The 56940-nt window shown below is 70.5% G+C and carries 49 protein-coding genes, 5 pseudogenes and 1 riboswitch (2 of these 55 cut by a window edge); of the genes and pseudogenes, 35 read left to right on the top strand and 19 right to left on the bottom strand.

The genetic code is table 11. The features are described from left to right. Positions 1 to 583 carry the 3' portion of a DNRLRE domain-containing protein gene (locus ACIBK3_RS31255; RefSeq protein WP_399370778.1) on the top strand. It extends 8171 nt beyond the left edge of the window, so the window shows 583 of its 8754 coding nt (coding positions 8172-8754); its start codon lies beyond the left edge, outside the window; it ends in the stop codon at positions 581 to 583. 139 nt (positions 584 to 722) lie between these two features. Beyond that, a complete protein-coding gene (locus ACIBK3_RS31250; protein WP_399370760.1) occupies positions 723 to 1643 on the top strand; it encodes a hypothetical protein in 921 nt (306 codons plus the stop codon). A gap of 61 nt (positions 1644 to 1704) precedes the next feature. Here ACIBK3_RS31250 and ACIBK3_RS31245 read toward each other — a convergent pair whose 3' ends face one another. Genes ACIBK3_RS31245 through ACIBK3_RS31230 form a run of 4 tightly spaced genes read right to left on the bottom strand, consistent with a single transcriptional unit; the run spans position 1705 to position 8953 of the window. Next, a complete protein-coding gene (locus ACIBK3_RS31245; RefSeq protein WP_399370759.1) occupies positions 1705 to 3486 on the bottom strand; it encodes an ABC transporter ATP-binding protein in 1782 nt (593 codons plus the stop codon). 22 nt (positions 3487 to 3508) lie between these two features. Continuing rightward, positions 3509 to 5248: an ABC transporter transmembrane domain-containing protein gene (locus ACIBK3_RS31240; RefSeq protein WP_399370758.1), complete on the bottom strand. Its 1740-nt coding sequence runs from the start codon at positions 5246 to 5248 to the stop codon at positions 3509 to 3511. Between the two features lie 37 nt (positions 5249 to 5285). Next, positions 5286 to 7181, bottom strand: a complete 1896-nt coding sequence (locus ACIBK3_RS31235; protein WP_399370757.1) for an ABC transporter ATP-binding protein — start codon at positions 7179 to 7181, stop codon at positions 5286 to 5288. Beyond that, entirely contained in the window at positions 7178 to 8953 is a 1776-nt protein-coding gene (locus tag ACIBK3_RS31230) for an ABC transporter ATP-binding protein (RefSeq protein WP_399370755.1), read from the bottom strand. The genes ACIBK3_RS31235 and ACIBK3_RS31230 overlap by 4 nt, the downstream gene beginning before the upstream one ends. A gap of 292 nt (positions 8954 to 9245) precedes the next feature. Here ACIBK3_RS31230 and ACIBK3_RS31225 point away from each other — a divergent pair. The 3 pseudogenes from ACIBK3_RS31225 to ACIBK3_RS31215 all read left to right on the top strand — a co-directional run. Then, positions 9246 to 9794: pseudogene (locus ACIBK3_RS31225) on the top strand (ABC transporter ATP-binding protein); the annotation flags it as partial. A gap of 2 nt (positions 9795 to 9796) precedes the next feature. Continuing rightward, positions 9797 to 10087: pseudogene (locus tag ACIBK3_RS31220) on the top strand (ATP-binding protein); the annotation flags it as partial. Beyond that, positions 10080 to 10520 (top strand): annotated as a pseudogene (locus tag ACIBK3_RS31215) (response regulator transcription factor); the annotation flags it as partial. The pseudogenes ACIBK3_RS31220 and ACIBK3_RS31215, both read left to right, overlap by 8 nt. Positions 10521 to 10524: 4 nt before the next feature. On the opposite strand, the gene ACIBK3_RS31210 reads toward ACIBK3_RS31215, so the two are convergent. After that, positions 10525 to 12159, bottom strand: a complete 1635-nt coding sequence (locus ACIBK3_RS31210; protein WP_399370753.1) for an IS200/IS605 family accessory protein TnpB-related protein — start codon at positions 12157 to 12159, stop codon at positions 10525 to 10527. 236 nt (positions 12160 to 12395) lie between these two features. On the opposite strand from ACIBK3_RS31210, the pseudogene ACIBK3_RS31205 reads away from it, so the two are divergent. Next, positions 12396 to 12602 (top strand): annotated as a pseudogene (locus ACIBK3_RS31205) (response regulator transcription factor); the annotation flags it as partial. A gap of 113 nt (positions 12603 to 12715) precedes the next feature. Here ACIBK3_RS31205 and ACIBK3_RS31200 read toward each other — a convergent pair. The 3 genes and pseudogenes from ACIBK3_RS31200 to glgX form a co-directional block, all read right to left on the bottom strand. After that, complete coding sequence (locus tag ACIBK3_RS31200) at positions 12716 to 12931, bottom strand: DedA family protein (protein ID WP_399370752.1); 216 nt, start codon at positions 12929 to 12931, stop codon at positions 12716 to 12718. Positions 12932 to 13522: 591 nt separating this feature from the next. Then, positions 13523 to 13825: pseudogene (locus ACIBK3_RS31195) on the bottom strand (MMPL family transporter); the annotation flags it as partial. Between the two features lie 150 nt (positions 13826 to 13975). Further along, positions 13976 to 16231: a glycogen debranching protein GlgX gene (glgX, locus tag ACIBK3_RS31190; RefSeq protein WP_399370751.1), complete on the bottom strand. Its 2256-nt coding sequence runs from the start codon at positions 16229 to 16231 to the stop codon at positions 13976 to 13978. A gap of 152 nt (positions 16232 to 16383) precedes the next feature. Between glgX and ACIBK3_RS31185 the strand changes: the two genes are divergently transcribed. The 6 genes from ACIBK3_RS31185 to ACIBK3_RS31160 all read left to right on the top strand — a co-directional run bounded on the left by ACIBK3_RS31185 (position 16384) and on the right by ACIBK3_RS31160 (position 22859). Next, positions 16384 to 17628: an Ig-like domain-containing protein gene (locus tag ACIBK3_RS31185; RefSeq protein ID WP_399370750.1), complete on the top strand. Its 1245-nt coding sequence runs from the start codon at positions 16384 to 16386 to the stop codon at positions 17626 to 17628. 163 nt (positions 17629 to 17791) lie between these two features. Further along, positions 17792 to 19036 carry an Ig-like domain-containing protein gene (locus ACIBK3_RS31180; protein WP_399370749.1) on the top strand — a complete coding sequence of 415 codons (1245 nt, stop codon included), beginning with the start codon at positions 17792 to 17794 and terminating at the stop codon, positions 19034 to 19036. Between the two features lie 239 nt (positions 19037 to 19275). Beyond that, positions 19276 to 20043, top strand: a complete 768-nt coding sequence (locus ACIBK3_RS31175; RefSeq protein ID WP_399370748.1) for an enoyl-CoA hydratase/isomerase family protein — start codon at positions 19276 to 19278, stop codon at positions 20041 to 20043. Positions 20044 to 20304: 261 nt separating this feature from the next. Continuing rightward, the gene (locus ACIBK3_RS31170) at positions 20305 to 20808 is read left to right on the top strand and encodes an ATP-binding protein (RefSeq protein ID WP_399370747.1); all 504 of its coding nucleotides are present in this window, start codon (positions 20305 to 20307) and stop codon (positions 20806 to 20808) included. 81 nt (positions 20809 to 20889) lie between these two features. Then, positions 20890 to 21678 (top strand): polysaccharide deacetylase family protein, encoded by a 789-nt coding sequence (locus tag ACIBK3_RS31165; protein WP_399370746.1) that lies wholly within the window; start codon positions 20890 to 20892, stop codon positions 21676 to 21678. Then, entirely contained in the window at positions 21678 to 22859 is a 1182-nt protein-coding gene (locus ACIBK3_RS31160) for a YncE family protein (RefSeq protein ID WP_399370745.1), read from the top strand. Before ACIBK3_RS31165 ends, ACIBK3_RS31160 begins: the two co-directional genes overlap by 1 nt. Before the next feature lie 19 nt (positions 22860 to 22878). Here ACIBK3_RS31160 and ACIBK3_RS31155 read toward each other — a convergent pair whose 3' ends face one another. Continuing rightward, positions 22879 to 23514 carry a GNAT family N-acetyltransferase gene (locus tag ACIBK3_RS31155; RefSeq protein WP_399370744.1) on the bottom strand — a complete coding sequence of 212 codons (636 nt, stop codon included), beginning with the start codon at positions 23512 to 23514 and terminating at the stop codon, positions 22879 to 22881. 49 nt (positions 23515 to 23563) lie between these two features. Here ACIBK3_RS31155 and ACIBK3_RS31150 point away from each other — a divergent pair, with 49 nt between their 5' ends. From ACIBK3_RS31150 to ACIBK3_RS31140, 3 genes are all read left to right on the top strand, one after another. Then, on the top strand, positions 23564 to 24475 hold the full coding sequence (locus ACIBK3_RS31150) for a MerR family transcriptional regulator (protein ID WP_399370743.1): 912 nt from the start codon (positions 23564 to 23566) through the stop codon (positions 24473 to 24475). A gap of 58 nt (positions 24476 to 24533) precedes the next feature. Further along, positions 24534 to 24746, top strand: a complete 213-nt coding sequence (locus ACIBK3_RS31145) for an EF-hand domain-containing protein (protein WP_030667581.1) — start codon at positions 24534 to 24536, stop codon at positions 24744 to 24746. A gap of 176 nt (positions 24747 to 24922) precedes the next feature. Further along, positions 24923 to 25582 (top strand): NADPH-dependent F420 reductase, encoded by a 660-nt coding sequence (locus ACIBK3_RS31140; protein WP_399370742.1) that lies wholly within the window; start codon positions 24923 to 24925, stop codon positions 25580 to 25582. A 17-nt stretch (positions 25583 to 25599) separates the two neighbouring features. Here ACIBK3_RS31140 and ACIBK3_RS31135 read toward each other — a convergent pair whose 3' ends face one another. The 5 genes from ACIBK3_RS31135 to gcvT all read right to left on the bottom strand — a co-directional run bounded on the left by ACIBK3_RS31135 (position 25600) and on the right by gcvT (position 30657). Further along, complete coding sequence (locus ACIBK3_RS31135; RefSeq protein WP_399370741.1) at positions 25600 to 26157, bottom strand: glycoside hydrolase family 25 protein; 558 nt, start codon at positions 26155 to 26157, stop codon at positions 25600 to 25602. 117 nt (positions 26158 to 26274) lie between these two features. Further along, on the bottom strand, positions 26275 to 27642 hold the full coding sequence (locus ACIBK3_RS31130; RefSeq protein WP_399370740.1) for an L-serine ammonia-lyase: 1368 nt from the start codon (positions 27640 to 27642) through the stop codon (positions 26275 to 26277). Positions 27643 to 27698: 56 nt separating this feature from the next. Next, positions 27699 to 28964, bottom strand: a complete 1266-nt coding sequence (glyA, locus tag ACIBK3_RS31125) for a serine hydroxymethyltransferase (RefSeq protein ID WP_399370739.1) — start codon at positions 28962 to 28964, stop codon at positions 27699 to 27701. Between the two features lie 15 nt (positions 28965 to 28979). Then, positions 28980 to 29357 carry a glycine cleavage system protein GcvH gene (gene gcvH, locus ACIBK3_RS31120; RefSeq protein ID WP_030667566.1) on the bottom strand — a complete coding sequence of 126 codons (378 nt, stop codon included), beginning with the start codon at positions 29355 to 29357 and terminating at the stop codon, positions 28980 to 28982. A gap of 172 nt (positions 29358 to 29529) precedes the next feature. Beyond that, positions 29530 to 30657 (bottom strand): glycine cleavage system aminomethyltransferase GcvT, encoded by a 1128-nt coding sequence (gene gcvT / locus ACIBK3_RS31115; protein WP_399370738.1) that lies wholly within the window; start codon positions 30655 to 30657, stop codon positions 29530 to 29532. Between the two features lie 152 nt (positions 30658 to 30809). Continuing rightward, positions 30810 to 30920, bottom strand: a riboswitch (glycine riboswitch). 178 nt (positions 30921 to 31098) lie between these two features. Between gcvT and ACIBK3_RS31110 the strand changes: the two genes are divergently transcribed. From ACIBK3_RS31110 to ACIBK3_RS31065, 10 genes are all read left to right on the top strand, one after another. Next, positions 31099 to 31767: an AAA family ATPase gene (locus ACIBK3_RS31110; protein WP_399370737.1), complete on the top strand. Its 669-nt coding sequence runs from the start codon at positions 31099 to 31101 to the stop codon at positions 31765 to 31767. Positions 31768 to 32023: 256 nt separating this feature from the next. Next, entirely contained in the window at positions 32024 to 32824 is an 801-nt protein-coding gene (locus ACIBK3_RS31105; protein WP_399370776.1) for an enhanced serine sensitivity protein SseB, read from the top strand. 153 nt (positions 32825 to 32977) lie between these two features. After that, the gene (locus ACIBK3_RS31100) at positions 32978 to 33772 is read left to right on the top strand and encodes an enhanced serine sensitivity protein SseB C-terminal domain-containing protein (RefSeq protein ID WP_399370736.1); all 795 of its coding nucleotides are present in this window, start codon (positions 32978 to 32980) and stop codon (positions 33770 to 33772) included. 475 nt (positions 33773 to 34247) lie between these two features. Further along, the gene (locus tag ACIBK3_RS31095) at positions 34248 to 35249 is read left to right on the top strand and encodes an ABC transporter permease (protein ID WP_399370735.1); all 1002 of its coding nucleotides are present in this window, start codon (positions 34248 to 34250) and stop codon (positions 35247 to 35249) included. Between the two features lie 92 nt (positions 35250 to 35341). Continuing rightward, entirely contained in the window at positions 35342 to 37108 is a 1767-nt protein-coding gene (locus ACIBK3_RS31090) for an ABC transporter substrate-binding protein (protein WP_399370734.1), read from the top strand. 128 nt (positions 37109 to 37236) lie between these two features. Further along, a complete protein-coding gene (locus ACIBK3_RS31085; RefSeq protein WP_399370733.1) occupies positions 37237 to 38238 on the top strand; it encodes an ABC transporter permease in 1002 nt (333 codons plus the stop codon). Next, complete coding sequence (locus ACIBK3_RS31080; RefSeq protein ID WP_399370732.1) at positions 38235 to 39332, top strand: ABC transporter ATP-binding protein; 1098 nt, start codon at positions 38235 to 38237, stop codon at positions 39330 to 39332. Before ACIBK3_RS31085 ends, ACIBK3_RS31080 begins: the two co-directional genes overlap by 4 nt. Then, positions 39329 to 40681 carry an ABC transporter ATP-binding protein gene (locus tag ACIBK3_RS31075; protein WP_399370731.1) on the top strand — a complete coding sequence of 451 codons (1353 nt, stop codon included), beginning with the start codon at positions 39329 to 39331 and terminating at the stop codon, positions 40679 to 40681. The genes ACIBK3_RS31080 and ACIBK3_RS31075 overlap by 4 nt, the downstream gene beginning before the upstream one ends. Positions 40682 to 40777: 96 nt before the next feature. After that, the gene (locus tag ACIBK3_RS31070) at positions 40778 to 42181 is read left to right on the top strand and encodes a M1 family metallopeptidase (RefSeq protein WP_399370730.1); all 1404 of its coding nucleotides are present in this window, start codon (positions 40778 to 40780) and stop codon (positions 42179 to 42181) included. 44 nt (positions 42182 to 42225) lie between these two features. Next, positions 42226 to 42882: a trimeric intracellular cation channel family protein gene (locus ACIBK3_RS31065; protein WP_399370729.1), complete on the top strand. Its 657-nt coding sequence runs from the start codon at positions 42226 to 42228 to the stop codon at positions 42880 to 42882. On the opposite strand, the gene ACIBK3_RS31060 is transcribed toward ACIBK3_RS31065, so the two are convergent. Next, entirely contained in the window at positions 42791 to 44020 is a 1230-nt protein-coding gene (locus tag ACIBK3_RS31060; protein ID WP_399370728.1) for an alpha/beta hydrolase, read from the bottom strand. The genes ACIBK3_RS31065 and ACIBK3_RS31060 overlap by 92 nt on opposite strands. Positions 44021 to 44164: 144 nt before the next feature. Here ACIBK3_RS31060 and ACIBK3_RS31055 point away from each other — a divergent pair, with 144 nt between their 5' ends. Further along, positions 44165 to 45022, top strand: a complete 858-nt coding sequence (locus ACIBK3_RS31055) for a thioesterase family protein (protein ID WP_399370727.1) — start codon at positions 44165 to 44167, stop codon at positions 45020 to 45022. A 213-nt stretch (positions 45023 to 45235) separates the two neighbouring features. On the opposite strand, the gene ACIBK3_RS31050 is transcribed toward ACIBK3_RS31055, so the two are convergent. After that, a complete protein-coding gene (locus ACIBK3_RS31050) occupies positions 45236 to 45919 on the bottom strand; it encodes a TetR family transcriptional regulator (protein ID WP_399370726.1) in 684 nt (227 codons plus the stop codon). Positions 45920 to 46040: 121 nt separating this feature from the next. Between ACIBK3_RS31050 and ACIBK3_RS31045 the strand changes: the two genes are divergently transcribed. The 3 genes from ACIBK3_RS31045 to ACIBK3_RS31035 all read left to right on the top strand — a co-directional run bounded on the left by ACIBK3_RS31045 (position 46041) and on the right by ACIBK3_RS31035 (position 47817). Beyond that, positions 46041 to 46208 carry a hypothetical protein gene (locus tag ACIBK3_RS31045; protein WP_399370725.1) on the top strand — a complete coding sequence of 56 codons (168 nt, stop codon included), beginning with the start codon at positions 46041 to 46043 and terminating at the stop codon, positions 46206 to 46208. A 96-nt stretch (positions 46209 to 46304) separates the two neighbouring features. Beyond that, positions 46305 to 46583, top strand: a complete 279-nt coding sequence (locus tag ACIBK3_RS31040; protein WP_399370724.1) for a DUF4190 domain-containing protein — start codon at positions 46305 to 46307, stop codon at positions 46581 to 46583. A 64-nt stretch (positions 46584 to 46647) separates the two neighbouring features. Beyond that, a complete protein-coding gene (locus ACIBK3_RS31035; protein ID WP_399370723.1) occupies positions 46648 to 47817 on the top strand; it encodes a cysteine desulfurase family protein in 1170 nt (389 codons plus the stop codon). A gap of 35 nt (positions 47818 to 47852) precedes the next feature. Here the strand turns inward: ACIBK3_RS31035 and ACIBK3_RS31030 are convergent, their stop codons facing one another. After that, entirely contained in the window at positions 47853 to 48521 is a 669-nt protein-coding gene (locus ACIBK3_RS31030; protein ID WP_399370722.1) for an N-acetylmuramoyl-L-alanine amidase, read from the bottom strand. Positions 48522 to 48581: 60 nt separating this feature from the next. Between ACIBK3_RS31030 and mnmA the strand changes: the two genes are divergently transcribed. Continuing rightward, positions 48582 to 49712 carry a tRNA 2-thiouridine(34) synthase MnmA gene (gene mnmA / locus ACIBK3_RS31025; RefSeq protein ID WP_399370721.1) on the top strand — a complete coding sequence of 377 codons (1131 nt, stop codon included), beginning with the start codon at positions 48582 to 48584 and terminating at the stop codon, positions 49710 to 49712. A gap of 52 nt (positions 49713 to 49764) precedes the next feature. Here the strand turns inward: mnmA and ACIBK3_RS31020 are convergent, their stop codons facing one another. Together ACIBK3_RS31020 and ACIBK3_RS31015 are read right to left on the bottom strand one after the other, a co-directional pair. Then, positions 49765 to 50544 (bottom strand): alpha/beta fold hydrolase, encoded by a 780-nt coding sequence (locus tag ACIBK3_RS31020; protein ID WP_399370720.1) that lies wholly within the window; start codon positions 50542 to 50544, stop codon positions 49765 to 49767. A 55-nt stretch (positions 50545 to 50599) separates the two neighbouring features. Then, the gene (locus ACIBK3_RS31015; protein ID WP_399370719.1) at positions 50600 to 50923 is read right to left on the bottom strand and encodes a DUF427 domain-containing protein; all 324 of its coding nucleotides are present in this window, start codon (positions 50921 to 50923) and stop codon (positions 50600 to 50602) included. A gap of 50 nt (positions 50924 to 50973) precedes the next feature. Between ACIBK3_RS31015 and ACIBK3_RS31010 the strand changes: the two genes are divergently transcribed. The 5 genes from ACIBK3_RS31010 to ACIBK3_RS30990 form a co-directional block, all read left to right on the top strand. Further along, a complete protein-coding gene (locus tag ACIBK3_RS31010; protein ID WP_399370718.1) occupies positions 50974 to 51513 on the top strand; it encodes a TIGR00730 family Rossman fold protein in 540 nt (179 codons plus the stop codon). A gap of 55 nt (positions 51514 to 51568) precedes the next feature. Then, entirely contained in the window at positions 51569 to 52267 is a 699-nt protein-coding gene (locus tag ACIBK3_RS31005) for an SDR family oxidoreductase (RefSeq protein ID WP_399370717.1), read from the top strand. A 63-nt stretch (positions 52268 to 52330) separates the two neighbouring features. Beyond that, on the top strand, positions 52331 to 53332 hold the full coding sequence (locus ACIBK3_RS31000) for a methionine synthase (protein ID WP_399370716.1): 1002 nt from the start codon (positions 52331 to 52333) through the stop codon (positions 53330 to 53332). 15 nt (positions 53333 to 53347) lie between these two features. Beyond that, on the top strand, positions 53348 to 55540 hold the full coding sequence (gene ligA, locus ACIBK3_RS30995) for an NAD-dependent DNA ligase LigA (RefSeq protein WP_399370715.1): 2193 nt from the start codon (positions 53348 to 53350) through the stop codon (positions 55538 to 55540). 282 nt (positions 55541 to 55822) lie between these two features. Continuing rightward, positions 55823 to 56940: the 5' portion of a putative bifunctional diguanylate cyclase/phosphodiesterase gene (locus ACIBK3_RS30990; RefSeq protein ID WP_399370714.1), read on the top strand. It continues 1138 nt past the right edge of the window; only the first 1118 of its 2256 coding nucleotides appear in the window; it begins with the start codon at positions 55823 to 55825; the stop codon falls past the right edge of the window.

Raw genomic sequence — 56940 nt, 5'->3', positions numbered from 1 at the left:
GTACGGCTGGGCCGACATCGTCCGCTGGGGCAAAGACCGGGTCGAGGTCTGGGAAGTGAAGCAGGCCGGCGGCCCGGCTGAGGCAGCAGGTCCCGCTCAGTTGGCGAGGTACATCGAGCAGCTTCAGGAGATGCTGGCGGCTTCCGGGGACAACCGAATCGTTGTGGCGGGCGCTGACATCGTTCCCGAACTCGGTCCCACACCGAGCCTCAGTAATCCCAACAAGATGATCACAGCCAAATCCGCGACGGGAGGCATCATCACCTACACCGTGAGCGAGGACGACGATGATCCGGTACCCACGCCACGTGTGACCGCGACTCCCTCGCCGTCGGCCATGCCCTCGCCGGTCCCGATCAGCGGCAAACGTCCGGAGTGGGTCAAGACTCGTCCGCTGTACCAGCCGAAGCCGGACCTTGTTCCGGCAGCCACTGTGGCTGGCGGCGGATCGTCCCTGGGGTTGCTGAATTCCTTTGCCGATTGGTGGCACAGGAACGTCGAACTCCATGATTGGTCAAACAGTCCATTCACTCCGACCAGTCCCGTGGGCCCCGTCCCGATGCCGATTCCGATAGTGCCGTAGGTTATTCCTGGATTTGCCCCTTCGTTGTCAAGTTGTACCGACGGCGAGGGGGTAAATCTGTTGGATGATTTTATGCTCTGATACACTCTCGTCCGCTGACTCACAGGCTGAAAACTTGCAACCCATAGTGAGGTGTCGCGTGGCCGAGGGTGGATTCGTGGTACGAGGCGAGATCGATGTCGAGTTTCGTTCTGAGGCCGAGTACTCGGGCAGCATGAGGGAGTGGTTCGAGGGTGCGCTGCGTGACCTCTTCCCTGATGAGCTGGGGGCCATTCTCAGCGGGCCTCCGCTCGACCCGAAGGGGATGCGTGGAGGCCCGCTCGGCCCTCCGGATTCATGGTGGGGCTTCTGCGGGGTGACCGAGCGGGTCGGGCGCAATCTTCGCGATTCGGCCAGAGTTATTTCCGAGAAGAACCTCGACTGGTTCTACCGTAAGGTCTCCACTGGCCCCTTCTCCGCTGAAGTCGGTATCTCCAAGCTGGGGGCCGACTGCCAGCCTCGCCTCCGGCTGGCCCGACTCACGGTCGAGCGCCTGGAAAAGGCGGAATCGTGGGTGCGTCTCGGCTGTAACATTCCCGAGGATTCCCTGCGCGACCCCGGCTTCCAGAGAGCCTTTCTGCGCTTTATGAAGACCCAGGCGAACACGCTGGACCCGTCATTCGGTCACATCGCTCACCTTTACACTCTGGGAAAGACGCCACTGGAGACAGTGCTGGGTCCGCCCTGGCTTCTTCCGAAGCAGACGGTATCCGAGAGCCGACAGTACCTTCGCGGGTACAGTTGGGTAACGGTATGCCCGAAAGAGCTTTCCGCCGCTGTGGGCGGGAAACAAGCGTTGCTTGATTCCGGAGCTTTCCACGAAGTGGAAGAACTGGCCGGCGGAGCGATCTGGCTGCAGGCCGGCCCGGACTTCGCGGCATACGACGACGACCAGGCCCGAGCGGTCTGGGCGGCGGTATCGCCGGCGCTCCGCCCCGGCACGCCCCAGCGCTTCGAACCCCTCCCGACCGATCCACCCCTCCATGTGGTGTACGAAGACGCGCGCAACGCGAATTCATGACCAAATCGGTGGCAGTGAGTGTCTGATACATCGAGCCTTTTCCTCAGCTGAACGGTCGTGCTCAGTGCTGTGGCGCAGAGTCCCCGCCCGGCCCGGCATCCCCGTGCCACGACCCCCACAGCGCCGCGTACGCCCCGCCCGCCGCCACCAGTTCCTCGTGCGTGCCGAGTTCGGTCAGGCGGCCGTCCTCCATCACGGCCACCCGGTCGGCGTCGTGGGCCGTGTGCAGGCGGTGGGCGATCGCGATGACCGTACGGCCTTCCAGTACGGCGGCCAGGGCGCGCTCGGTGTGCCGGGCGGTCGTCGGATCCAGCAGGGCCGTGGCCTCGTCGAGGATCAGGGTGTGCGGGTCGGCCAGGACCACCCGGGCCAGGGCGAGTTGCTGCGCCTGGGAGCCGTCCGTACGGCAACCTCCCTCGCCCAGCTCGGTGTTGAGCCCATTGGGCAGCTCCCGCACCCAGGTGTCGGCGCCGACCGTCGTCAGGGCGGACCACAACTGCTCGTCCGTCGCGGCCGGTTCGGCGATCAGCAGGTTGTCGCGGACCGTGCCCAGGAACACGTGGTGCTCCTGCGTGACGAGGACGACCTGCCGGCGCAGCTGCTCCGGGCCGAGCCCGACGACGGGCACCCCGCCCACCGTCACCGCCCCCGTGCTCGGCGCGTCGACCCCGGCCAGCAGCCTGCTCAGTGTGGACTTCCCGGCACCGGAGGGACCGACGACCGCCAGCCGCTCCCCGGGACGCACGGTCAGGTCCACCCCGTGCAGTACCTGGCGGCCCCGGTCGTAGGCATAGCGCACGTCGGTCACGTCGATCCGGTCGTCCGCCGGGGCGGCGGGGGAGCCGTGGTCCTCGTCGGCCCGCGGGGCACCGGCGAGGCCCTCCACCCGGGCGAAGGAGGCGCCGCTGCTCTGCAGTTGTTCGATCCGGACCAGGATCTCGTCCAGCGGCCCCTCGAACTGCCGCAGATACAGCGCCGCCGCCACGACCGCCCCGAGACTCACCGTCCCGTGCGTGTGCAGCACTCCGCCGAGCAGCAGCACCCCCGCCACAGGGAGGAGGTACGAGACCTCCACCACCGGGAAGAACACCGAGCGCAGGTACAGCGTGTACAGGCGCCTGCGCCGGGACCGCTCCAGCGCCTGACGGTTCACCGCGACCCGGCGCTCCCGCAGCCGGAACGCCTCCACCGCGCGGGCCCCCGCCGCGGTCGCCGCGAGCGTCTCGGCGACCTCCGAGTTCGCCGCGCCCTCGGCGAGATAGGCGTCCCGGGCGCGGCGCAGATACCAGCGCAGGGCGAACCAGACCGGCATCAGGCCGAGCACGGCCAGGGCGCCGAGCAGCGGGTCGATCACGAAGACCGCGCCGAGCAGGAACAGTGCCTGCACGGTGTTGATGAGCAGTTGGGGTCCGGCGTCGCGCAGCGTGGTGCCGACGGTGGCCACGTCCGCGGTCCCGCGGGCCGTCAGGTCGCCGGTGCCGGCCCGCTCCACCACGGACGCGGGCAGCGCCAGGGCCCGGTCCACGAACTCCTCGCGCACCCGCGCCAGCGTCCGCTCGCCGAACCGGTGCCCCGCGTACCGGGCCCAGCGCGCCAGCAGCAGCTGGGCCGCCGCACAGACCAGGATCCCGAGCGCGGCCCGGTCCACCGCGTCGACACCGCCCCCGGCCCGTACCTCGTCGATGATCCGCCCCAGCAGCCACGGCCCTGCGAGCCCGACCCCGGCGGCCGCCGCGTTCAGCGCGAGCACTCCGGCGAAGGCCCGCCCGTCGGCGCGCACCAGCCGTACGGAGGCCCGCCGTACGGCGCCGGGGTCGGCGACGGGGAGCTGTCCCCGGGTCATCCGACGATCTCCTCGGTACTGGTCATCCGACGATCTCCTCGGTACCGGTGGCGATCTCCTCGCCGGAAGTGTGGGCGTCCCGCGTCACCAGCGCCCGGTACCCGGGTTCCTCCGCCAGCAGCCGCTGGTGGGTGCCGGTGGCCGCGACCTTGCCGTCGACCAGGTAGTGCACGGTGTCCACACGGGCGAGCATGAGCGGGGACGTGGTGGTGACCACGGTGGTACGACCCCGGCGTGCCTCCCGCAGCCGGGACGCCACGGCCGCCTCCGTGTGAGCGTCCAGCGCGGAGGTCGGTTCGACGGCCAGCAGGACCTCCGGGTCGGCCAGCAGCGCCCGCACCAGCCGGACCCGCTGCCGCTGCCCGCCGGAGAGGTTGCGTCCCTGCGCGTCGATCGCCGAGTCCAGCCCGTCCGGCAGGCCCCGCACCAGGTCCTCGGCCGCGGCGGCCCGCACCGCCCTCATGATCTCCGCGTCGGCCGGTTCCCCGCGCCCGCCGACCACGTCCCGCAACGGCCCCGCGAACAGGTCGGCCTCGTGGTCGGCGACCAGGATCCGGGCCCGGACCTGCGGCAACGGCACCGCGTCCAGGCGTACCCCGCCCCAGGTCACCGCCGACGGCGCGTACCGGCCGAGCCGGTCGACGACGGCCGCCGCGTCCGCGGGCCGGGCCCCGGCCAGCGCGGTCAGCCGCCCCGGCGGCACCCGCACCCCGGACTCCGGGTCGTGCAGCGCCGACGGCTCGGCGGGGGCCTCGCACGTCCCGGCGTCCGGCTCGGGCGCCACCCGCAGCAGCCGTACGACCCGCCGGGCGGCCACCACACCCCGGCCGAGCTGGTAGCCCCAGTCGAGGAAGTACGCCACCGGGCGCACCAGCACAGCGACATAGCCGTACACCGACACCAACTGGCCCACGGTGAGCGTCCCTTGGGCGGTCATCCGGGCCGCCATCCAGGTCACCACCGCGAGATACAGCGTGGGCAGCCCGACTCCGAGCGCCTGCATCCAGCTGGTGACCGCGCCGACCCGGTAGCCCTGCTCGCGCAGCCGCGTCGAGTCGTGCCGGAAGGCGTCGGCGACCAGGCCCTTGCCGCCGAGCCCGTTGAGGACGCGCAGTCCGCTCGCGAGGTCGCCGATGCGTGCCGTCAGTACGCCCTGCCGCTCCCGGTACTCCGCCTCCGTGCCCTGCAACCGGAGCATCAGCGGGCCGACGAGCACGGCCACCACCGGCACCCCGAGCAGCACCACCAGGGCGAGCTGCGTGGACACGGTCAGCAGGAGTCCGGCGACCACCAGGTAGGCGACGACCGCGCCGACGCCGGGCCCGATGACCGTGAGGGCCGAGCTGATCTGGTTCACGTCGCCGACCCCGATGGTCACGACCTCCCCGGCGCCGACCCGCCGGGGCAGCGCGGCCCCGAGGCGCACCGCGTGGCCGACGACGACCTTGACGGTGCGGAAGTTGGCGTCCATCCGCACCCGGGTCATCGTGCGGTGCCGCATGATGCTCAGCCAGGCGTTGAACGCCCCGACCGCCACCAGCAGACCGGTCCACAGGGCCAGCGCCCCCAGGTCGCCCTTCTCCAGCCCTTCGTCCACCGCCTTGGCCATCAGGAACGGCGTCGCCGCGAGCAGCACCATCCACACGCTGCCCAGCAGCGCGCCCGCCGCCGACCGCCCCGGCTGCCGCAGCACCAGCCACCACAGGTACCGCCAGCCGCCGCGACAGTCGGGCGTGCCGGGATCCTCGTACGCGTCGATCACCGCTCCCCCCGCAAGGCTCCCCCTGGCCCCCGCACCCTCACGCCAGACTGTCCCGCCACGCCCGGTGCAGATCCGCGAACCGGCCGGTCTCCGCGATGAGTTCGGCCGGGGTGCCGTCCTCCACGATCCGGCCGTGCTCCATCACCAGCACCCGGTCGGCGATCTCCACGGTCGACAGCCGGTGCGCGATCACCACCGCCGTACGGCCGTTGAGGACCGTCGCCATCGCCCGCTGCACGGCCCGTTCGCCCGGGATGTCGAGCGAGCTGGTCGCCTCGTCCAGGATCAGCACAGCCGGATCGGCGAGCAAGGCCCGTGCGAACGCGACGAGTTGGCGCTGACCGGCGGAGATACGTCCGCCGCGCTTGCGGACGTCCGTGTCGTAGCCGTCGGGCAGGGAGCTGATGAACTCGTGCGCGCCGATCGCCTTCGCGGCCCGCTCGATGTCCTCTCGGGTGGCGTCCGGCCGTCCGATGGCGATGTTCTCGGCGACCGTGCCGGAGAACAGGAACGCCTCCTGCGTCACCATGACCACCCCGCGCCGCAGTTCGGGCACGGACAGCTCGCGCAGGTCGACACCGTCGAGCAGGACCCGGCCCTCGGTGGGGTCGTAGAACCGGGCCAGCAGCTTGGCCAGGGTCGACTTGCCCGCACCCGTCGAGCCGACGACCGCGACCGTCTGCCCGGCCGGCAGCGTCAGATCGAAGCGGGGCAGCACCTCGCCGCCGGTGCGGTAGGCGAACCGGACCCCGTCGAAGACCACCTCGCGGCCGGGGAACTCCGACTCCAGCGGCGGGAGTTCCCGGGGAGAAGCCGGCTCCGGCACGGACGGCGTCTGTGCCAGCAGCCCCGCGATCTTCTCCAGCGAGGCCGCCGCCGACTGGTAGGAGTTCAGGAACATCCCGAGCCGGTCGATCGGGTCGTACAGCCGCCGCAGATACAGCACCGCCGCCGCCAGCACACCCAGCTCCAGCGAGTCGTCCGCCACCCGGTAGGCGCCCCACAGCACGATCAGCGCGACCGCCGTGTTGGCGACCAGCCGGGAGCTGACGACATAGCGGGCCATCTCCAGCAGCGCGTCCCCGTTGGTCCGCTCGTGCCGCTTGTTGAGGGTGGCGAAGTCGGCGTCGTTGGCGGCCTCGCGGCGGAACGCGCGCACGGGGCGGATGCCGTTCATCGTCTCGACGAACTTCACGATCACGGCGGCGATCGCCGTGGACCGCTTCCCGTACACCCGCGCCGCTCGCCGTCGGTACGACCGTACGAGGAGGTACAGCGGCACGAAGGAGGCCACCGCGACCGCGCCCAGCCCCAGGTCGAGCCAGAGCAGCAGCACCGAGATGTAGACGAAGGACAGGATGACCGTGATCAGCTCCTGCAGGCCCTCGCTGAGCAGCTCGCGCAGCGACTCCACGTCGGTGGTGGAGCGGGAGATCAGCCGGCCGGACGTGTACCGCTCGTGGAAGTCGACGCTCAGCGCCTGCGCGTGCCGGAAGATCCGGCCGCGCAGGTCCAGCAGCACGTCCTGGTTGACGCGGGCGGAGGCGATGACGAACGCGTACTGGAGCCCGCCGGAGAGCAGCGCGCACAGCAGATAGCCGACCGCCACGGCGATCAGCGGGCCGTTGTCGTGGTCCCGGAACGCCGGCACCGCGCGGTCGATGGCGTACGCCACCAGCAGCGGGCCCGCCTGCACCGCCGCCTGCTGGAGCAGCAGCAGGAACGAGGCGAACGTGACCCGGGCCCGCATCGGAGCGAGCAGGGAACGCAGGAGGGTGCCGGTGGCGCCCGGGGGAGTGGGCAGGACGTCCCGGTCGAAGGGGTCGCCCGATCCGTGGGGTTCCCCGGTCGGCTGCTTCTTGCCCTTGTCCTTGCCTTTGTCCTCGCCCTCGTCCCAGTCCTTGTCCGGTGCGGTGGTCGTGGTCGCCGTCATCGGCCGTCCTCCTCGTCGGTGCCGGCCATCAGGTGGGCGTACTCGGCGTTGGTACGCAGCAGTTCGTGATGGGTGCCGACGGCGCTGATCCGGCCGCCGGACAGCAGCGCGACGCGGTCGGCGAGCAGAACGGTCGACGGGCGGTGCGCCACGATCAGGGCGGTGGTGTCCGCGAGGACGTCCCGCAGCGCGGCCTCCACGGCTGCCTCGGTGTGCACGTCGAGGGCGGACAGCGGGTCGTCCAGCACGAGGAACCGGGGCTTGCCGACGACCGCCCGGGCCAGCGCGAGGCGCTGCCGCTGGCCGCCGGAGAGGCTGTGGCCCTGCTCTCCGACCTGGGTGTCGGTGCCCTGGGGGAGGCGGTGCACGAAGTCGGCCTGGGCCACGGCGAGGGCACGCTCCAGCTCGACGGTTCCCGCGCCGCCGCCGGCGCCCATGAGGACGTTCTCGCTCACAGCGGCGGAGAACAGGGTGGGTTCCTCGAAGGCGACGGCGACCCTGGAGCGGAGCTCCTCCCTGGACATGGCCGTGATGTCCTGCCCGTCCAGCGTGATCCGGCCCGACGTCACCTCGTGGAGGCGGGGTACCAGGGCGGTGAGGGTGGTCTTGCCGCTTCCGGTCGCGCCCACGAGGGCCATGGACTCGCCGGGGCGGATGTGGAGATCGATGCCGTCGAGGAGGGGCGGGGAGTCCTCGGGGGCGTCGGGGTAGCGGAAGCGGACCTGGTGGAAGCGCAGTCCGCTGTCCTCGGCGCGCGTCGCGCCGGTACTGCCCTTCGGCTCCGGCTCCTCGTCCATCACCTCGAAGTACCGTTCGGTCGCCGAGGCCGCATCCTGACTCATCGCGAGCAGGAAGCCGATGGAGTCCACCGGCCACCGCAGCGCGAGGGCCGTCGACAGGAAGGCGACCAGGGTGCCGGCCGACAGTTCCCCGTCCGCCACCTGCACCGCCCCCAGTACCAGCGCCGCCCCGATCGCCAGCTCCGGCAGCGTCACGATGACGCCCCAGATGGTCGCCAGCAGCCCCGCCTTGCGCAGTTCGGTGCCGCGCAGGGTGCGGGACAGTTCACGGAACGCCCGGGCCTGGCTGCGGTGCCGGCCGAAGCCCTTGATGATGCGGATGCCGAGCACGCTCTCCTCGACGACCGTGGTCAGGTCACCCACCTGGTCCTGCGCGCGCCGCGCCACCAGGGAGTACCGCTTCTCGAAGATCACGCAGGTCACCATCACGGGGACGGCCGGAACCAGGATCACCAGACCCAGCGACCAGTCCTGCACCAGCATGATCACCACACCGACCAGGATCGTCACGGCGTTGACCAGCAGGAAGGTCAGCGGGAAGGCGAGGAACATCCGCAGCAGCATCAGATCCGTGGTCCCCCGGGACAGTAACTGCCCCGACGCCCACCGGTCGTGGAAGGCCACCGGCAGCCGCTGCAGATGCCGGTACAGATCCGCCCGCATCTCCGCCTCGACATGCGACAGCGGCCGCGCCACCAGCCACCGCCGCAGTCCGAACAGCAGCGCCTCCGCGAGCCCGAGCAGCAGCAGGTACAACGCCCCGAGCCACACCCCCGCCGGGTCCCGGTCGGCGACCGGCCCGTCCACCATCCACTTCAGGACGAGCGGGATCACCAGCCCCGTACAGGAGGCGAGCACCGCGACGAACGCGGCGCTGAACAGCCGCGCCCGCACCGGGCGGACGTACGGCCACAGGCGCAGCAGGGTTCTGACCGCCGAGCGGTCCTCGGCGGTTGCACGTGTCGTGGACATCAGCAGTGAGCCTACGGACCGGCACTGACATCGAACACCGAGTTTTGGCCGGACCCGAACCGGCCGCTGGACCTGCGACCTGCGTGTTCGAGGGTCGTCGGGGGAAGGTGCGGGGGTCGTGCGGTGAAGAGGTGAGGGCTGTGTGGCGGGGCGTGCGAGCCGTACGACGGGGGCGCCACGTCCGTACGGCAGAAACCCGACGGGTCGCGGCACCGCATCAACCGATCGGTCGATGCCGGTTCGAGCGCGACGGCCGATGTGCGGGCCGCCCCAGCGCCGGGACGCTGGGGTCATGTCCGTCATCGAAGTGAGCGACCTGCACAAGTCCTACGGCGGCCGGGCCGTCGTCGACGGTGTCTCCTTCACCGTCGAGGAGGGCGAGATCTTCGGCATCCTCGGCCCGAACGGCGCCGGCAAGACCACCACCGTCGAGTGCGTCGAGGGGCTGCGGACCCCCGACGCGGGCTGCGTCCGTGTCACCGGTCTGAATCCGGTCACCGACCACGCGCGGGTCGCCGGCGTGCTCGGCGCCCAGCTCCAGCAGAGCGAACTCCAGGCCAAGCTCACAGTCCGCGAGGCGCTGGAACTGTACGCCGCCTTCTATCCGCACCCGCTGGACTGGCGGCCGCTGGCCGAACGCCTCGGTCTGACCCCGAAGCTGGCCACCCGGTTCGGCAAGCTGTCCGGTGGCCAGAAGCAGCGCCTGTTCATCGCGCTGGCCCTCATCGGCAACTGCCGGATCGTCGTCCTGGACGAGCTGACCACCGGCCTCTACCCGCGGGCCCGCCGCGACACCTGGGAGCTGATCGAGGACATCCGCGAAAGGGGCGTCACGGTCCTCCCACCATCCTCTGTATCGCCCAGGAGGCCCTCTCCAACGCCTCCCGGCACGCGCACGCCACCCGCGTCGGCGTCACCCTCTCCTTCATGGGCGAGGAGGTCGTCCTCGACATCCGCGACGACGGCCGCGGCTTCGACCCGCTCGCCATCCCCGAACGCACCCCCTCCGGTGGCTTCGGTCTCGACGGGATGCGCGCCCGTGCCGAACGCATCGCCGGTGCCCTCACCGTCGAGTCCGAGCCGGGGCACGGTACGGCCCTGTCGGCTCGCGTACCGTTGGTCCGCCATGAGTGACGAGGTGCTGATCTCCCTGCTGATCGTCGACGACCATCCCGTTGTACGGGACGGTCTGCGCGGCATGTTCGAGTCCGCACTCGGATCCACGGTCCTCGGGGAGGCGTCGAACGGCGTCGAGGCGCTGGAGAAGTCGGCCGCACTCGACCCCGACGTGATCCTGATGGATCTCCGCATGCCGGGCGGCGGCGGCGTCGACGCGATCGCCGAGCTGAGTCGGCGGGGCGCCCGCGCCAAGGTCCTCGTGCTGACGACGTACGACACCGACTCCGACACACTCCCCAGCATCGAGGCGGGCGCGACCGGCTACCTCCTCAAGGACGCCCCGCGCGAGGAACTTTTCACGGCCGTCCGCGCGGCCGCCGACGGTCGCACGGTCCTCTCCCCGGCCGTCGCCTCCCGCCTGGTCTCCGCGGTCCGTACGCCCCGAACCGTTCCTACAGACTGAGCGGGAGTGAGTCCTGTTGCCAAGACTGCTGCTCAGCCGGGTGCCCCGAACGGTGTTGGGCATCCTGGTCGCCCGCTTTCGCTCCACGGCCGGGCGGCGCGCATCCGGTGCGCGGTCTGGGAATGTGGGGGCGGGTTTCCTCACGCCGCCGGGTCTCCGGTCGGGCCTGGGCGGTCCGATGCCCACCACGATCACTCTGGTCGGGGTGGGGCGGTGCCGTCCGTCGCCGGATCGGATACCCGAGGGCGCGTCGCCCGATCGCGATGCTTGCCGCATCGTGCCGGGACAGTTTGCGTCGTGGGGTGGTCAGCGGTTTCTGCCAGTGCTGCGCACCCCACCGGGAGGTGTAGGCCGGATCCACCGCGACGATCGCGACGTTCTGCTCGGCGGCCATCGACACGAGGCGGGCTTTGAGTTTGGCGGTGGGGAAGCGGGAGATGAGGCGGCGGAAGCGTTTGTTGCGGCCGTGCTTCTCACGGCCGGTGCCGTCGGTGAAGTCGAGGTCCTCGATGGCGATCGCGGACGCCCAGCACCGTCGGGCATGGTGCAGCAGTCGGGTCAGCGCGTGCCGGATCTGCGCGTCCCGATGCTGGGCAGTGCCGGTCAGGTCGTAGAAGAACCTTTGGGGATCGCCGACCGGGTTGCCGTGCACGTCCAGGTGCCAGGCGGCGAGGTGGTCGTCGTTCATGTCCACCCCCACCACACCCCGGGCCAGCGCCGCCTCCAATGGCAGGACGGGGACGGCGGCGCGCTGCCAGGACGCGGTCACATACCAGCGCCCCCGCGCCGGGTCGTGGTGGATGCGGTAGGCCACCGCCCGATGGGCGGTGATCCGGTCGAGCCACTCCTGCCCCCGATGCTGGAAGCGTACGGTCGCGTCCAGCAGGTAGCGGCCGTAGGGTGCGTTGGCCAGGTGGGCGAGCGGGGCCGGGAGTTTGAGGGAGACCTGTCCGGTGTCGGTGACGCGGATCGTCTCGTTGCCGAAGCGCTTGCCCGTCTCTCCGTCTGCGGCCAGGAACATCTGCTCCGCCCGCCAGCGTTCCCGCCACGCCCTCTCACTCAGCCCGGCGGCCTGCAGGTGGTGGCGGGTGTTCGCGAGGCGCTTTCCGCCGCGCACCACATGCACCCGGCCCGCCGCCCATTCCGCCTCCACCACCGCGAGCCGGTCCTTCAGGGCGTGCAGGCGGCGGGACTTGGCATGCCACTCCACCCTGCTGCCATAGCCGCGCACCAGCCCCGCGCGCCTGTCCCCCTTGGCGCCCAGCGGCCGGGCCAGCCGTGTCTCGATGGACGCGATCTGCCCGCGCAGCCAGCCCAGATGGGCGGCCTGCCCGCGCCTGGCCAGCGCCCACTGGTCGTGGCTGGCTTTGGTGATGCTGCCCGCCCACCGCGCCGACGACCTCCCCGTCAGCGACCTTTTGCGTACCGCCCATGAGGCGGCATCATGCGCGGCGCCCTGCCGGCAGCGTTCCGCGAGATCCCCGGCCGCCAGCGACCCCAGGAACACCCCCACCTCGGTCAACACCGCCGCGTCCGACTCGCTCACCCGCAGCCGGTCCCGAACAGCCACCCCAGCCGGGCCAGGCACCACGAACGACGCCGCCAACTCCCGCAGACCCGCCACCGCTCCCCCTCCCGCCCGGCCAAAGACCCCCCGTCTCGGCAGTCAACGAGCAGCCCCCGCGAAGGTCACCCATTCGACTCCGGAACTTCCGTTCCCCTCCGACAGCAAAGGACCACAGGACATCCCAGCGCGGAGGAGACCCTCCTGACGCACAGCGGAACAACCGCATCGGGCATGGACACTCACTCACGCTCATCAGAAATCACTCATGCTCGGTAAACCAGCAGCAGTTGCCAACCCCCGGCAACGAACCCCTCTCCGCCCGCGAGCGCGAGGTTCTCGCCCTGGTCGCCAGGGGCACGTCCAACCGCGAGATCGCCCGCGAACTCTTCATCAGCGAGGCCACCGTCAAAACCCACCTGACCCACCTGTACGCCAAGTTGGGCGTCAAGGACCGCGCGGCGGCGGTGGCGACGGCGTACGACCGCGGGATCCTGGGCTGATCAGGAGGCCGGGTACGGCAGCGGCCCGCCCGCGATCTTCTTCCACGGCGCTTTGAGCTCTGCGAGCAACTCGGGCTTGTCCGGGGTGATCGCGTCCATGTCCGACGGGACAGCTACGGGGCATTGCCCTGGCTCTGTCCCCGTTCGCGCATGCGGACCGCCACGAACACGACGACGGACAGTGCGACGACTGCGATGACCGCTTTCTGGAAGATGTCCGCGTACTCGTCCACGGTCTGCCAGTTGGCGCCCAGCTGGTAGCCGGCTACGACGAAGCCCGCGTTCCAGATCAGGCTGCCGAGCGTTGTCAGGGACAGGAACCGCCACACTGGTCCAGTTGCCGCGGGCGGCGCCGGCGGCGCGGCAGCCAGTCCAGCACGGGGTGTCCCCAGTCGGCCTCGGACCCCGCGGGCGGCGACGCTGCCGCCCCCGGGGCCTGGTCCGCGGCGACGGCCGAAAGGTGCGGACTCATGGGCCCGATTGTCCCCACTTCCCGACTTCCCGACTCAAGTGTCGGTCCGCTTCATCCGGATGGCTGCCGCGACGAGCGCGAGGGCCGCCCAGCCGGCGAAGACCGCGAACCCTGCGCCGGTCGAGAGGGAGTCGGCCGACCTGTACCGGTCACGGAAGGGCCATGACCTCGGCTTTCGAAGCTACGGACGGGGGAAGAGCGAGTCTCTGGGACGGCGGGCGACTCATCGGCGGCCCACTGGTACCGCGGTCCCAGTGGGCCGGGGGCGCGTGCTGGGGGTGGATCACGTTCTGTGGATGTGTCCAGCTGAGAAGTCTCAGCTGGACACTGGGAAGTCGGCTGCGGTTCGGCAGCGCCCTGAAGGGGCGCGGGGAACTGCGCGACCAGCCACGACGGTGTCGTGGACGACCGACGGCATGTCGCGGCACTTCCAGCGGAGCGCCTGGCCGTGCCCGGGGCCTTCGATGGACACCTTGGGCAGCTTGCCGGCGAGTGGTGCGGGGAGCCACCAGGCCCGTTTGCCGAGCATCTGCATGACGGCCGGGACGATGAGGCAGCGGATCACCACAGCGTCCAGCAGGATCGCGACGGCGAGGCCGAGCCCGAATTGCTGGAGCATCCGGTCGGAGCTGAGTACGAACGCGCCGAAGACGAACATCATGATGGCCGCGGCCGGGGTGATCACCTTGCCGGTGGAAGCCAGTCCCTCCCGCACGGCGTGCGAGTGGTCCTTCGTGCGTGTCCATTCCTCCCGGCCACCGCGGTGCGGAGGCCCGCACCGTCGGACGGACGGGTGATGATCTCCGCGCACAACGCGGCTGGAGCCATGACCAGCCGGCCGCTCACGGCGGGCTGTCCAGCCGCACCCCGACGTACTTCCTCATGAGGCTGAAACGTTGCCTCAGCCGGCCACCCGCAGCAACAACACCGCCCGCGCCGGCACCGTGATCGCCGCCCCCGCCCGGTGCACCACCCCGGGCGGCTCCCCCTGCTCCTCCCTCGACGTGTCGACGACCACCTCGTATCGCTCCGCCCACGGCGGGCCCGGCAGGACGAAGTCCGCCGGGCGGTCGCCGGCGTGCAGGACGGTGAGGAAGCTGTCGTCGACGATCGGGGCGCCGCGTTCGTCGCGGCCGGGGATGTCCCGGCCGGAGAGGTACATGCCGAGCGTGGCGGCGGGCGCGTACCAGTCCTGTTCGGTCATCTCGGCGCCCCGGGCGGTGAACCAGGCCAGGTCGCGCAGGCCGTCCGCCGAGTGGGCGCGGCCGGAGAAGAAGGCCCGGCGGCGCAGCACCGGGTGGCGGTGGCGCAGGTCGATCAGGCGGGAGGTGAGGTCGAACAGCGCCTTCCAGGCAGGGTCCTCCAACAGGCTCCAGTCGACCCAGCTGATCTCGTTGTCCTGGCAGTACGCGTTGTTGTTGCCGCGCTGGGTGCGCCCCAACTCGTCGCCCGCGACCAGCATCGGCACGCCCGTCGACAGGAGGAGGGTCGTCAGGAGGTTCCGCAACTGGCGGCGCCTGAGCGCCCGTACGCGCTCGTCGTCCGTCTCTCCCTCCGCGCCGCAGTTCCAGGACCGGTTGTCGCCGGTGCCGTCCCGGTTGCCCTCGCCGTTCGCCTCATTGTGTTTGCGCTCGTACGACACCAGGTCGCGCAGGGTGAAACCGTCGTGCGCGGTGATGAAGTTGACCGAGGCGTAGGGGCGCCGGCCGCCCCAGGCGTACAGGTCGCTGGAGCCGGAGAGGCGGTAGCCCAGGTCCCGTACGTCCGGCAGCGCGCCCCGCCAGAAGTCCCGGACCGCGTTGCGGTAGCGGTCGTTCCACTCCGTCCACAGGGGAGGGAAGGACCCGACCTGGTAGCCGCCCGACCCCACGTCCCACGGCTCCGCGATCAGCTTCACCCGCCGCAGCACCGGATCCTGGGCGATGACGGCGAGGAACGGGGACAGCATGTCGACGTCGTGCATGGAGCGGGCCAGCGCCGCCGCCAGGTCGAAGCGGAAGCCGTCCACGCCCATCTCCGTCACCCAGTAGCGCAGCGAGTCGGTGATGAGCCTGAGCACGTGCGGCTGGACGACGTGCAGGGTGTTGCCGCAGCCCGTGTAGTCGGCGTACCGGCGCGCGTCCGACTGGAGGCGGTAGTAGCCGCGGTTGTCGATGCCCTTCAGGGACAGCGTCGGGCCCAGTTCGCCCGCCTCCGCCGTGTGGTTGTAGACCACGTCGAGGATGACCTCGATCCCGGCCGCGTGCAGCGCCCGCACCATCCGCCGGAACTCGCCGACCTGCTGACCCGTCGTGCCGGAGGCGGCGTAGGCGGCGTGCGGGGCGAAGTAGCCGATCGAGTTGTAGCCCCAGTAGTTCTTCAGGCCCTTGCGCAGCAGGTGGTCCTCGTGCGCGAACTGGTGGACGGGCAGCAGCTCCACCGCCGTCACGCCCAGCTTCACCAGGTGCTCGATCGCCGCCGGATGGGCGAGGCCGGCGTACGTCCCGCGCAGCTCCTGAGGAATCCCCGGGTGCAGTCGCGTGAAGCCCCGCACATGGACCTCGTAGATCACCGAGTCCGCCCACGGTGTCTTCGGGCGGCGGTCGTCCAGCCACTCGTCGTCGGCGTGGTCGTCGTGGACGACGACACCCTTCGGGACGTACGGCGCCGAGTCCCGTTCGTCGCGCACGGTGTCCGCGACCTGCTGCTGCGGCCAGTCCCGGACGTGCCCGTACACCTCCGGCGGCAGAGAGAAGTCGCCGTCGACCGCGCGCGCGTACGGGTCGAGGAGCAGCTTCGCCGGGTTCCACCGGCCGCCGGTCCACGGGTCCCAGCGGCCGTGCACCCGGTAGCCGTAGCGCTGGCCCGGCATCACGCCGGGGACGAAGCCGTGCCATATCTCGTGCGTGAGCTCGCTGAGCCGGGCGCGGGTCTCCTTGCCGGCCTCGTCGAACAGGCACAGCTCCACCGCTTCCGCCCCGCCCGCCCACAGCGCGAAGTTGGTGCCCGCCACCCCGTCCGGGCCGACCCGGAAACGGGCCCCCAACGGCATCGACGCCCCCGGCCACACCGGGACGCCGGGCGTCCTGCGCGGGTGCGCGCCGTTCACGGCGGCGGGGCGCCCGTCCTCGGCGGCGCGTTCCCCGGCCACCGCCTCCTGCTCGGCTGCGCTGGACACCGTTCAGCCTCCCACGGCTCATGGAACGACGGGGAAGAGAGCGTACGGCGTCCCGGTCGCGGCGCCCTCTCGCGTCGTTCTCCCCACTGTTCTGCCCAGCGCTTGGCTCGCACTCACGTTTCCCCGAAGCGTGCCCGGTCGTTGGGGTCGTCGTGAGGCACGTAACTGGGCGCGCACGGCGCGCGGGGGTCGCACTGACCGCCGTACTGACATGGGCAGGACTGCTCGCCGGAGCCGCCGGCTGCACCGCGGACGGCACCGGCGACATCGGCATGGGCGGTATCGACGTCGGGGGGCTCGGCAAGCCCCCCGCACCCGAGGAGGTCATCCGGATCACCCCGGACGACGGCGAAAGGGACGTACGACCCGACGGGAAGCTCCGGGTCCGGGTGCCCAGCGGGCGCCTGGAGTCGGTGAGGGTCGTCAAGTCCCAGGACGCGCAGGAGTCCCCGGTCCCCGGGCAGCTCTCCGACGACCGTCTGACCTGGGAGCCCGACGAGAAGAAACTGGCGCTGGCCGCGAGGTACACCGTCGACGCGGTCGCCCTGGACGGCCACGGCCGCCGCTCCGCCCGGCACACCACGTTCACGACGTACGTCCCCGAGGAGCGCTTCATCGGGTACGTCACCCCGGAGAACCGCTCCGTCGTCGGCACCGGAATGATCGTCTCGCTGCAGTTCAACCGGGAGATCGACAACCGTGCCGCCGTCGAACGGGCCGTCCACGTCACCGCGAAGCCGCCCGTGGAGATCCGCCCGCACTGGTTCGGCGGGGGCCGCCTCGACTTCCGTCCCGAGCGGTACTGGAGGCCCGGCACCCAGGTCACCGTCACGCTCCGACTGCGCGACGTCGAAGGGGCGCCCGGCGTCTACGGCCTCCAGTACCGGAGGTTCTCCTTCACCGTCGGCCGCAGCCAGGTCTCCCTGGTCGACGCGGCCCGGCACACCATGGAGGTCCGGCGGGACGGCGAACTGCTGACCACCGTGCCGATCACGGCGGGCGCCCCGAAGACGACCACGTACAACGGCCGGATGGTCGTCACCGAGATGCTCGAGGTGACCCGGATGAACAGCCGCACGGTCGGCTTCGGCGGCGAGTACGACATCCCGGACGTCCCGCACGCCATGCGCCTGACCGACTCCGGCACCTTCCTGCACGGCAACTACTGGGCGCCCGACGTCTTCGGGCGGGTCAATGTCAGTCACGGCTGCGTGGGCCTGAGGGATGTGAAGGGCGGCGGTTCGGACACGCCCGCGGGCTGGTTCTTCGACCGCAGCCTCGTCGGGGACGTCGTCGAGGTCGTCCACAGCAATGACAAAAAGGTCGCTCCCGACAACGGCCTCGGCGGATGGAACATGGGCTGGAAGGAGTGGAAGGCGGGCAGCGCGGTGAAGTGACCCGACAGAGGGGGGAGGCGCGGGCCGGCTTTCTGTTGATGTTGGGACGGAATGGTGACCTTTGGCTCACACGATGCTCAAAACCGGGCGGTTAATATGCGCCGACGCGCGAGTGAAGCGCACAGGGGTGCGGGCCTGACCTGGCCCGGCGAGGGGAGCGGACTTGAACGTGCGACCGATATCGGGGGCGTCGGCTGACGGGTCGGGACGAGGTGGCAAAGGGCTGTTGGCGCTGATACTCGGCGTCCTGCTGCTGGCCGTCACCGCGTGCGGCGGGAGTGGTGGCGCCGGCTCGGGGTCGACAGGTGAGGGGAAGGGCAAGGACGCCGGGGGGACGGAGACGAAGCAGTCGCAGGCGGTCGTCTCCATAGTCCCGAAGGACGGCGCCACAGCGGTCGACACCAGTGGCGCCCTCAAGGTCGGTACGGTCAAGGGCAAGCTGACCGAGGTGCAGGTCAAGGACACCAAGGGCACCGCGATAGCCGGGAAGATGACCGACGGCGGCGCCTCCTGGACGCCGTCCACGCACCTCGCCGCCGGCACCAGGTACACGGTGCACGCGGTCGCCAAGGACTCCGAGGGCCGTATGGCCGCCGAGGACTCCAGCTTCACGACCCTCACACCGAAGAACACCTTCATCGGCACCTTCACCCCCGAGGACGGGTCGACGGTCGGCGTGGGAATGCCGTTCTCGATCCGCTTCAGCCGGGGCATCACCAACCCCCAGGACGTGGAGAAGGCCGTCAGCATCAAGACCGAACCGGCCGTCGAGGTCGCGGGCCACTGGTTCGGCAACGACCGCCTCGACTTCCGTCCCGAGAAATACTGGGCCTCCGGCACCAAGGTCACGGTCAAGCTGAACCTCGACGGCGTCGAGGGCCGGGACGGCGTCTACGGCAAGCAGGACAAGACCGTCTCCTTCACCATCGGCCGCAACCAGGTCTCCGTCGTGGACGCCAAGAAGCTCACGATGAAGGTCACGCAGGACGGCAAGGTCGTCAACACCATCCCCGTCACCACCGGCAAGTCCGGCTACGACACCTGGAACGGCCAGATGGTCATGAGCGAGAAGCTCACCGTGACCCGGATGAACGGCGACACCGTCGGCTACGGCGGCGAGTACGACATCAAGGACGTCCCGCACGCCATCCGCCTCACCACCTCCGGCACCTTCATCCACGGCAACTACTGGGGCGGCGACGCCTTCGGCAACTACCGGGCCAGCCACGGCTGCGTCGGCCTGCGCGACGTCAAGGGCGGCTACGACGGCGACGCCCCGGCCGCCTGGTTCTTCAACCACTCGATGATCGGCGACGTGGTCGTCGTGAAGAACTCCGACGACGCGACGGTCGCCCCGGACAACGGGCTCAACGGCTGGAACATGTCGTGGGCGAAGTGGAAGGCGTGAGCCTTCGCTGACGTGCGGGCCCGGTGCCGTGACGGACGGCACCGGGCCCGTCCTGTTGGTCCCCGTGCTGTGCCGCCTGGGGGCCCATCCCCAGACCCCCGGCCGGGTGTGACCCACCGCATCGGCCCAGTTCCGTCAGTCCCCGTGCTGTGCCCGCCTGGGGGCCGACCCCCAGACCCCCGGCCGAGTGTGACCCACCGCATCGGCCCAGTTCCGTTAGTCCCCGTTAACCTGCCTCCATGACCGTGAATCTCGAAGTCGCCGAGGGCGTCGGCACCATTCGTCTCGACCGCCCGCCGATGAACGCGCTGGACGTGGCCACCCAGGACCGGCTCAAGGAACTCGCCGAGGAGGCCACGCGGCGCGAGGACGTACGGGCCGTGGTGCTGTACGGCGGGGAGAAGGTGTTCGCGGCCGGCGCGGACATCAAGGAGATGCGGACCATGGACCACACGGCGATGGTCCTGCGCTCCCGCGCTCTGCAGGACTCGTTCACCGCGGTGGCCCGCATCCCCAAGCCGGTGGTCGCGGCCGTCACGGGCTACGCCCTGGGCGGTGGCTGCGAGCTCGCTCTGTGCGCTGACTTCCGGATCGCCGCGGACAACGCCAAGCTGGGCCAGCCGGAGATCCTGCTCGGCCTGATCCCGGGTGCCGGCGGCACCCAGCGGCTGGCCCGGCTGATCGGCCCCTCCAAGGCGAAGGACCTGGTCTTCACCGGCCGGATGGTGAAGGCGGAGGAGGCGCTGAGCCTGGGCCTGGTGGACCGGGTGGTGCCCGCCGCCGACGTGTACACCGAGGCGCACGCCTGGGCGGCGAAGCTGGCGCAGGGACCGGCGCTCGCGCTGCGCGCGGCCAAGGAGTCGATCGACACGGGCCTGGACACGGACATCGAGACGGGTCTGGCCGTCGAACGGAACTGGTTCGCGGGCCTGTTCGCCACGGAGGACCGCGCACGCGGTATGAAGAGCTTCGTCGAGGAGGGGCCCGGCAAGGCGAAATTCCTCTGAACGCCTTGCAGTTGACGCGCTGTCTGATCCGAGTCCCTCGGCAGGGTGGTTCAGGGGAGTCTTAAGGCACCCTTAAGGCTGTCTGGCCGAGGAGTCGGTCGATTGCCCTCCATCGAGCCTCCGTCGCAGCTCGGGGGGTGCGCGCGGACCTCCGGAGTGCCCTTGGCATATGCCGATCGACTTCTGCGGAACGAGAGGTTCCGGGGGGTGCATTCCCCCGGAACCGCCCCGGAGGGCGCTCCGGGCGGCCATGATGGGGTCATGGCGGGGCTGGAGGGCATCGAACAGCCGCGGGGAGAGAGCCGTGCGACCGCGGCCCGCTGGTCTCCGACGGTCGAGGACGAACACGCGCTCAAGGCACTCGAACTGTTCGGCAACCCCACGGAGGCGGAGGTTCCGCTGCCGTCCCGCCCCGAGTCCGCGGCCACCGCCCGCAGGCTGGCCCAAGTGGTGGTTCTGCGCGAGTGGGGACTGACCCCCAGGATGACCGAGGAAACCGTCCTGCTCGTCTCCGAACTGGTCGGCAACGCCGTCCGCCACACGGGCGCCCGTGTCTTCGGGCTCCGTATGCGCCGCCGCCGCGGCTGGATCCGCGTCGAGGTACGCGACCCCTCCCGGGGCCTGCCCTGTCTGATGCCGGTCCAGGAGACGGACGTCAGCGGCCGGGGCCTGTTCCTCGTGGACAAGCTGTCCGACCGCTGGGGGGTCGACCTGCTGCCGCGCGGCAAGACGACCTGGTTCGAGATGAGGGTGGCGGACCGCTGACGGCCTCCGCCACCGGACGGCAACACCCGCACCGGCCGCCGTTCGGGCGAATCGGCAACTTTCCCCCGTAACGCCCCTTAAATGGTGCGGGTGACCACGACCGACCGCCGTACGGCGCTGCGTGCGGGCACCGGCCTGCTCGCCGGAAGCGCGCTCGCCGCCGGATGCTCCACCACCGGCGCCGTCGCCCACCCGGACCCCGCCACGCACCCGACCACGCCCCCGCTCCCGTCCCACACCGCCGCGCCGGCCCCCCGCCGCTTCCCGGACCAGCCCGCCCAGGTCGCCCACGGCCCCCGCACCCACCCCCGCGTCGCCCTCACCTTCCACGGCCAGGGCGACCCCGCCCTCGCCCGGGCCCTCCTCGGCGAAGCCGAACGGCACGGCGCCCGTGTCACCGTCCTGGCCGTCGGCACCTGGCTGGACGAACACCCCGACCTGGCCCGCCGCATCCTCGACGGCGGGCACGACCTCGGCAACCACACCCTGCGCCACCTCGACGTCAACGCGATGCCCGAGCCCGAGGCGGCGGCGGAGATCACCGGCTGCGCCGACCGTCTCAGGCAGCTCACCGGCTCCGTCGGCACCTGGTTCCGCCCCTCCCGCGCCCCCCGCGCCTCCCCTCTCGTGGAACGCCTGGCCCACCGTGCGGGCTACCCCCACGTCCTCTCCTACGACGTCGACTCCCTCGACTTCACCTCGCCCGGCGCCGCGGCCGTCACCCGCAAGGTCCTCGGCGAGGTCCGCAACGGATCCGTGGTGAGCCTGCACTTCGGCTACCCGGACACGGTCGCCGCCCTCCCCGCCGTACTGGAAGAACTCGACCACCGCGGCCTCTCCGCGGTGACCACCTCGGAGTTGCTCAGCTGATGACGCACCGCACCCTCCTGAAACACGCCCTGATCCTCGGCGCCGCCCTCACCGTGCTCGCCGCGTGCGGCGCCGAGAGCAAGGACCGCGCCGCCGAGGCGCCCACCACCAAGGCGGCCGTCCCGGTACCGGCGAAGAAGAGAACGGTCCTCGGCCTGCCCGGCATGCCGCCCGTCCTCGACCCGGAGGACGTCTACGCGGCCGACCGCCCGAACAGGCTCTCCCCGGTGGTCAGGGACTTCCCCTCCCGCGTCTACGTCCCCAACACCGAGTCCGACACCGTCTCGGTCATCGACCCGAAGACGTACGAGGTCGTGGAGACGATCCAGGTCGGCCGGCAGCCCCAGCACGTCGTGCCCTCCTGGGACCTGAAGACCCTCTGGGTCAACAACAACCGCGGCCACACCCTCACCCCCATCGACCCGAAGACCGGCAAGGCGGGCAAGGCGGTCGAGGTCCACGACCCGTACAACCTCTACTTCACGCCGAACGGCAGGTACGCCGTCGTGATGGCCTCCCTCGACCGCGAACTCGTCTTCCGCGACCCGCACACCATGAAGCGGATCAAGACCGTCCCGGTCTCCTGCTACGGCGTCAACCACGCCGACTTCTCCCGGGACGGGCGGTACTTCATCGTCTCCTGCGAGTTCAGCGGCGAACTGCTCAAGGTCGACACCGAGAAGATGAAGGTCGTCGGCAAACTGAGGCTGCCCTTCGAAGGGGCCATGCCGCAGGACGTGAAGGTCTCGCCCGACGGGAAGCGCTTCTACATCGCGGACATGATGGCCGACGGCATGTGGGTCCTGGACGGCGACACGTTCACCCAGCCGGCCCTCCTGCCCACCGGCAAGGGCACCCACGGCCTCTACGTCAGCCGCGACTCCCGCGAGATGTACGTGTCCAACCGCGGCGAGGGCACCGTCTCCGTCTTCGACTTCACGCTGAACAAGCTCACCAAGAAGTGGCGCCTGCCCGACGGCGGCAGCCCCGACATGGGCGGAGTCTCCGCCGACGGCAAGGTCCTGTGGCTGTCGGGGCGCTACAACTCCGAGGTGTACGCCATCGACACCCGCACCGGCACCCAGCTCGCCCGCATCAAGGTCGGCAACGGCCCGCACGGCCTCGCGGTGTACCCGCAGCCGGGCCGCTACTCCCTCGGCCACACCGGCATCTTCCGATGACGGGCGGCCAGGCAGCCGCTCACCGCGCGCTGAGCAGTACTTCCGAGCCCACCGGCAGATATCCGGCCGCCTGGAACGCCCGCAGACTGCGGGCGTTCCCCGCCGAGACCTGGGCCCACACCGGCTCGCCCCCGCTCAGCCGGCGCGCCGCCCGCACCAGCGCCCGCCCCAGCCCCCGGTGCCGTACGCCCTCGGCCACCTCGACCGCCACCTCCAGCCGTCCCGCGACCCCGCGCCCGAGCACGAGCAGGCCGCCGTCCGCCGCCCACACCCGCACATCGTCGCGGCGGGTACGGGAACTCAGCACCCTCGGATGACCGGGATCGTCGATCTCCCGCAGCGCGAGCGGCGGCTCGCCCGGCAGCGGGGCACCCACCGTCAGCACGTCGATCGTGTCGCTCCCGCGTCCGGTGCGCTCCATGAGGGCCGCCAGGAACCGGGCGTTCATGGTCGCGGCGAGCGCGTCGCAGTCGACGGCGCGCAAGGTCTCGTACACCCACGCGGGGTCCTCGTCCGTGAAGACCACCGAGTGCGCGGTGAGAGCGAGGACACCGGCGTCCCGGTGGGAGGGCTGGGGGACGACGGTCGTACGGCCGTCGGCGGGCGGGAAGACGCCCATGGCCGCCGCGTCGAGAATGTCCCGGAGAGTCTCCACCGCCGCGCTCCTTGAGTCTCCACCCACTGGAAGGTCCACACTCGCAGACGTGATCGACGACGGCACCGGACTTTTCACCATCGGCGAGCTGGCCCGCGCCACCGGACTGACCGTGCGCACCATCCGCTACTGGTCCGACGAGGGCGCCCTGCCCCCGGTGACCCGCTCGGCGGGCGGCTACCGGCTGTACGACGCCGCGTCCGTCGCCCGCCTGGAGCTGATCCGCACCCTGCGCGAACTGGGCCTCGGCCTGGACGACGTACGCCGGGTGCTGGCGGGGGAGCGGACGGTGGCTCAGGTCGCGGCGGCGCACGTGGTGGCGCTGGACGCGCAGATCCGGTCGCTGAGGGTGACCCGGGCGGTGCTGTCGACCGTGGCGCGACGCGGTTCGACCGCGGAGGAGATGACGTTGATGAACAAGCTGGCACGACTGTCGGCGGCGGAACGACAGCGGATCATGGAGGAATTCGTGGAGGAAACGCTGCACGGACTGGACACCGTCGACCCGGACGTCCGGGAACGGATGCGGCGCACCGCCGTCGATCTCGCCGACGATCCGACACCCGAGCAGGTCGACGCCTGGGTGGAACTGGCCGAGATGCTCCAGGACCCCGACTTCCGGGCCCAGATGCGGCGGGCCGTCGAGTTCAACGCGGCCGACCGGGCCCCGGACGCTCCGCGCGGGCAGTCCATGTGGTTCGCCAAGCGACTCGTGGAGCTGGTGGGCCCGGTGCGGGAGCGCGGCACCGGCCCCACGGCGCCCGAGGCCGAGGAGGTGTTGGGGGAACTGTTCGGTGACGCCGACCGGACCGCCGTCCTCGAACGCATGACGGCCGGCTTCAACAACCGGGTCGCCCGCTACCGCGAACTGCTCGCCGTCGTGAACCGGCAGCCCGCGCCCCCGCATGCCGAGGACTTCGCCTGGGTGGTCGCCGCGCTCCGTGCCCGCACGGGCGGTTAACCTGACCTGCGGCACTACGCCGGCAGAACAGGTAAACGCGACACAAAGGGGCGGATCGGTGGCTGACATCGACGAGGCACGCAAGCACTTCGAGCGGATCGACACGGACGGCGACGGTTTCATCACCGCCGCGGAGTTCAAGACGGCCCTCGCTCAGCAGGGCGACTGGAACGTCACGGAGTCGGTGGCCGAGGTGATCATCAAGAGCCGCGACCTCAACGGCGACAAGGTCCTGTCCTTCGACGAGTTCTGGGCGTACCTGAACAAGTGACGTGAGCACGGGGCGGCCCTGTCGCGGGGTCGCCCGTTCCGGTCAGGGATCCCCCTTTCGGCAGGGGTCCGGAATAGCCCGCCGCCGACGCCGGTTGGTGCGGGACAGGTGTAAGCGCGCGTATGGGTACATATGCGACACATCAGTCCTGACATCGACATCTGGAGCGGGTTGTCATGAAGATCGGCATCATCGGCGCGGGCAACATCGGCGGCAACCTCACCCGGCGGCTCACCGCCCTCGGTCACGACGTCTGCGTGGCCGACTCGCGCGGCCCCCACACCCTCACCGCCCTCGCGGAGGAAACGGGCGCGACTCCCGTCCCGGTGGAGGAGGCGGCGCGCGGCGCGGAGGTGGTCGTGGTCACGGTCCCCCTGAAGGCGGTCCCGCACCTGCCGTCCGGTCTCCTCGACGAGGCGGCGCAGGGAGCCGCGGTGGTGGACACCGGCAACTACTACCCCCGGCGTGACGGGAGGATCGCCGAGATCCTCGACGAGGGTCTCACCGAGAGCCGCTGGACCGGGCGGCGCCTCGGCCACACCGTGATCAAGGCCTTCAACGGCACCTACGCCCAGGACATCCTCGACCGGCCGCGCCCGGCCGGTGCCGCCGACCGTATGGCGCTGCCGGTGGCCGGCGACGACGAGGCGGCCAAGGAGAAGGTGCGGGCCCTCATCGACGGCCTCGGCTTCGACACGGTCGACGCGGGCGGCCTCGACGAGTCCTGGCGCCAGCAGCCCGGCACCCCGGTCTACGGACTGCGCGCCGGCGTCGAGGAAGTCAGGAAGGCGCTGGCGGAGGCGAGCCCGGAGCGGGCGCCGGAGTTCCGCGCGTAACCCCCGGTCCTCAGGCCTCAGCCCCTTTTCGCCCACTCCCGCAGCGCGGCCTTGTCGGCGAAGTTCGCCACGTTCTTGTCGTGCGGGTCGTCGCTGTACTGGTGGAAGCGCCACTTCGCCTGGATACGGGGCTTGCCGGCCGCGACGTAGTCGGCGATCCAGAGCCCGTCGCCGGCGTAGGACGTGTCGTCCACGTTGAGCCAGAAGTGCCGGTTGCAGTAGAGGACGACCCGGTTGTGCGGCCTGAGCGCCCGCACCTTGCGGATGAAGCTGTCCTTCTCCGCGTTACTGGCGTGCGTGCCGTCACCGGTCGTCTCCCAGTCGACGGCGAGGACGTCGCCGGCCTTCTCGGGGGCGTGCTTGACGAAGTACTCCGCCTGGGCCGTGAGGTTGCCCGGCCAGAGGAAGTGGTAGAAGCCGACGACCAGGCCGGCGTCGCGGCCCCGCTTCGTCTGGGCGGCGAGTTTCGGATTGACGTACGAACGGCCCTCGGTCGCCTTGATGAAGACGAAGGAGAGACCGTCCGTGTCATAGGAGGACGACTGGTACGCGCTGACGTCGATGCCGCGGAGCATGGGCGACTCCCTGAGTGCCTGTGGGGGGACAGGAGTTGAGCGGTGACTGCGCTCCCACCCTGGCACGGGTGATCCGCGCGTGACGGGGAAACGTCAAGCTCGGTCGGTCGCCCCAGGTCAGCACTCGATGATGTTGACCGCCAGCCCGCCCCGCGCCGTCTCCTTGTACTTCACGCTCATGTCCGCCCCGGTCTCCTTCATGGTCTTGATGACCTTGTCGAGGGAGACCTTGTGGGAGCCGTCCCCGCGCATCGCCATCCGCGCGGCCGTGACCGCCTTCGCCGCGGCCATGCCGTTGCGTTCGATGCAGGGGATCTGGACCAGGCCGCCGACCGGGTCGCAGGTGAGGCCGAGGTTGTGCTCCATCCCGATCTCGGCGGCGTTCTCGACCTGCTCCGGGGAACCGCCGAGGACCTCCGCCAGCGCGCCGGCCGCCATCGAGCAGGCCGAGCCGACCTCGCCCTGGCAGCCGACCTCGGCACCGGAGATGGACGCGTTCTCCTTGAAGAGCATGCCGATGGCGCCGGCGGCGAGCAGGAAGCGGACGACTCCGTCCTCGTCGGCGCCGGGCACGAAGTTGACGTAGTAGTGGAGCACCGCGGGGATGATGCCGGCCGCGCCGTTCGTGGGAGCCGTCACCACCCGGCCGCCCGCGGCGTTCTCCTCGTTCACCGCCATGGCGTAGAGCGTGATCCACTCCATCGCGTGCGCCAACGGGTCCCCCTCCGCCCGGAGTTGGCGGGCGGAGACGGCCGCGCGGCGGCGGACCTTCAGGCCGCCGGGCAGGATGCCCTCGCGGGACATGCCCCGGGCCACGCACGCCCGCATCACCCGCCAGATCTCCAGCAGCCCCGCGCGGATCTCCTCCTCGGTGCGCCACGCCCGCTCGTTCTCCAGCATCAGCGCGGAGATCGACAGGCCGGTGTCCCGGGTCAGGCGGAGCAGTTCGTCGCCGGTGCGGAAGGGGTACTTCAGCACCGTGTCGTCGAGCTTGATGCGGTCCGCGCCCACCGCGTCCTCGTCCACGACGAAACCGCCGCCGACCGAGTAGTACGTCTTCGCCAGCAGCTCCGCTCCCGAGGCGTCGTACGCCCACAGGGTCATGCCGTTCGCGTGGTACGGAAGGGTCTTGCGGCGGTGCAGGACCAGGTCGTCGTCGAAGGCGAAGGGGATCTCGTGCTCACCGAGGAGACGGAGGCGGCCGGACGACCTGATCGCCCCCACCCGTTCGTCGGCTCCCTCCACGTCCACCGTCCGGGGCGACGCGCCCTCAAGGCCCAGCAGCACCGCCTTGGGGGTGCCGTGGCCGTGACCGGTGGCGCCGAGCGAGCCGTACAGCTCGGCCCGTACGGAGGCGGTCCTCTCCAGCAGGCCCTCGTTGCGCAGTCGCCGGGCGAACATGCGGGCCGCGCGCATCGGGCCGACCGTGTGGGAACTGGAGGGGCCGATGCCGATCGAGAACAGGTCGAAGACCGATATGGCCACGGTCACTCCTCAGTACGGGGTGGTGGGGCACCCGGTCCGGGCGCCCCACCGGGGACTTACTTGGTCAGGCCGGGGTACAGCGGGTGCTTGTCGGCAAGCGCCCTGACCCGTGCCTTGAGTGCTTCGACGTCGTAGGACGGCTTCAGCGTCTGGGCGATGACGTCGGCGACCTCGGCGAAGTCCTCGGCCGTGAAGCCGCGGGTGGCGAGGGCGGGCGTGCCGATGCGCAGGCCCGAGGTGACCATCGGAGGACGCGGGTCGTTCGGGACGGCGTTGCGGTTGACCGTGATGCCGACTTCGTGGAGACGGTCCTCGGCGGCCCGCCCGTCCAGCTCGGACTCGCGCAGGTCGACCAGGATCAGGTGCACGTCCGTACCGCCGGAAAGCACGTTGACCCCGGCCTCACGGGCGTCCGGAGCGGTCAGCCGCTCGGCGAGGATCCGCGCGCCCTCGACCGTACGACGCTGGCGCTCCTTGAAGTCCTCGCTCGCGGCCACCTTGAAGGAGACCGCCTTGGCCGCGATCACGTGCTCCAGGGGACCGCCCTGGAAGCCCGGGAAGACGGACGAGTTCAGCTTCTTCGCGAAGGCCTGCCTGGCGAGGATGATGCCGCCGCGGGGGCCGCCCAGCGTCTTGTGGGTGGTGGACGTGACGACATCGGCGTACTCGACCGGGTTCGGGTGCAGGCCCGCCGCGACCAGACCCGCGAAGTGCGCCATGTCGACCCACAGGTAGGCCTCGACCTCGTCGGCGATCCGGCGGAACTCCGCGAAGTCCAGCTGCCGCGGATACGCCGACCAGCCCGCGATGATCACCTTCGGCCGGTGTTCCTTGGCGAGCCGCTCCAGCTCGGCCATGTCGACCAGTCCGGTCTCGGCGTCCACGTGGTAGGCGACCACGTCGAACTGCTTGCCGGAGAAGTTCAGCCGCATCCCGTGGGTCAGGTGACCGCCGTGCGCCAGGTCCAGGCCGAGGATGGTGTCGCCGGGCTGGGCCAGCGCGAACAGCGCGGCCTGGTTGGCCGAAGCGCCGGAGTGGGGCTGCACGTTGGCGTACTCGGCGCCGAACAGCTCCTTGACCCGGTCGATGGCGATCTGCTCGGTGACGTCGACGTGCTCGCAGCCGCCGTAGTAGCGGCGGCCCGGGTAGCCCTCGGCGTACTTGTTGGTCAGGACGGAGCCCTGCGCCTCCAGCACCGCGACCGGCGCGAAGTTCTCGGAGGCGATCATCTCCAGGGTGGACTGCTGCCGGTCCAGCTCGGCGTCGACGGCGGCGGCGACCTCGGGGTCGAGCTCGTGCAGGGGCGTGTTCAGAACGGACATCGGGTGGACGACTCCTCAGCCGGCGGAAAAGGCGGTGTACTCGTCGGCGGAGAGCAGGTCGGACGGCTCCTCGGCGACGCGTACCTTGAACAGCCAGCCGCCCTCGAAGGGCGCGGAGTTCACCAGCGACGGGTCGTTCACCACGTCCTCGTTGACCTCGGTGACCTCACCGTTGACCGGGGAGTACAGGTCGCTGACCGACTTGGTCGACTCCAGCTCGCCGCAGGTCTCGCCCGCGGTCACCGTGTCACCGACCTCCGGGAGCTGCACGAAGACGACATCGCCGAGCGCGTTGGCCGCGTGCTCCGTGATGCCGACCGTCGAGACGCCGTCCTCGGCGCCCGACAGCCACTCGTGCTCCTTGCTGTAGCGCAGCTGCTGGGGGTTGCTCATGGCCTGAATTCTCCTGTACGCGGGGGAGTGCTGGTGAATGGGGGACTGCTGGAAACGTGCGTGAGCAGCGGGAAAGTGTGCGGGATCACGCGCACGGACGCTCAAGTGTCTGCTTGCGGCGCTTGAGTCTCCACTTCCGGCGCCTGAGTCGCTACTCCAGGCGCTTGAGTCTCTACTTGCGGCGCTTGTAGAACGGCAACGCCACGACCTCGTACGGCTCGTGACTGCCCCGGATGTCCACGCCGACACCGGGAGTACCCGGCGCCGCGTGGGCCGCGTCGACGTACGCCATCGCGATCGGCTTGCCCAGCGTGGGGGAGGGGGCGCCGGAGGTGACCTCGCCGATCACCTCGCCGCCGGCGACGACCGCGTACCCCGCGCGCGGGACCCGCCTCCCCTCGGCGACCAGGCCGACGAGGACGCGCGGGGGGTCCGTCTCGGCACGGGCGGCGGCCTGCCGGAGCGCCTCGCGGCCGACGAAGTCGCCCTCCTTCTCGAACTTCACGACCCGCCCGAGTCCCGCGTCGAAGGGGGTCAACTCGGTCGACAGCTCATGCCCGTACAGCGGCATGCCCGCCTCCAGGCGGAGCGTGTCCCGGCAGGACAGTCCGCAGGGGACCAGACCGACGCCCTCGCCCGCCTTGGTCAGCGCCTGCCACAGCTCCACGGCGTGTTCCGGCCGCACGAACAGTTCGAAGCCGTCCTCGCCGGTGTAGCCGGTACGGGCGATCAGGGCGGGGACGCCGGCGACGGTGCCGGGCAGGCCGGCGTAGTACTTCAGTCCGTCGAGGTCGGCGTCGGTGAGGGACTTCAGGATGCCGGGGGACTCGGGGCCCTGCACGGCGATCAGCGCGTAGGCGTCCCGGTCGTCGCGGACCTCGGCGTCGAAGCCCGCCGCGCGCTCGGTCAGCGCGTCCAGGACCACCTGGGCGTTGGAGGCGTTGGCGACGACCAGGTACTCGGTCTCGGCCAGCCGGTAGACGATCAGGTCGTCCAGGATGCCGCCGTCGGTGCGGCAGATCATGGTGTAGCGGGCGCGGCCGGCCTTGACGCCGCCGATGTTGCCGACGAGGGCGTGGTCCAGGAGGGCTGCGGCCTGCGGGCCGGTGACGGTGATCTCGCCCATGTGGGAGAGGTCGAAGAGCCCGGCCTTCGTGCGGACGGCGTTGTGCTCGTCGCGCTCGGAGCCGTAGCGCAGGGGCATGTCCCAGCCGGCGAAATCGGTCATCGTCGCGCCGAGCGAACGATGCAGGGCGTCGAGGGCGGTGCGGCGCTTGTCGGGGGGTGCGGTGCTGCTCATCGGACGGTCGTCTCCCAGGGCATGACAGCGAGGTCGTTCCTCCCCATCTGTCATCGGAACCTGAGAGGTTCGTCGGGACCCCGCGAACGGTGGACCACGACTTGCACCTTGGGTGGAGCCGCCGGAATCAGCGGCCCGCTTTTCAGATGTGCCTCGCCCGCGCGGTAACGGGGCCTGAGAGATTCAAGGGAGGGACTTGCTCCTTCGGCGCCCGGGCACCCGTACGACACACGTACGGCCCGGAACTCTCCCGCGCGGATTCAAGCGGCCGGTATGCAGTTGGCGCCGACATCATTGCACGCATCGGTCGGGTGCGGCAGGGCCGCATCTGTGACCGGCCTGTGGCAGGACGAGCACCAAAACGCGAGACGCCGCGCATTACCTTCTCTTTACACTCGACGGGGAGGGATCTCGTGACCACCCCAGGGGAGGAAGATCACGGTGAACAGGCCCACGGCGTACGCGACCACCTCGGCCCTCGCGCTGCCCCAGCAGCCGACGGCCCCGGCCAGGGAGGCCTGCGACCCGCTCGGCGCACCCGTCGTCCGTGACCTCCGGGACCGCGGCGGCCACAGCCCGCACGCCCTGCTCTTCGGCCCCCAGGACCTGGTGGTGATCACCGGCCTGCCCGGCAGCGGCAAGTCCACCCTGATGCGCCGCACGGTCAAGGAGGCCCGTATCGACTCCCAGGACACCCGAGACCGCTGGGACGAACGGATGCCCCGCCTCCTGCCGTACGCGGTCTACCGCCCGCTGGTCCGCCTCGCGCACTACGCCGGTCTGCGCCGCGCCCTGCGCTCCGGCGAGGGCGTCGTCGTGCACGACTGCGGTACGCAGGCCTGGGTGCGCTCCTGGCTGGCCCGCGAGGCCCACCGCCGGGGCGGCACGCTGCACCTGCTGCTGCTCGACGTCACCCCGGACACCGCCCTGGAGGGCCAACGCGAGCGCGGCCGCGGTGTTTCGCGGTACGCGTTCCTACGCCACCGGGGCGCGGCCTCCCGCCTGATCAGCGCCGTGGAGCAGGGCGACCTGCCCCCGGGCTGCGGCTCGGCGGTCCTCATCGACCGGGACGCGGCGGATGTGCTGCGGCGCATCGGCTTCACGGGGTGAGGGGCGGGGGCCGGTCGCGGGGTGGGCCGGGCTCGTCGGTGCCGGCGTCGGGGCGGTCGGGTTCCGCGGGCCAAGCGGTCCGTCCCGCCCGACGAGCCGCACCGTCCCGCCCCACGAGCCCGCACCACCCGTCGGTCCCGGCTCGCCCCGGAGGACCCGGTCGGGTCGGATGCGGCGCGGGTCTCTCCCGTGCGCCCCGTACCCGTTAGCCTTTCAGCCACAGCACGTGAGTACTCGGCAGGCGGTAGGCAGGCAGATGGACTTCCCGGCGGATTTTCCCGCTGACTTCTCGGGCATCCCGGCACAGGCGCACCCTCATCCGCACGGCGGATGGCCCGGCAACGAGCTGGAGGAGGTGCTCTCCGCCTCCCTCGGCGTTCCCGGGGCGGCCGGGCGGATCATCGAGGTGCTCGGGCGCAGTTTCGTCTGGGTGCCGCTGCCCAACGGCGGCGGCCCGCACAGCGGTCCCCTGGACCTGCCCGCCCTGGAGATCGAGGGCCAGGCCTATGTGCCGGTGTTCAGCTCGGAGGAGCAGTTCCGTCAGGTCGTCGGTTCGCACATGTCGTACACCATCGCGCCCGCCGTCGAGTTCGCCCGCGGCCTGCCGCCCCAGGTCGGCCTCGCCGTGAACCCGGACGGTGTGGTCGGTGTCCCGCTTCCGCCGGAGGCGGTCGCCGAACTGTGCCGGGCGGGCCGGACCCCGCTGGACGGCCCCGCGAGCGGCGGACGGGTCAGGCTCTACGAGCCCGACTGGCAGCACGACCCGGTGGACTTCCTGGCCGCCGCCTCGGCCGAGTTCGCCGCGACCGGCGTGGTCCTCACCGCCCGTCGCTGCCTCGCCACCATCGAGACCGCCGACCCGGTGATGTTCGTGGGCGTCGAACTCTCCCAGTGGGAGGGCGATCTGCGGGCCCTCCCCATGGACGCCCTGGCCCGGGCCCTCGGCCGCACCCCGGCCCCCTGGCCCGTCAACCTGGTCCTCCTGGACGTGACGGACGACCCGGTGGGCCACTGGATGCGCGACCAGGTACGGCCCTTCTACACGAGGGACTACTAGCGACCCCGAGAGGGGCAGCCCACCCGGCCCCACGATCCGCACCCGCACCCGCACCCGCCGACGCCCGACACCCCGAGCTCCCGGCGGCTGCTGTCGGTGGAGCAACTTAAGCTGGTTTGATATCCGGGGCACACTCTCGAAGGGGCGGTACAGGTGAGCGCCAGCGGCATCGCGACCGGGCAGGTCGAGCACATGCTGCGCCAGGTGACGCCCGGGCGTTACGACGCCTATGAGGCACTCCTGCGCGCGCTCGCGACCCCCTCCTCCGGCCAGGTCTGGATGCTGCTGTGGCACGGCCAGGCCGGCTCCCCCGACGCCCAGTACGGAAACATGCAGGTCGAGGGGTATGGCTACGCGCCCTGCGTGACCTCCGCCCAGGAGTTGTCGGCCAGCGGCTGGAACCGGTCGTACGAAGTGGTCGACGGCCTCGACGTGGCCCGCACCCTCTACCCCGACCACTACGGCCTCTGGCTCAACCCGCACGCCCCCGGCGGCGGCGTCGGCATCCCCTGGCTCGATCTGCGCCGTATCGCCACGGGACTTGAGCGCCAGCCCGCCGGACCCCTGAGGCTGTCCGAGCCCGCGATCGAGATCCCGCAGTTCTACGCCCTGCTCGCCCAGAACGCCCACCGCACCCCGGCGGTCCGCGCGTTGCGCCGCGCCTGGGTGCAACCCGCGCTCGGGGCCCCCTATCTCGCCATCGGTCTCGACGTGTACGACACCAGCCCGCCGGCCGTGGACTCGGTGCGCGCCATGATGCAGCAGTCCATCGGCGCGGTCCCCGACGGCCTGCCGGTGTCGACGGTGGCGATGTCCGACGAGTACGACCCGGTCGCCCTGTGGATGCGGGCAAGCGCCCGCCCGTTCTACGACCGTGAGGCGCACGGCGCCCCGGCGCAGGCCCCGGCGGCCGGGTACGGATATCCCCAGGCCGGCGGCCGGTACTGATCGCCGCGGACCCGGGAAAGAGTGCCGGTTCGCCGGTAAGCACACCGACCGCAGCGGCACGGCCAAACTCCCGTACCACCTCCCGGCCTTCTGGTCGAGCAGGGGATAGCCGCAGGGCTGTAGGAAGTTCCCACTTCCGCGGCCGCCGAAACGGGACCTCGCACCAGTGCGGGGTCCCGTTTTCGTTCTGGGCGGTCTCTGCGCGTAGATTGGCATCTGATGACTCAATGGTGCCCGTTTCGCCCCGGTGTCCCAACTTCCACACGTCCGCTACGTGTTACCCACTGTTCGGATAACGGAATCGCTGGTAGTGCATCACGGTTGCGCATCCATTCACCGTCAACCCTGGCACCTGATCGGCGAGGCGTTGAAGACTCCCCGCAATAGGGGGGTCGCCCCCGTGTGTTCGACGGACGATCAGCCGCCACAGCGGCATGTGCGGGCCGGTCACCGCCGGTTGAGAGGGGTCCCTGCCATGACGGCGCCATTGCACGACACTGCTGCGGAAGCGGCGCCGAGCGCTCCAGCCGATCCCACGGGGCCCGGAGCGAAGAAGGTCGAAGGCCGTTCCCTCAAGCAGATCGCCTGGAATCGCCTCAAGCAGGACAAGGTCGCCCTCGCGGGCGGCATCACCGTGCTGGTCCTGGTGCTGGTCGCCGTGTTCGCGCCGCTGATCGTCTCGCTGCTCGGACACCCGCCGAACGAGTTCCACCAGGACGAACTGGACCCGCTGACCAACCTGCCGCAGGGTGCCTGGGGCGGAGTGAGCGGGGACTATCTCTTCGGCGTCGAGCCCAACAAGGGCCGTGACGTCTTCAGCCGTATCGTCTACGGCGCCCGCATCTCGCTCCTCGTGGCCTTCCTCGCCGCCGTGGTGGCCGTGGTGCTCGGGACGCTCTTCGGGATCATCGCCGGCTACTTCGGCGGCTGGATCGACTCCCTCATCAGCCGCACCATGGACGTGCTGCTCTCGTTCCCGCAGCTGCTCTTCATCATCTCCCTGGTCTCGGTCCTCCCGGACGACCTGCTGGGACTGACCGGCTCGGGCGTGCGGATCGCCGTACTCGTCCTGGTCATCGGCTTCTTCGGCTGGCCCTATGTGGGCCGTATCGTCCGCGGTCAGACCCTGAGCCTGCGCGAACGCGAGTACATCGAGGCCGCGCGCAGCCTCGGCGGCGGCAGGCGGCACATCCTGTTCAAGGAGCTGCTGCCCAACCTGTTCGCCCCGATCATGGTCTACGCGACGCTGATGATCCCCACCAACATCCTCACGGAGGCGGCGCTCAGCTTCCTCGGCGCGGGTGTCCGGCCGCCGACGGCCTCCTGGGGCGGCATGCTGCGCGACGCCCTGCAGACGTACGAGCACGACCCGATGTTCATGGTCTTCCCCGGTGCGACGATCTTCATCACCGTGCTGGCCTTCAACCTCTTCGGTGACGGGCTGCGGGACGCGCTCGACCCCAAGGGGACCCGCTAGCCCACGACTTGCCCCTGCCGCACCGTCAGGTGGCTCTTCCCATGGTTCTCCGGCACAGGCCCGGGACCGCGAATCTCGGAGGTTACGAGAAAATGCCCACAGGTTCCCCGAAGCGGCGGCTCGCTGCTGGCGCAGCCCTCGTTGTCGCGGCGCTGGTGACCACCACGGCGTGCGGCGGCGGTGACGGTGACGACAAGAGCGAAAAGGGTGCCGGCTACAACGCGGCGCTGAACAAGGTTGTCAACGCGTCCGCCAAGAAGGGCGGGACGCTGAAGTTCGTCGGCAAGCAGGACTTCGACTCCCTGGACCCGCAGCGTGCGTACTACGGCATGACCTGGGACTTCATGCGGTACTACTCCCGCACCCTGGTCACGTACGACACCAAGCCGGGCACGGCGTCGAACAAGCTGGTCGGCGACCTGGCCACCGGCCCCGGCGAGGTCTCGGCCGACGGCAAGACCTACACGTACAAGCTGCGTGACGGCCTCACCTGGGAGGACGGCTCCACGCTGACCTCCAAGGACATCAAGTACGGCATCGAGCGCCTCTGGGCGACGGACACCGTCACCGGTGGCCCGCCGTACCTCAAGGCGAACCTCGACCCCAAGGGCGAGTACAAGGGCCCGTACAAGGACACGTCCAAGGACAAGCTGGGTCTGAAGGCGATCGAGACGCCCGACGACAAGACCATCGTCTTCAAGCTGCCCAAGCCCAACGGTGACTTCGAGCAGTTCCTGGCCATGCCCGCCGGTTCCCCGGTGAAGCAGAGCAAGGACACCGGCGCCAAGTACACGCAGCACCCGTTCTCCTCCGGCCCGTACAAGATCCAGTCGTACAAGGCAAACAAGAGCGTGGTGCTGGTCCGTAACACCGCCTGGAAGAAGTCGTCGGACCCGCTGCGCCCGGCCCTGCCGGACAAGATCACCGTGACGATCTCCGCCAACCTGGAGGAGAACGACAAGCGGCTGATGGAGGGCGACTACGACCTCGACGTCAACGGCACCGGCATGACCCAGTCGGGTCGCGTCAGCGCTGTCGAGGACCACAGGTCGGACATCGACAACATCCAGACGTCCTTCGTCCGTTACGTGGCCCTCGTCCACACGGCGAAGCCGTTCGACAACGTCAACTGCCGCAAGGCCGTCTTCTACGCCACGGACTTCGCCGGTATCCAGCAGACCCGCGGTGGCGCGATCGCCGGTGGCGACATCGCCAACTCCGTCTTCCCGACGACGATCCCGGGCTACAGCGACTACGACCCGTACGGCGTCGTCGCCCGCAAGGGCAAGCCGGACCTGGCCAAGGCCAAGGAGGCGCTGAAGGCGTGCGGCAAGCCGTCCGGCTTCTCCACCAAGCTCACCGCCCGCACCAACCAGCCCAGCGAGGTCGACGCGGCCGAGGCCATGCAGGAGCAGCTCGGCAAGGTCGGCATCAAGGTCGAGGTCGACCCGATCGACGGTGCCCAGTCCTCCAGCATCACCGGCTCGCCGAAGGTCGTGAAGGAGCGCGGCTACGGCATGACGATGAGCGGCTGGGGTCCGGACTTCCCGACCGGCCAGGGCTACGCGCAGCCGCTGTTCGACAGCCGCTTCATCTTCGAGAACGGCAACTACAACGAGTCGCAGATCAAGGACAAGGCGATCGACCAGCTCTTCGACGACGCGATCGCCTCGACCGACCCGGCCAAGTCCAAGAGCCTGTACGAGCAGATGAACAAGCGCCTGCTCGACAACGCCGACTGGATGCCGTTCATCTACGAGAAGAACATCTCGTGGCGCGGCCCCCGGCTGACCAACGTCTACTCGTCCGCCGCGTACAACGGCCGCTACGACTACGTCTCGCTGGGCGTCGTGAAGTAGTCGCCGGGCAGCCGCAGCTGATCGATTCCTTGCCGCCCCATCCCGCCAGTCCGAAGGGCAGGTGATGGCTCTGGTGGTGGCCGGGGACCTCCCACGAGGGGGCCCCGGCCACCGCCGGGCCGCGCACAGTGCTTGCTTATCTCATCCGGCGTCTGGTCGCCGTTGTCATCATGGTGCTGGTCGTCCTGCTCGCGACCTTCACCGTCTTCTACATGCTGCCCAAGTGGGCGGGACAGGACATCGCCGTCCTCTTCGCCGGCAAGGCCACCGGTGCCGAGCAGGTCGAGGGCATCCGGACCAAACTGGGCCTGGACGATCCGCTGTTCGTTCAGTTCTGGGACTTCGTCAAGGCCATTCCGCTGGGCCGGGACTACGCCAACGGCAGTGACGTCACGCACTGCCCGGCCCCCTGCTTCGGGTACTCCTTCGTCACGGAGCAGCCGGTGTGGAACACGCTGAAGGAGGCGCTGCCGGTCACCGCCGCGCTCGCCGCCGGCGCCTGTGTCCTGTGGCTGGTCGCCGGTGTCAGCACCGGCGTCCTCTCCGCCCTGAAGCGGGGCTCGGTCTGGGACCGCGCCGCGATGATCGGCGCCCTCGGCGGCGTCTCGCTGCCGATCTTCTTCACCGGCATGGTGGCGATGGGCATCTTCGTGCACAGCCTCGGCTGGGTGCACATCTCGGACAACCTCAGTACCGACGACTCCATCGGGGTCTGGTTCGAGACCCTGCTGCTGCCCTGGATCGTGCTCGCCCTGCTGAACGCCGCGATGTACGCCCGCCTGACCCGGGCCACCATGCTCGACGTGCTCGGCGAGGACTACATCCGCACCGCCCGGGCCAAGGGTGTCGCGGAACGTTCGGTCATCACCCGGCACGCCCTGCGGTCCGCGATGACGCCGATCCTTACCGTCTTCGGTCTCGACATCGGCGTGCTGCTCGGCGGCGCCGTCCTGACGGAGTCCACGTTCAACCTCCCCGGCCTCGGTCTCGCCGCGGTCCAGGCCATCAGCAGCAAGGACCTGCCGGTGATCCTCGGGGTGACCCTGTTCGCGGCCCTCGCGATCGCCGTCGCCAACCTCGTCGTGGACCTGCTGTACGCCGTCATCGACCCGCGAGTGAGGCTGGGATGACCGAACTGCACAAGACCGGAGCGGCCGTGGGGGAACCCGTGACCGGCCGGCCCGCACCCACCGCCTTCCTCGAAGTGCGCGACCTCAAGGTGCACTTCCCGACCGACGACGGCCTGGTCAAGTCCGTCGACGGGCTGAGCTTCCAGCTGGAGAAGGGCAAGACCCTCGGCATCGTGGGCGAGTCCGGCTCCGGCAAGTCGGTGACCTCGCTGGGCATCATGGGCCTGCACACCGCCGGTCAGTACGGCAAGAAGAAGGCGCAGATCTCCGGTGAGATCTGGCTGGACGGCACCGAACTGCTGACCGCCGACCCGGACGCGGTGCGCAAGCTGCGCGGCCGCGAGATGGCGATGATCTTCCAGGATCCGCTGTCCTCGCTGCACCCGTACTACACGATCGGCCAGCAGATCGTGGAGGCCTACCGGGTCCACAACGACGTGGACAAGAAGACCGCCAAGCGCCGTGCCGTGGAGATGCTCGACCGGGTGGGCATCCCGCAGCCGGACAAGCGGGTGAACAGTTACCCGCACGAGTTCTCCGGCGGTATGCGCCAGCGCGCGATGATCGCGATGTCGCTGGTCAACAACCCCGAGCTGCTGATCGCGGACGAGCCGACGACCGCCCTCGACGTGACCGTCCAGGCGCAGATCCTCGACCTCATCCGGGACCTGCAGAAGGAGTTCGGCTCCGCCGTCATCGTCATCACCCACGACCTGGGCGTCGTCGCCGAGCTGGCCGACGACCTCCTGGTCATGTACGGCGGCCGCTGCGTCGAGCGGGGGCCGGCCGAGAAGGTGTTCTACGAGCCGCGACACCCCTACACCTGGGGTCTGCTGGGCTCCATGCCGCGCCTGGACCGCGAGCAGCAGGACCGGCTGATCCCGGTCAAGGGCTCCCCGCCCTCGCTGATCAACGTCCCCTCCGGCTGCGCCTTCAACCCGCGCTGCCCGTACGCCGACATCCCCAAGGACAACGTCACCCGCACGGTCCGCCCCGAGCTGACCGAGGTCGGTGGCCGGCACTGGGCCGCCTGCCACATGACGCAGGAGCAGCGGGAGCGTATCTGGACCGAAGAGATTGCGCCGAAGCTGTGAGTGACGAGAAAGCCGAGAAAGACGGGAAAACGGCGACGATTCCCGCACAGAGCCAGGGCCACGACCGTGCCCACGGCGAGGTGCTGCTGAAGGTCACCGGCCTGCAGAAGCACTTCCCGATCCGCAAGGGTCTGCTCAAGCGGCAGGTCGGCGCGGTGCACGCGGTCGACGGACTCGACTTCGAGGTCCGCTCCGGCGAGACGCTCGGGGTCGTGGGCGAGTCCGGCTGCGGCAAGTCCACGATGGGCCGGCTGATCACCCGGTTGCTCGAACCGACGGGCGGCACGGTCGAGTTCGAGGGCAAGGACATCACGCACCTCGGCGTGAGCGGGATGCGTCCGCTGCGCCGCGACGTGCAGATGATCTTCCAGGACCCGTACTCCTCGCTGAACCCGCGCCACACCATCGGAACCATCGTCAGCGCCCCCTTCAAGCTCCAGGGCGTCCAGCCCGAGGGCGGTGTCAAGAAGGAGGTGCAGCGGCTGCTGTCGGTGGTCGGGCTCAACCCCGAGCACTACAACCGCTATCCGCACGAGTTCTCCGGCGGCCAGCGCCAGCGCATCGGCATCGCCCGCGCGCTCGCCCTCAACCCCAAGCTGGTGGTGGCGGACGAGCCGGTCTCCGCGCTCGACGTGTCGATCCAGGCCCAGGTGGTGAACCTGCTGGACGACCTCCAGCAGGAGCTCGGCCTGACGTACGTGATCATCGCGCACGACCTCTCGGTGGTCCGGCACGTCTCGGACCGGATCGCGGTGATGTACCTCGGCAAGATCGTCGAGCTGGCCGACCGCGATTCGCTGTACAAGGCGCCGATGCACCCGTACACCAAGGCGCTGATGTCGGCCGTGCCGATCCCCGACCCCAAACGGCGGGGGGCCAAGAGCGAGCGCATCCTGCTCAAGGGTGACGTGCCTTCGCCGATCTCCCCGCCGAGCGGCTGCCGCTTCCACACCCGGTGCTGGAAGGCGACGGAGATCTGCAAGACGGTCGAGCCGCCGCTGACCGAGCTGAAGCCCGGTCAGCAGGTCGCCTGCCACCACCCGGAGAACTTCGAGGACCAGGCCCCGCAGGAGACGGTCCTGCTCTCCGCCGCGAAGGAGGCGGCGGAGCTGGTGCCGGAGGCGGTGCTGGAGGAGTCGGCGGAGACGTCGGCGGCGGTGGCGGCGGAGGTCGCCGAGTCCTCGGAGATCGCCGAACCCGCTGAGGTCGCCGAGTCCTCGGAGATCGCCGAACCCGCTGAGGCCGCCGCACCCGCTCAGGTCGCGGAATCCTCGGAGGCGGCCGCCGAACCCGCTGAGGCCGCCAAGACCGATGGTGCCGGTGAGCCTCAGGAGTCAACCGACAAGTAGCGCATGACAAGTTGGCAAAGTCATGCACATGCCTGAACGGGAGAGCGCAGAGTCGTCCGTGTCCGACTTATCGGCACACGCTCGAAGGGACGACTCATGACGCTCTCCCGTTCAGCACGTTTATCCACACGTGTGGCGGCCCTCGCCGGCGCGGCGGCCACCTTCCTGGTCATCGCCGCCGCGCCCGCCCCGGCCCCGGGCGCCCCCGGCATCGGCGACACCTACTTCCCCGAACTGGGCAACGGCGGCTTCGACGCCCGCCACTACGCCCTCGACATCGCGTACAACCCGGACACCGACCGCCTCGACGGCCGTACGACGATCACCGCCCACGCCACCCAGAGCCTGTCCTCCTTCGACCTGGACCTGCAGAAGCTGGAGGTCACGAGAGTCGAAGTGAACGGCAGACGCGCCCAGTTCACCCGCAGCGGCGACGAACTGCGTGTCACCCCGCGCGACTCCCTGCGCAAGGGCCGCACGTTCACGGTCACCGTCACCTACGGCGGCGTCCCCGAACCCCTCGGCGGCCCGATCGTCTTCGGGTCCGACTACGGCTGGATGAAGACCGACGACGGCGTCTTCGTGGCCTGCGAACCCAACGCCGCCTCCACCTGGTTCCCGTCCAGCGATCACCCCTCGGACAAGGCGTCCTACGACATCCGGATCAAGGCTCCCAAGGGCCTGACCGCCGTCTCCAACGGCCGGCTCGTGTCGACGTACGACAAGGGCGGCTCGACGTACACCCACTGGCGCGAGACGAAGCCGATGGCGACCTACCTCGCCACCGCCACCATCGGAAACTTCGACGTACGGACCGGGAAGACCCCCTCCGGCATCCCGATCTACGTGGCCATCGACCCGGTGCTCGCGAACAGCAACTCCGTCGACGTGTACGGCGTGACCGCCGCTGCCACCGACTACTGGTCCCACGTCTTCGGCCCCTACCCCTTCGAGGAGACCGGCGCGATCGTCGACGACATGCCGCAGGCCGGGTTCTCGCTGGAGGTGCAGTCCAAACCGGTCTACTCGGCGGTCCGCAACGAGACGACCATCGTGCACGAGCTGGCCCACCAGTGGTTCGGCGACTCGGTCTCGGTGGCGCACTGGAAGGACATCTGGCTCAACGAGGGCTTCGCCACCTACGCCCAGTGGCTGTGGGCCGAGCACCAGGGCACCCGCACCGCGCACGACTCCTTCCTCGCCGGGTACACCTCCCGGCCCGCCGACAGCGCGTTCTGGCAGACGGTCGTCGGAGACCCGCAGCGCGACACCATGTTCGCCTCCGCCGTCTACCAGCGCGGCGCGATGACCCTGCAGATGTTGCGTGAGCGCATCGGCGACGACGCCTTCTTCAAGCTGCTGCCCACCTGGACGAAGCTGCACCGGTACGGCAACGCCGACACCGACGACTTCATCCGCCTCGCCGAGAGGATCAGCGGGAAGCAGCTGGACGACCTGTTCCAGACCTGGCTGTTCACCGCAGGGAAACCGGCCCTCTAGCCTTACATTGCAAGGTACACCCTGGTTGTGAGTAACAATATGGGGTGCTCCAGCAACTCTTCAGTCCCTCCGTCCAGCACACGCTCGACCTCGTCGGCATCTTCGTGTTCGCCATCTCCGGCGCGCTGCTGGCCGTCCGCAAGAACTTCGACGTGTTCGGCATCGCCGTGCTCGCCGAGGTCACCGCGCTGGGCGGGGGGCTGTTCCGCGATGTGGTCATCGGGGCCGTGCCGCCCGCCGCCTTCACCGACCTCGGCTACTTCCTCACCCCGCTGCTGGCCGCCCTGCTCGTCTTCTTCCTGCATCCGCAGGTGGAACGCATCCAGGGCGCGGTGAACGTCTTCGACGCGGCGGGCCTCGGTCTGTTCTGCGTCGCCGGGACGACGAAGGCGTACGAGTACGGGCTCGGGCTCACCGCGTCGGCGGCCCTGGGCCTGGCCACCGCGGTCGGCGGCGGGGTGCTGCGCGACGTGGTCGCGGGCGAGGTGCCCTCGCTGCTGCGCTGGGACCGCGACCTGTACGCGGTCCCCGCGATGGTCGGCGCGATGATGGTGGCGCTGTGCATCCGCTACGCCGTTCTCACCCCGCTGACCAGCGCGCTCGCGGTCGTCACCGCTTTCCTGCTGCGGTTGCTCGCGATGCGGTTCCACTGGCGAGCTCCGCGCGCTTGGAATCGGCGCTCGACGGTGCGGGAGGAGTAAGGCGCAGCGCGACGCGGCTCTGCCCCATCTGTTCGGTCAGCCAGCGGAACGACGGGATCATCTGCGGCCGCCACAGCGCCATGGTGTGACCGCCGGCGCTTTTCGGGATGTAGACCACGTGCACGGTCGTCGGCGCCTTCGCGGTCTGTGCGAGGGCCAGGGCCGCCTCGTAGCCGTCGTGCGGCTGACCGGAGAGGTAGAGCGCGATCTGCGGCGGAGTGCGGGCGTCCTTCAGCATCAGATAGGGGTTGTTCGCCCTGCGCAGGGCGGGACTCTGCGCGGTCAGCGAGTTGCGTTCGCCGATCGGGTCGTTGTAACCGGACAGGCTGACCGCGGCCCGGTAGCGGTCGGGGTGGGCGACGGCCAGCCTGGTCGCGCAGTGCGCGCCCGCCGAGTACCCGGCGACGCCCCAGCCCGCCGGGGCGCGGTCGGCGCGGAAGTTGTCCATGACCATCTTCGGCACGTCGAGGCTCAGCCAGCTGTCGGCGTTCACCGTGCCGGGGATGTTGGCGCAGCCGGTGTCCACCCCGGCCAGCAGGTTGGTGCGCGGGGCGACCAGGATGAACGGCGCCACCCGTCCGCTGCGCATCAGCGGCAGCAGCTGCTCGTGCACGTGCAGGGACCCGAACCAGGCCTTCGCCGAGCCGGGAAAGCCGGGCAGCAGTTCCACCACCGGGAACCTGCGGTGGCGGTAGGCCGGCTCGTGGTACTGCGGCGGCAGCCAGACGTAGACCTCGGCGTTCACGCCGGACACCCGGCCCTCGAGCTGGGTGACTTTCACCCCGCCGGCCGCGTGCATGCCGGGCCCACTGGCCTCCTTGAACGTCTGCCTGACCTTGGGCAGCCGGTGCAGCGCGATGCCGCCGGTGCCGTCGGCCCCGAGGTCGGCGGCCTGCTGGACATGGTTGCCCGTGCCGAGCAGGTCGGCCCAGTTGTCGTACAGGTTGTTCTGGTTGTTGACCAGTACGAAGACCAGCGCGACCGCCGTGACCTGGGCGAACACCAGCATCAGCGCCCGCCCCACGACCCGCAGCAGTCGCGGCCCACGGATCCGCGACCACAACGCGAACGGCAGCACCAGGGCGACCACGGCGAGCGCGATCAGGGTGTAGAAGAAGGAAGTCCCGGTAAGGCTCATGTCTCTACAGAGGGAAACCCGGCGCCTGGGGTTGAGGGACGAGTGCGGACACTTACCAAGAAGTTGCCGAGATCTCACCTGGGACCCGAGGCGAAGCCCAGGAGAAAGCTACCGCTTAGTAGTTACCTGTTGTACCGTTCAGCCATGCCAGAAGCAGCCACCGTGCGCGCCACCATCGGCGACAGCGAGTTCGACCGGGACACCGCGCTCACCCGCCGCGAGCCGGGGGTCCCCGGGGTCTACGACATCGACCTCTCCGCCGGCTGGACGATCATCAACGCCGTCAACGGCGGCTATCTGCTGGCCGTCCTCGGCCGCGCCCTCGCGGACGCCCTGCCGCACGCCGACCCGTTCACCGTCTCGGCGCACTACCTGACCGCGTCCGCGCCCGGCCCGGCGGTCGTCCGAACGGACGTCGTCCGCACCGGCCGCACCCTCTCCACCGGCCAGGCCTCGCTCTTCCAGTACGACGACGAGGGCCGCGAGGTCGAACGCATCCGCGTCCTCGCCTCCTACGGCGACCTGGACTCGCTCCCCGACGACGTCCGGACGACGGCCAAGCCCCCCGTGATCCCGCCGGTGGACCAGTGCTTCGGCCCCGAGGACGGCCCTGCCCCGGTCGAGGGCAGCTCCGCCATCACCGACCGGCTGATGCTCAAGCTCGACCCCTCCACCCTGGGCTGGGCGCTCGGCGCGCCCTCCGGCAACGGCGAGATGCGGGCCTGGTTCGGCCTCGCCGACGGCCGCGACCCCGACCCCCTCGCGCTGCTCCTGGCCGTCGACGCATTGCCCCCGACCGCCTTCGAACTCGGCCTGTCCGGCTGGGTGCCCACGGTCGAGCTGACGGTCCACGTCCGTGCCCGCCCGGCCCCAGGCCCGTTGCGCGTGTCCATCACCACGCGCAACCTGGCCGGCGGTTTCCTGGAGGAGGACGCCGAGGTCTGGGACAGCGCGGACCGACTGGTGGCGCAGTCACGGCAGTTGGCTCGGGTCAGGCTGTGAGGAGAGGCCGTGCGGTCAGCTGCGCTGAGGGGCCGTGCGGTCGGACTGCGCTGAAGGGGCGGTGGCCGAGCCAGGCGGCCAACTCCTTGTAGGCACCGGCACTTTACCCGAGAACCGCCAACTGCTCGCGCTCTCCGACCGCGTGGAGGTGCTCTTGCCGCCGGAAGTGCGCGAAGAACTGGCCGCGACGGTGCCTCCCGTCGCGGAGCTGTATCAGGGGGCGGCCGGAGGTGCCGGCCGCGACCCCGGGCCGGTGTGATCCGGTTCGGTCCGGTCCAGCCAGTGCTGCCGGCCGATGCTGATCAGCCGCATCTGGCGCTCGGCCACCTGCGCGACCCGCTCCCGCTCCTGCTCCGAGGACTCCAGCGTCTCCAGGAACAGTGAGGCGGTGATCAGCATCTGGTCGACGTAGAGGTGGGCCAGCATGAGGAGGTCGTCGTCGCTCCAGTGGGCCGCCTCGGGATCCTTGGCCAGTTCGTCCCTCACCTCCCGGCCGAACCGGGTCAGTTGCTCCCGTATCGCCTCCCGGACCGGCTGGACTCCGCCATGTCGTTCGCGGGCGATAAACCGGACATGAGCCGGGTACGCGTCTACGTGACGGGCGATCAGTTCGACCGCGCGTGTGATGCGCCGGCCGCTGTCGTCCGCGCCGGACACCGTCGTCCGGATCATCGGGTGCAGGCTGCCCAGCGCCTCCTCGACCAGGGCCACGCCGAGATCCGCGATGGAGCGGAAGTGCCGGTAGAAGGCGGTCGGGGCGACGCCGACGGCCCGTGTGACCTCGCGCAGGCCGAGACTGCTCAGGCTCTGTTCCTCCAGCAGTCCCAGGGCCGCGTCCAGGAGCGCCTGCCGGGTCTTCAGCTTCTGGGTCTGGCGGACGCCGAGGGTGTGACTCATGCCATGCAGTTAACAACTGTTCTCTGGAATTGGAAAGCGGTGAGGCGCGTTAGACTGGTAGGTCAGTGAACAACTGTAACCACAAGCGTTCACCGAAACGTAACGGAGGGGGATTCCCGCCATGCTGTTCCTTGTCGCCGCACTCCTGCTGTTCGGTGTTGTCCTGGGCACTGTCGCCCACGCGCCGCTGAGCTTCTCCCTCGTCGCGGCCGTCGTCATCGCCGTCTGGCTCGGCATCTTCGCGATCCGCGAGCGCCACGGCCGCCGTCGCGGCACGTCCACGCACTGATCAGCCGTCGTACGGCCGACCCGCCGTCCGTACGGCCGACCAGCCGCTTCGTACGGCCATTCGTGCAACCGCCCCGATCTCAGGGAGCTGACCGTCATGCAACTCACCGCACCCACCCCCACCACCGAGCGCCGCCGTACCGGCCCCCGTGACGCCGACGGCATGGCTGTCGCGTCCTTCATCCTCGGCCTCCTCGGCCTGCTGGTGCTGAACCTCTTCCTCGGCCCGATCGCCATCGCCCTGGCCGGAGTGGCCCTCTGGCGGGGCACCACCCGAAAGGGCCGCGCCTACCTCGGCCTCGGCCTCGGAATCGCCGACCTCGTCGTCCTCGTCGCGTTCATGCAGGCGGACAACTCGGTGTCCTGGAGCTTCTGAGGGGAGCGCGGGCAAGGCGCCCCGCCGTGGTCCGCCGTACGCGGCCCGTAGAATCGGCCTCACCATGGCATACCTCGACCACGCCGCGACCACCCCGATGCTCCCCGAGGCAGTCGAGGCACTCACCGCGCACCTGAGCGTCACCGGCAACGCCTCCTCCCTCCACGCGTCCGGCCGCCGCGCACGGCGCACCGTCGAGGAGGCCCGGGAAACCCTCGCGGAAGCGCTCGGCGCCCGCCCCAGCGAGATCGTCTTCACCGCCGGCGGCACCGAGGCCGACAACCTAGCGGTCAAGGGCCTGTACTGGTCCCGCCGAGACGCCGACCCGGCCCGCACCCGGGTCCTCGCGAGCCCTGTCGAACACCACGCCGTCCTCGACGCCGTCCACTGGCTCGGCGAACACGAGGGCGCCACCGTCGAGTACCTCCCCGTCGACACCCACGGCCGCGTCCACCCGGAGGCCCTGCGCGAGGCCATCGCCCGCAACCCCGACGACGTGGCCCTCGTCACCGTCATGTGGGCGAACAACGAGATCGGCACGGTCCTGCCGATTCCGGAACTCACGGCGACCGCGGCTGAGTTCGGCATTCCCCTGCACGCCGACGCCGTCCAGGCCTTCGGTCAGGTCCCCGTCGATTTCGCCGCCTCCGGCCTCGCCGCCATGACGGTCTCCGGCCACAAGATCGGTGGCCCGTACGGCATCGGCGCCCTGGTCCTGGGCCGCGAACACACCCCCGTCCCCGTCCTGCACGGTGGCGGCCAGGAACGCCACGTCCGCTCCGGCACCCTCGACGTCCCCGCCGTCGCCTCCTTCGCGGTCGCCGGCCGGCTCGCCGCCGAGCAGCGCGAGTGGTTCGCCCGGGAGATCGGCGCCCTGCGCGACAGCCTGGTCGAGGCGGTCCGCACGGCGGTGCCGGACGCGATCCTCGGCGGCGACCCGGCACCGGGCGGCCGCCTCCCGGCCAACGCCCACTTCACCTTCCCCGGCTGCGAGGGCGACTCCCTGCTGCTCCTGCTGGACGCCCAGGGCATCGAGTGCTCCACCGGCTCCGCCTGCACCGCGGGCGTCGCCCAGCCCAGCCACGTCCTCCTCGCCACCGGCACCGCCCCCGACCTCGCCCGCGGCACCCTCCGCTTCTCCCTCGGCCACACCTCGACGGAGGCCGACGTGGAAGCCCTCGCCAAGGCGATCGGCCCGGCGGTGGAACGGGCGCGGGCGGCGGGGCTGACCTGAGGGGCAGGGCCTGGGGGTGCGCCCGGTGCGCGCGCTCAGGCCACGGCGGTACGCGCCCGTCGTACGAGTTTCATGTAGCGGCTCCAGTCCCAGTGCGGGCCCGGGTCGGTGTGGTCGGTCCCCGGCACCTCCACGTGGCCGATGATGTGCTTGCGGTCGACGGGTACGCCGTAGCGCGCGCATATCCCGGCCGTGAGGCGGGCCGAGGCGGCGTACATCGCGTCCGTGAAGTCCCGCGGGCGGTCGACGAATCCCTCGTGCTCGATGCCGACGCTGCGTTCGTTGTAGGCGCGGTTGCCCGCGTGGTACGCCACGTCCAGTTCGCGGATCATCTGCGTGACGTGGCCGTCCTTGCCGACGATGTAGTGCGCGGCCGCCCCGTGCCCCGGGTCCTCGAACGCCTTCACCGCGCTGGCGAGACTGCCCTGGGTGACATGGATGACCACCATGTCTATGGGGTAGTCGGCGGGCCGGTCCGCGCGCCGCCAGTTCTCGTCCGACGCGGCCACCCACTGCGCGCCCGCGGAGTCGACCACGCCCTCCTCGCGCGGCTTCTCCACGCCGGGTGCGCGCCACCACAGCCGCGCCAGCTCGTCCCGGGCCAGCACGGCCGTGCCCGCCGCGGCCGCCGTGCCGCCGATCAGCAGGGCACGCCGGCCGATGCGCCGGTCGGCGTCCTTCGCGTTGGATCCTGTCTCCCCCATGTGATCGTGAACGCATACTCGTGGTCTGCGGTTCCCGCGCACCCGTACCCTGGAAGGGTTATGACTGACACCACGCAGCGCACCCGTCCCCTTCGCGTCCTCGCCGCCATGTCGGGCGGGGTCGACTCCGCCGTCGCCGCCGCCCGCGCGGCCGAGGCGGGGCACGACGTGACCGGCGTCCACCTGGCGCTCTCCGCGAACCCGCAGTCCTTCCGCACGGGCGCGCGTGGCTGTTGCACCATCGAGGACTCCCGCGACGCCCGCCGCGCCGCCGACGTCATCGGCATCCCCTTCTACGTGTGGGACCTCGCCGACCGCTTCCGCGAGGACGTCGTCGAGGACTTCGTCGCGGAGTACGAGGCCGGCCGCACCCCCAACCCCTGCCTGCGCTGCAACGAGAAGATCAAGTTCGCCGCCCTGCTCGACAAGGCCCTCGCCCTCGGCTTCGACGCGGTCTGCACCGGCCACTACGCCCAGGTGATCGTGAACTCCGACGGCACGCGCGAACTGCACCGCGCCTCCGACATGGCGAAGGACCAGTCGTACGTCCTCGGCGTGCTGGACGACCGGCAGCTCGCCCACGCGATGTTCCCGCTCGGCGACACGGTCACCACCAAGGACGAGATCCGCGCGGAGGCCGAGCGCCGGGGCCTCGCGGTGGCCAAGAAGCCCGACTCGCACGACATCTGCTTCATCGCCGACGGCGACACCCAGGGCTTCCTCGCCTCCCGCCTCGGCAAGGCGCAGGGCGACATCGTCGACGAGTCCGGGGCCAGGCTCGGCACGCACGAGGGCGCGTACGGCTTCACCATCGGCCAGCGCAAGGGCCTTCGGATCGGCACCCCCGCCCCCGACGGCAAGCCGCGCTACGTCCTCGACATCTCCCCGGTGAACAACACCGTCACGGTGGGCCCGGCCGACGCCCTGGACGTGACCGGCCTGACGGCGATCAAGCCGCGCTGGTGCGGGGCGGCCCCCACCGGCCCCGGCACCTACACCGCCCAGCTCCGCGCCCACGGCGGCGAGACCGAGGTCAACGCCGAACTCGTCGACGGCACCCTGGAGGTGACGTTCGCGGAGCCGGTCCGCGGGGTGGCCCCCGGCCAGGCGATCGTGCTGTACGACGGCACACGCGTGGTGGGGTCGGCGACGATCGCGTCGACGGTGCGGGCGACAGCAGGGGTGTCCTGACCCGTATCCGGGCTGCCTGATCCGCATCGGGGCTGCCTGACCCGGCTCGGGACTACGGGGTGAGGAACTCCGCCAGCACCGGGGCCAGCGCCTGCGGGTCCACCATGTGGGTCTGGTCCTCCAGCACCTGGTACCTGCCCTCGGGTGCCGCCTCCGCGACCGCCCGGGCGGCCTCCAGCAGCCACGGGGGACTCGCCCCGCCCGCGACGGACAGGACGGGGACCGTGATCGACGCCAGCAGGTCCCGGGGCACCCGGCCGTCGCCCATCACGGCGTCGTCGTAGGCCAGGCTCGGGGCGAGGGCCTCCATCCCGGGCCACATGGGGGAGCGGCGGGCGCTCTGGATCATCTCCTCGGCGAGGCCGGTGAGCCTCAGGAACAGCTCGACCGCGTCCCCGCGCCGGCCCTGCGCGAGCGCCTCCGTCAGGTTCGCGGTGTACTCCGCGCGCTCCTTCGCCCCGTCCTCGTCCACGGCGAATGGCACCTCGTACACGGCCACCCCCGGCACCGGCAGCCCGCTCGCCGCCGCGTGCAGCACCAGCGCACCGCCCGACGAGATGCCGTACAGCGCCGCCTGGCCGCCCATCACGTCGATCAGCGCGGCGAGGTCCTCGACCTCGCGTTCCACCGCGTACGGCGCCTTGTCGCCGCTCTCGCCGCGGCCCCGGCGGTCGTACACGAGGACGTCGAAACGGTCCGACAGGGCAGCGGCCAGCGGGCGTACCGTGCCGCCCGTCGACATCGCGCCGCTCACCAGGACGACCGCCGGGCCCTGTCCGGTGCGTTCGTACGCGAGGGGAGTGCCGTCGCGCGAAATGGTCTTCTTGTCCATGCCTTGAAGACTGCCGCACCGCACCGGATTAGTCGCTCACCACACCGCTAGTGGGTCACAGCACTTCCACCTCGTAGAAGCACAGGTGGTCCTTGATCCGGGCGACGTCCGCCTTGGGCTCGGGGTACGCCCACACCAGGTCCGCCGCGTCGGGCAGCGACCAGTAGGAGGCGGTGCCCTTGAAGGGGCACTCGGTGTGGGTCTCGGAGGGGGTCAGCAGGTCGAGCCGTACGTCCTCGGGCGGGAGGTAGTAGCGCACCGGACAGCCCGTCTCCCGCAGGAGGAGGGGCCGTTCGCTCTCCGCCAGCACCTGGTCGCCATGGACGACCCGTACGGGTCGCGTGCCCTGCTCGATGGTGATCGTGTGTCCTTCGGCCATACAGGAACAGCACCCGCGGGCTCCCGGTTCTTCCCGCGTACGGTGGCCGTATGCGAATCTGCGTCTTCCTCTCCGCCGCCGACCTCGACGACCGTTACACCCGCCCCGCGCGCGAGTTCGCCGAACTCATCGGCAAGGGCGGGCACACGCTGGTCTGGGGAGGGTCCGACGTCGGGCTGATGAAGGTGGTCGCCGACGGCGTCCACGAGGCCGGTGGCCGGCTCTGCGGGGTCTCCGTGGACTTCCTGGCCGCCAAGGCACGGCAGGGCGTCGAGGAAATGGTGATCGCGCGCGACCTGGCCGAGCGCAAGAAGCTGCTGCTGGACAAGGCCGACGCGGTGGTCATCATGGTCGGCGGCACCGGCACCCTCGACGAGGCGACCGAGATCCTGGAACTGAAGAAGCACGGCCACACCGACAAGCCGGTGGTCCTCCTCAACACGGCGGGCTTCTACGACGGCCTCAAGGAGCAGTTCCGCCGCATGGAGAACGAGGGCTTCCTGCCCCGCCCGCTGACCGACCTGGTCTTCTTCGCAGAGGAACCGGTGGGGGCGCTGGCGTACCTGGAGGAGAGCCAGGGCATCGAGTGAGGGCGGGGGAGACGGGTGTCGGGGCGGGCAAAGGGGACGCGCGGGTAATGCGAGCATGGCGGGCATGGCTACACATGTGATCACCGGAGCCGGTTCCGGCATCGGCGCGGCCGTGGCCCGCCGTCTGCACGCGCGCGGGGACGACCTCGTCCTGCACGCGCGCGACGCGGGCCGGGCCAAGGAACTGGCGGCGGAGTTTCCCGGCGCGAGAACACTGGTCGGCGACCTGGCGGATCCCGACAAGCTGTCCTGGGCCTTCTCTCACCAGTCGCTTCCGGACCGCGTGGACTCCCTCCTCCACATCGCGGGCGTGGTCGACCTCGGCCCGGTCGCCGAGCTGACCCCCAAGTCCTGGAGGCATCAGCTCAACGTGAACCTGATCGCGCCCGCCGAACTGACCCGCCACTTCCTTCCCCAACTCCGCGTCGCCCGTGGCCACGTGGTGTTCGTCAACTCGGGCGCGGGCCTGCGGGCGAACGCCGACTGGTCCGCGTACGCCGCCTCCAAGCACGGCCTCAAGGCCCTCGCGGACTCCCTCCGCGACGAGGAACACGCGGGCGGCATCCGCGTCACCACGGTCTACCCCGGACGCACGGCCAGCCCCATGCAGGCCAAGGTCCACCGGCAGGAGGGCAAGCAGTACGACCCCGCCCAGTGGATCGACCCCGAGTCGGTCGCCACGACGATCCTGCTGGCGCTGGACCTTCCGAGAGACGCGGAGATCAACGACCTGACGGTACGACCGGGACGCTGAGGGACGCTGTCCGCGGGGCTCCTCCCAGGGCCCGCGCTCGACGACCTACGTAGGCTTCCCCATGTGAACGCACACTTCAGTTTCGCCCCCGCCACCGGCATCGGTTCCCTCCCCGGCGGTGACGCCCGGGAGGCGGCCAGGACCGCCACCGGCTCCTTCGAGGACTTCCCGTTCCTTCCCGAGCTGCCCGCCCGGGGCCCCGGTGCCGACATGATCGGCCGCACCGCCGGGATGCTCGTCGAGGTGTACGCGCGCGTGGAGCCCAGCGGATGGCGGATCGGGGACCGGCCGGGACGGGACACCCGACGGGCCCGGTCATGGCTCGGGGAGGACCTGGACGCGCTGGAGGAGTTCACGCAGGGCTACGAGGGACAGCTGAAGGTGCAGGCCGTCGGCCCCTGGACGCTGGCCGCCAACCTGGAGCTGAGGAACGGCGAGGTCGCCCTCTCCGACCCCGGCGCCCACCGGGACCTCGCCGCCTCCCTCGCCGAAGGACTGCGCCTGCACCTGGAGGAGGTGCAGCGACGCGTCCCCGGTGCCCGGCTCGTCCTCCAGCTCGACGAGCCGTCGCTCATCGACGTACTGCGCGGCCGCGTCAGGACCGCCAGCGGCTACCGCACCCACCGCGCCGTCGACCGCCAGGTCATCGAGGCCACGCTCCGGGACGTCATCGGGGTTCACGGCGGCGGTCCGGCCGTGGTCCACTCGTGCGCACCCGACGTCCCGTTCGCCCTGCTGCGCCGGGCGGGTGTGGCCGCGATCTCCCTCGACTTCTCGCTGCTGACCGAGCGTGACGACGATGCGATCGGCGAGGCGGTGGAGGGCGGCACCAGGCTGTTCGCCGGTGTGGTGCCGGGCACGGACGGCTCATTGTCAGACCCTGCCGGTAGCGTCATGGGTGTCAGGTCGTTGTGGCGCAGGCTGGGGCTGGCTCCGGGGCTTCTCGCGGAGGCGGTCACGGTCACTCCGTCGTGCGGACTCGCGGGGGCTTCCCCGGCGTACGCACGGGAGGCACTCGCCCACTGCGCCCGGGCGGCGAGGTCCCTCGCGGACAACCCAGAGTAACGGGAGGACAACACGGTGGCCGGCGAAAAGCAAGCGGAGACGACGGTGCCCAGCGAGGCACGGGAGCAGCACGCGCAGCTCGCTGAGCAGATCGAGGAGCACCGCTTCCGGTACTACGTGAAGGACGCTCCGGTCATCAGCGACGCGGAGTTCGACCAGCTCATGCGCAGCCTGGAGGCGCTGGAGGAGGATTATCCGGAGCTGCGCACACCGGACTCGCCGACCCAGAAGGTCGCCGTCGAGTACGAGACGGACCTCGCCGAGGTCGAGCACCGCGAACGCATGCTCTCCCTCGACAACGTCTTCGACGACGAGGGCCTCGCCGCCTGGGCCGAGCGGGTGGCCAAGGACGTCGGTACGCCCGGCTACCACCTGCTGTGCGAGCTCAAGGTCGACGGCCTCGCGGTCAACCTGACGTACGAGGACGGCCGGCTCACCCGTGCGGCCACCCGGGGCACCGGGCGGATCGGCGAGGACATCACTCCCAATGTGATGACGATCGCGGAGATCCCGCACCGGCTGAAGGGCGACCGGGTCCCGCGGCTCGTCGAGATCCGCGGCGAGGTCTACTTCCCCATGGAGGCGTTCCAGGACCTCAACGCCCGTCGGGTGGCGGCCGGTGAGAAGCCGTACGCCAACCCCCGCAACTCCGCCTCGGGTTCGCTGCGCCAGAAGGACCCCAAGGTCACCGCGACCCTGCCGCTGCACATGGTGGTGCACGGCATCGGCGCCCTGGAGGGCTTCGACGGCCTGACCCGCCTCTCCCAGGCGTACGACCTGCTGAAGACCTGGGGCCTGCCGACCTCACCGCACAACAGGGTGGTCGACGACCTCGACGGTGTACGGGAGTTCATCGCGTACTACGGCGAGAACCGCCATTCCGTGGCGCACGAGATCGACGGAGTGGTCGTCAAGCTCGACGAGATCCCGCTCCAGGGCCGCCTCGGCTCCACCTCGCGCGCGCCGCGCTGGGCGATCGCCTACAAGTACGCGCCGGAAGAGGTGAACACCAAGCTCATCAACATCCGCGTGGGCGTCGGCCGTACGGGCCGCATCACGCCGTACGCACAGGTCGAGCCGGTCACGGTGGCCGGTTCGGAGGTCGAGTTCGCCACCCTGCACAACCAGGACGTGGTCAAGGCCAAGGGCGTCCTCATCGGCGACACCGTCGTGCTACGCAAGGCCGGTGACGTCATCCCGGAGATCCTCGGCCCGGTCGTCGACCTGCGCGACGGCAGCGAGCGCGAGTTCGTGATGCCGGGCGAGTGCCCCGAGTGCGGTACGGCGCTCAGGCCGATGAAGGAGGGCGACGTCGACCTGCGCTGCCCGAACGCCCGCAGCTGCCCGGCCCAGTTGCGTGAGCGCCTGTTCTATCTCGCCGGCCGCAAGTCGCTGGACATCGAGCACTTCGGCTATGTCGCCGCCGCCGCCCTCACCCAGCCGCTGGAGCCCGCCGAGCCGCCGCTGACCGACGAGGGGGACCTGTTCGACCTGACCATGGAGAGGCTGCTGCCCATCAAGGCGTACGTCCTCGACCAGGACAGCGGGCTGCCCAAGCGGGATCCGAAGACCGGCGAGGAGAAGGTCGTCACGGTCTTCGCCAACCAGCAGGGCGAGCCGAAGAAGAACGCGCTCGCCATGCTGGAGAACATCGCGGCCGTGAAGCAGCGCCCGCTGGCGCGCATCCTGACCGGGCTGTCGATCCGTCACGTCGGACCGGTCGCAGCCGAGGCGCTGGCCCGCGAGTTCCGCTCGGTCGACCGCATCGAGCAGGCATCGGAGGAGGAGCTGGCGAACACCGACGGCGTCGGTCCGATCATCGCAAAATCACTCAAAGAGTGGTTTGCCGAGGACTGGCACAAGGAGATCCTCCGCAAATGGAAGGCCGCCGGCGTCCGCATGGAGGAGGAGGGTTCCGGCGAGGACGAGGGCCCGCGTCCCCTCGAAGGGCTCACCGTCGTCGTGACCGGCACGCTCGAGCGCTTCACGCGGGACGGCGCCAAGGAGGCGTTGCAAAGTCGTGGCGCGAAAGTGACCGGTTCTGTTTCGAAGAAGACGTCGTTCGTCGTTGTGGGTGACAATCCAGGATCGAAGTTCGACAAGGCGATGCAGTTGAAGGTTCCGGTTCTGAACGAGGACGGGTTCGCCGTCCTGCTGGAACAGGGCCCCGAAGCGGCTGCCGAAGTCGCGCTTCCCGCCGAGGAGTAGCGAGGAGTCGCGGTTGAAGGCCACCCGATCGGCGCATACCAGATGCATACGGGTGGCCGGGGCGCATTCGGGCAACCGCCGACGAGCGGTGCCCGTGGAAGCCTTCTGCGGCCTACTGTTGGGATGTGCGCCTGCCGTGCCCAGCTGCGGTCGGGGCACCCCTTTGCTCTTGAAAGGCCTTCAGGAGCGAGGGGAAGGGCTTTCCAACGCGGCGCCGTCGAGGGTTGTTGTCGTGCACCGGGCCGCGTGGCGTGGGCACCGCCGGCTGTGAGAGGGACGGGAATGGAACCGAGCGAGAGCGCCGCCCCGGACTCCTGGCTGCGCGTGCGCCGGATGGCCGGCGCCTGGCGGGAGAGCCGGCGGACCGGGCGGCCCGGGGAGCGTCCGGGCGGGGACGGACCTGCCGCCGGACAGTACCCGGCCGGAATCTACACGGCGGCCGAAGGCCGCGGCGCCCCCCAACTCACCGCCGAACGCCCGTCCGGACTGCCGGGCGACGAACCGGAGCGGCACCTGTCCTGGCCCGCCCTGCCCGCGGCGATCGTCGCGGCGGCCGGGTTCGTCCTGGGCGCCGGCTTCTACCGGGCCTTCACCGGCGGCCACGCGCTCTTCCCGTCCGGCACCGTCGGCTGGTCGCTCGCCCTGCTGACCGGCGTCATCGTCGGCCACCTGGTCGCGCTCGGCCGTGCCCGCTGGTGGGGCGGCACCGGTTCCGGCGCCGCCCTCACCCTCGCCGTCCTGCTGCTGTACGGCTGGGTGTCGGCCGGCCTGGTCAGCATGACCGTCGTGCTGCTGGTCGGCGTGGCCCGCCGCCACCGCTGGCGGCAGGGCGTGCTGCACGGCGCGGTCGACATCCTCGGCATCGCCGCCGGAGCCCTGCTGCTGCGCACCTTCGGTCGGGTGCCGTCGGTCGAGCGCCCCTGGAACTCCGACACCTGGACGTTCTACACCGCCCCCCAGGTGGTGCTGGTCGCGGTCGCCTATCTCGCGGTCACCCGCACCGTGGGCTGGTACCTGCACGCCCCGCGCTCCGGCGGCCTGCCCACCGTCGCCCGCACCGCCCTGGTCAGACAGGGCCTGGTCGCGGTCGCGCTGCTCGGCATCGCGCCCCTGGTGTGCGTGGTCGCCACCGCCAAGCCCATCCTGCTGCCGCTGTTCGCGATCCCCCTCATCGCCCTCGACTCCACCCTCTGGATAGCCCGGGCCCGGGCGGAGGAACAGCTGCGCGATCCGCTGACCGGGCTCCCCAACCGCCAGTGGCTGCTGGAACGCATCTGGACGGCCCTGGACGACGCCGAACGCATCGGCGCCCGCTCCGCCCTGATGCTCATCGACCTCGACCGCTTCCGCTCGGTCAACGACACACTCGGCCACCTCGCCGGTGACCGGCTGCTCCTCCA

Source organism: Streptomyces sp. NPDC050287, from assembly GCF_044459385.1.
GTDB lineage: Bacteria > Actinomycetota > Actinomycetes > Streptomycetales > Streptomycetaceae > Streptomyces.
The sequence above is the reverse complement of the archived record's forward strand: the minus strand, read 5'-3'. Positions and strand labels throughout refer to the sequence as shown.

Bases quoted from the DNA above. Each gene is read 5' to 3' on its own strand.
- ACIBK3_RS31165 (WP_399370746.1), top strand. From the start codon at position 20,890: ATGGTGCGGGTGACCACGACCGACCGCCGTACGGCGCTGCGTGCGGGC.
- ACIBK3_RS31140 (WP_399370742.1), top strand. From the start codon at position 24,923: ATGAAGATCGGCATCATCGGCGCGGGCAACATCGGCGGCAACCTCACC.
- ACIBK3_RS31090 (WP_399370734.1), top strand. From the start codon at position 35,342: ATGCCCACAGGTTCCCCGAAGCGGCGGCTCGCTGCTGGCGCAGCCCTC.
- ACIBK3_RS31030 (WP_399370722.1), bottom strand. From the start codon at position 48,521: ATGGGGGAGACAGGATCCAACGCGAAGGACGCCGACCGGCGCATCGGC.
- ACIBK3_RS31135 (WP_399370741.1), bottom strand. From the start codon at position 26,157: ATGCTCCGCGGCATCGACGTCAGCGCGTACCAGTCGTCCTCCTATGAC.
- ACIBK3_RS31095 (WP_399370735.1), top strand. From the start codon at position 34,248: ATGACGGCGCCATTGCACGACACTGCTGCGGAAGCGGCGCCGAGCGCT.
- ACIBK3_RS31245 (WP_399370759.1), bottom strand. From the start codon at position 3,486: ATGACCCGGGGACAGCTCCCCGTCGCCGACCCCGGCGCCGTACGGCGG.
- ACIBK3_RS31080 (WP_399370732.1), top strand. From the start codon at position 38,235: ATGACCGAACTGCACAAGACCGGAGCGGCCGTGGGGGAACCCGTGACC.
- ACIBK3_RS31035 (WP_399370723.1), top strand. From the start codon at position 46,648: ATGGCATACCTCGACCACGCCGCGACCACCCCGATGCTCCCCGAGGCA.
- ACIBK3_RS31055 (WP_399370727.1), top strand. From the start codon at position 44,165: ATGCCAGAAGCAGCCACCGTGCGCGCCACCATCGGCGACAGCGAGTTC.
- ACIBK3_RS31070 (WP_399370730.1), top strand. From the start codon at position 40,778: ATGACGCTCTCCCGTTCAGCACGTTTATCCACACGTGTGGCGGCCCTC.
- ACIBK3_RS31235 (WP_399370757.1), bottom strand. From the start codon at position 7,181: ATGACGGCGACCACGACCACCGCACCGGACAAGGACTGGGACGAGGGC.
- mnmA (WP_399370721.1), top strand. From the start codon at position 48,582: ATGACTGACACCACGCAGCGCACCCGTCCCCTTCGCGTCCTCGCCGCC.
- ACIBK3_RS31040 (WP_399370724.1), top strand. From the start codon at position 46,305: ATGCAACTCACCGCACCCACCCCCACCACCGAGCGCCGCCGTACCGGC.
- ACIBK3_RS31010 (WP_399370718.1), top strand. From the start codon at position 50,974: ATGCGAATCTGCGTCTTCCTCTCCGCCGCCGACCTCGACGACCGTTAC.
- ACIBK3_RS31170 (WP_399370747.1), top strand. From the start codon at position 20,305: ATGGCGGGGCTGGAGGGCATCGAACAGCCGCGGGGAGAGAGCCGTGCG.
- ACIBK3_RS31020 (WP_399370720.1), bottom strand. From the start codon at position 50,544: ATGGACAAGAAGACCATTTCGCGCGACGGCACTCCCCTCGCGTACGAA.
- ACIBK3_RS31005 (WP_399370717.1), top strand. From the start codon at position 51,569: ATGGCGGGCATGGCTACACATGTGATCACCGGAGCCGGTTCCGGCATC.
- ACIBK3_RS31050 (WP_399370726.1), bottom strand. From the start codon at position 45,919: ATGAGTCACACCCTCGGCGTCCGCCAGACCCAGAAGCTGAAGACCCGG.
- ACIBK3_RS31015 (WP_399370719.1), bottom strand. From the start codon at position 50,923: ATGGCCGAAGGACACACGATCACCATCGAGCAGGGCACGCGACCCGTA.
- ACIBK3_RS31045 (WP_399370725.1), top strand. From the start codon at position 46,041: ATGCTGTTCCTTGTCGCCGCACTCCTGCTGTTCGGTGTTGTCCTGGGC.
- ACIBK3_RS31160 (WP_399370745.1), top strand. From the start codon at position 21,678: ATGACGCACCGCACCCTCCTGAAACACGCCCTGATCCTCGGCGCCGCC.
- gcvT (WP_399370738.1), bottom strand. From the start codon at position 30,657: ATGAGCAGCACCGCACCCCCCGACAAGCGCCGCACCGCCCTCGACGCC.
- ACIBK3_RS31230 (WP_399370755.1), bottom strand. From the start codon at position 8,953: ATGTCCACGACACGTGCAACCGCCGAGGACCGCTCGGCGGTCAGAACC.
- ACIBK3_RS31105 (WP_399370776.1), top strand. From the start codon at position 32,024: ATGGACTTCCCGGCGGATTTTCCCGCTGACTTCTCGGGCATCCCGGCA.
- glyA (WP_399370739.1), bottom strand. From the start codon at position 28,964: ATGTCCGTTCTGAACACGCCCCTGCACGAGCTCGACCCCGAGGTCGCC.
- ACIBK3_RS31060 (WP_399370728.1), bottom strand. From the start codon at position 44,020: ATGAGCCTTACCGGGACTTCCTTCTTCTACACCCTGATCGCGCTCGCC.
- gcvH (WP_030667566.1), bottom strand. From the start codon at position 29,357: ATGAGCAACCCCCAGCAGCTGCGCTACAGCAAGGAGCACGAGTGGCTG.
- ACIBK3_RS31175 (WP_399370748.1), top strand. From the start codon at position 19,276: ATGACCGTGAATCTCGAAGTCGCCGAGGGCGTCGGCACCATTCGTCTC.